This is a genomic window from Paenibacillus maysiensis (assembly GCF_000520815.1).
Classification (GTDB): domain Bacteria; phylum Bacillota; class Bacilli; order Paenibacillales; family Paenibacillaceae; genus Paenibacillus; species Paenibacillus maysiensis.
In genome coordinates this window covers 1-57,671 of sequence record NZ_ASRY01000272.1, presented here as the reverse complement: position 1 = coordinate 57,671, position 57,671 = coordinate 1, and the positions used below count along the sequence as shown (strand labels likewise).

Below are 57,671 nucleotides of genomic sequence, written 5' to 3'. Positions count from 1 at the left end.
GGCGAACGCCCTGATTGCCGGACTGCACCGGGAACCGGTGACAGGCGAAGGCGAGGACACGTCGGCTTTTACCGCGCACTATTTGGGCGTGCGGGATGCGGAAAAGCTGGATACCGTTACGGGCAAGGCCTACAGAACGCTACGTTTTGGCGTGTATGTGCCTGAAACGGAGGGTAGTCCGGCGGCCGCTCCGGCAAACGGTGTTGCACAGCCGGATGAATGGCTGACGGCGCTGACCCGCTGGACGCAGAAGCAGTTGGGCGAGACGTGGTCGGTGTACGCCGATGCATGGCCCGCACAGCCGGGACGGCATGCGGTCTTATGGCGGCTGAGCGGCTGCGAGACCAGGATGGCGGGAGCCTCGATGTATGAACTTCGCAAACGGTTCATCGGGCACGTTATTGCCCCGGACACTGCTGAAGAGAACCGCGCGGCTTCCGCGCTGGTCGAGGGCTTTGCCGCCCAAATTCAGCTTCCTCTGGATCAGGAGAAGGGCCGTTACATGTCTACGTCAGAAGCTTCCGCAGATTTGCAGGCGGATGCGATTTTGGACGGTCAGCTCCGGCTGACGCTGGTACAGCGACGTATGCGTCCGGCTGAGGAAGCGGCGTTAATCCGCAGAGTGGAAATTCATCCTATTTTGAAATGAGGTGGTCCGAGTGACCTTGGAAAACAACGAGCAGGCCCCGGTCAATGCCGGGCAGGAAGCAAGCGGCCCCCGCTATACGCTGAAGGAGCTTAAGGAGCACGCGGAACAATTGTTTTCCGTGAAGGAAGAAGTGCTGGCAGGCGCCTTTTTTGGCACACAGGACAAGCTGTTCACGGTAGCAGAAGCACACACTAAAATCGAACAATTTATGAAAGCGAAGGTGGATTAATTATGGCAGGCGGAACATGGGAAAACACGAATAAACCAGTATTGCCGGGTTTGTATATGAATTTTCAGGCAGCGGCGGCTTCAGCAATTCAAGGTGGCTCGCGCGGTACGGTCGTTGTACCGGTTAAAGCCAACTGGGGTCCTGTACGTGAGTTTGTAGAGATTGGTAGCGAAACGGCGATCAGCCAAATCTTTTCGAATGACAGTCTGGATGGAGCAACAGCGTATTCTACGCTGTATCTGGCTCTGCTGGGTGGACCGAAAAAGCTGTTGGCCTACCGTTTGGCAGATGACACGGCTGCACCAGCAACTGTGACGCTGAAAAGCGGCGGTGAGGCACCAACCGATGTGCTGCGCTTGCAGGCTTTGTACACAGGTAGTCGCGGTAATGGCTTTGCCGTAACGGTACAGCCAACCTTGGGTGACGAGCAAGCCCGTGAGGTGCGTCTCTATGAGGGCACTAAGCTGCTGGGTACGTATAAAGGCAGCGACGGTACGGCTGCTTCGATTGCCGAAGCGATGAACAAGAACAGCGAAAATGTATGGGTGAAGGCCGAGGTTGTCGGTAATGGCGGCATTCCGGCGGATGTCAGCGGCGTACATCTCACTGGCGGCAACAGCGGTAATAGCACGCTGGTTAACGCCGATTATATCGCGATGCAGGAAGCGCTGGAAGGACAGGAATTTAACGTCCTCGCGCTCGATTATGCAGCCGATCTGGCCTTGCTGCAAAGCTTTGCCGCGTGGATCAAGCGTGTCCGGGGCGAAGGCAAGGGCGTTATCGCCGTGTTCGGTGGTTCTGCGGCAGATGATGTATCCAAAACCGCTGTCAGCTTGGCCTCTGCCCGTTCTCTGGCGCTCAACCATGAAGGTATCGTAAACGTGGGTACTGGCGTGCGTCTGGCAGGTACGGACTACAGCTCCGCTCAAACGGCTGCTTATGTAGCCGGACTGATCGCAGGTCAACGTCTGAATCAATCCGCCACATATGCGGTGACGCCTTTTGAGGACGTGACCCGCCGCTGGACACGCTCCGAGCAGGAGCAGGCTGTCCGTAATGGTGTCTTCCTGCTGTTCTTCGACGGCCGTCAGGTCAAAGCGTTGCGTGGGATCAACAGCTTGGTGAACCCGGCTGCTGGACAAAACAACGCATGGAAGAAAATCCGTTCTATTCGTGTCATGGATGCTATTAACGCTGACTTGCAGCGTGCAGCCGAAGAGACTTACATTGGCAAAATCAACAACACGGTGGAAGGCCGTCTGGCTCTCATCGGTGCGATCAAAGAATACCTGGCACAGCTGTCGCTAAGCAACGTGATCGAAGCCGATGGCTACGATGTCATTCTCGATCCGGCTTACTATGGTGATGCGCCAGTTATCAAACCGGAGCCGGATCAAGTGTTCCTGCAATGGAACGTGAAGCTGACCGACGTGATGGAGCAACTGTTCGGCACATTTTACGTGCAATAAGAAGGTCGTGGAAAATTAGAAATCCAAAACTATATTATGGATCATTTTGAGGAGGAAAAATAAATGTTGGATGCTTCAAGAGTCATTTTAGGTACGTATGGTCAGGCATATATTGACGGGGTTTGGCAGACACATGTCAACAAGCTAGAAGCCAGTGTGGAAATTGATAAAAGAGAACTGAATTTGGTAGGTAATACCTGGAAAGTGCATAAAAATGGAGCCAAAAAAGGGACTGGGACAATGAGTGGTTACAAAGTAACTTCTGATATGATTCGTCGTGGCTTTGCAAAATTCGATATCATTTCCAAGCTGGACGACCCCGAATCTTTTGGACATGAGCGTGTTCGCTTGATTCGCTGCATGCCAGATAAAATTCAGTTGGCTAACTGGACCGCTGGAGAAGAAGTACCGGAGGAAACGACATTTACCTTTGAAGGCTACGAGCTTCTCGATCCTATCGTAGCTGAGTAATTTATTGCTTAATAGTGGGCCTGGAGTAATCCAGGCCTAATTAAAAAATATTAGGGGGATATAAAATGAGCTTGCCAGAAAACATGTCAGAAGAACAAATTTTAGATAGTCTTTTTGAAGCCGCAGACAAATTACCAGAGGAAACTGTTCGTATTCAACGCTTGGATATGCTTCTCACACTTCGTGGCTTAACATCCAACAAAGTCGATAGCATCCGTGAGCGTTGCACAATTCGTAAAACAATTAAAGGCCGTGTGGATGAAAAAGTAGATACTGAAACATTTAATGCGCTGCTTATCTCTGAAGCTACGGCTGGACTGGAAGTCAAAGGCCTCCAAATTAATGGATGGGGTGATCCACGAATCACTAGCCGTCTCAAATTGTCCGGTGGTGAACAGGCAGTACGTCGTATGCTTTTGGCTGGTGAGTTGGATGCGGTGGGTGACAAAGTTCTGGAACTATCCGGCTTCGGTGTGGAGATTGATGATCTAAAAAACTGATTCGCTCCGGCGGGATGACGACGCTGCTGTATCATTTGTGGATACGGCATCATCTCCGTCCCGGAGAGTTTTGGGCCTTAAACAGAGGAGAAAAATCCATGCTAATCGCATTTGCGCAAGAGGAACTGGATGCATTATCCAAACAAATACAGCAATGATACGTTAGGAGGTGAATAGATGGCAGGATCAAGTAGCTACAGAGTTAATATTGTTACAGATGTAGAGGATTTGATCATTACAAACCGGGAACTTAAAGCCACAAGTCGTTATATTGAGCAGATACAGCGACTTTCTGATCGGCTAGGGCGCGCTCGTTATCAGAGCTTGATTAAGCTTAATACTGAACTCAAGTATATGCATAGGCATCTAGGTAACATTTACAGTCTGGCTATTCGTCTTAGTCGCCTGCGTATTATGCCAAAAGTCTTTCTAATTGACAAGGCCACTCCAGTGCTTGAAGCGCTCATCAGAAAGCTAAAAAGTCTTAAGGATGTCTACATTGTTGCGCGTGCTAAAACGGGCATTGATCAAGAGGGTACAAATAAGAAGAAGGCTAGGGGGGGCGGCTCTGAGGGGAACAATTTAAATATCTCTAATATTGTAGAGAAGACTGTTAGCGTTACTGCAAACATAGAGATAAAGGATCCTAAATTTGACTTTAACTTTAATTATGATATCAAGGTTAAACCGCCGAGATTGAATATTAGAGTGGCGGCTCCAAAGTATGCGCCTAAGATCAATGTGAAAACAGGCCCCATTCGAGTTTCTCCCAGAATAAAGGTGATTTGTGATTGTTGTTGTGGAAAAAAAGGCGGCCGCAAAAGAGACGCTCCTGAACAAGACGGACCTGATCGTAAATACAAAAAGAAAGACAATAAGAAGAACAAAAAAAATCCTGGAAAAAAACCAGGGTTTTCTGATTTGTGGGAAAAGGTAAAGAGTCTTTTAAACCCAAAACCAGGCTCTAAGCCTACCAATAAGCCGGGAATTCCAGGGGGACGGCCGACTCCAAATGGAAATAAGGGAATGTTTGGAAAAATCTTTGATTTCGGAAAAAAAATACTTGGCGAGAATCCGGGCAATACGCTTAAGAAGCTAGGCAAGGGGGCTATGAAGGGGGGCAAGAAGTTACTTGGGCCATTTAGCTGGCTTTTAGATGCTGCAGACATTGCTGCAGCGTCGCCAGAAGAACGACCGGCTGCTATTACATCAGCGGTTATAGGAAATGGTTTTACCGAAGCTGGTTTAGCTATTGGTACAATGATTGCTCCAGGTATAGGTTCTGCAATAGGTGCTCTTATTGGTGCAATTGTAGGCGTTATAGTAGATAGTTTAGCAGGTGAATGGTTAGCTCAAAAGTTCTCTGAAATGAGTAATTGGGTCGGGGAAAAAACTACTTCTGCAATGGACTGGGTTGGCGAAAAAGCCATTGGTGCAAAGGACTGGATTGGCGAAAAAGCTACTGTTGCAAAGGATTGGGTTGGCGAAAAAGCTTCCCAAGCAACGGATTGGATGAGTGATAAAGCATCTGATGTAAGTAATTGGTTTTCCAGTCAAACAGATAGTTTGAAAAATGACTTATCCAATATATTTGGTTATTCAAAAGAACCAGAAAAATCACAACCTGCTGTATCTGTAAATGAGATCTCACAAGCTTATAATCCCGCTTCCACCACACCTGGGATGTCGTTAGCTCTGTCAAGATTTCCTTCGGTAGATCCGGGACTGCCGTTACCATCTTTTATCCAGGATATCCAAAACCGTTCCAAGGTAACTCAAGGCATGGGGCCAGGTGGTTCACAGGCTCCTACAGCGAATGGAGGAAAACCTGCTCCGCAGCTCGTGCAAATAACGGATGAGCAAATGAGCAGCTTTTCAGGTTTTCTCAAGGATTTCAAGACAGAAACGAACAATCAAATCAGTGTAACGTTGCCTCCAGGGGCAGTACAGGTAACAGTCAAGGAAGATTCTATTGATTTTGACGCGATGGCGCTTCAAGTAGGACACCGGATCGTAAATGAGGTGCGACAGGCAATTATTAATAGAGGTGGAGGGGACAATAGCTCCCTTAAAAAGGGTAAAGCTGTACTAACCTAACGTAAATCTATCATAGTAGAAAGGAGGGGGGCCATGAGTATAGACTTTTTTTTGATTAATGGTAGAAGTGTATTTCAATTTCCAGTTAATCCTGAAGAGGTTAACATTTCACGACAAAAGGGATATGAGACAGTTACGATGCTTACACACGGAGAATTTGATTTCCCACAAGGAGAAAAGGTGAAAGAAATCACCTTTTCTTCATTTTTTCCCAAGGTGTATGATGCATCTTATTGCCGTTATAAAAATATTCCTGATCCTAATGAAGCGATGAACAGGTTAAATGCAATGTTAAAGGCAGAGAATCCGTATCAATTTATTATTACGAATACACTCATTAATGTTCCTGTTTTTATCATTGCCCATAATACGACCTTTCGTGGAGGAGAGTCAGGGGATATCTATTTTGAAATTACTTTGCGTACATGGCGTGAACCCAAAATAGCATTACGAACTGGAAGCTCTCCCCAAAAAGTGAACTCAAAAACCCTTCCACGTACGGATCTTAAAGTCAAATCTAAAACGTATACTGTCAAGACAGGGGATTCGCTTTCCAAAATTGCAAAGCTGGAGTTGGGAGACAGTTCCAAATGGAAAAGCATATATCAAATGAATACAAAGGTCATAGGCAAGAATCCGAATATGATTAAAGTGGGTCAAAAGCTGGTGATGCCATGAGCTATCAGGTGATACTTCAAGATAGATATGATCTTACCCCCTTGGTCGAGAAAATAACTTTAAAAGATGCTCTTAATCAAATTGCATATCAGGCCAGCATCCGAGTAGCTGCTTCAAATGATATGCCCACGATTACTCCGGGAATGCCTATTCGTGTCAGTGGAATTCCATTTGGGAAAAATGTGAAGGTACCGCTACTCCACCCGGCTGTTGTGTGGGAAGTAGAGAGCTCTAACAGCGGTACAAAACGTTTCTCTCTGGTGGTATATGATCGGACGATCTATTTGGATAAATCCGAGGACGAATATTTATTTACCAAAGGACAGACAGCCACACAACGGTTGCGCAAATACGCGAAGGATTGGAAGTTTCAGGTCGCCTCAATACCTGATACGAAAGTACAGTTAGGCAAAGGTATTTATCGTGCCCAGACCCTATATTCCATGATGCTTGCTGATTTGAAAGAGACAGCAAAATTGGGTGGAGATTTGTACCAGTTGCGCATGACAAGTGCTGGATTAGAGCTATTTAAAATCGGTAGCAATCCTTCCCCCTACGTTTTAGACCGATTTATTGATCTTACTCAGTTGCGGACACTTGAGGGAGCTGTAACTAAAGTCAAAGTGATGACAGCCAATGAGAATGTAGGAAGCGGACAAGAGGTGCCATCTAAGGTGCTGGCTGTAGCAGAAGGGGATACTAAAGCGCTAGGTACTTTGCAAAAACTGGTAGAGGATGATCAAGTGAAAGCAGCTGGTGGAGCCAGTAAGCTTGCAAAAAGTCATCTGACTGGAATTCAGGAAACTTTTACGGTTAATTTACCAGATATTAATACCCTACGTGCTGGTGAAGCTGTAATGTTACAAGGGTTGAAGCTGATCGTTACATCAGTCAGTCGGGATTTGGGGAATCCTGGGAATATGACTTTAGAGCTCGCTTCCTTCGATATGGTTAAAAGGAGGTATTTTCTTGAGTAAAGACCCCTATGGTGCATTTGTAAGTGTAATGCAGTCGTCTATGGCGGGACACACCCGGCAAGCGCTGAGTGGAGTGGGCGCGGTACTAGGCACGATTACCTCCACGGGAATCAAGCTGGACGATTTTAAACATGAGCTTCAGGATTATCTGGTCGCCGAGCTGCCGGGATTGCTGTCTGTACCGCGTCATATGTACAAAGGAACCTCAACCGCAGTAGAGTCGGAGAATTGGGAGGGCAAGGAGCTGAAAACTTCCTTTTATATCGGGGAGGACGAGCTGGAGGATGTGAATCTGAGCCTGAACAAAGGACTTAAACCCGGAGATCGCGTACTTGCGGTTCGGGTGAATAGCGGCAACGATGTGGTTGTGGTGTGCAAGGTGGTGAGTGGACGTGGCTAATTTATTTCCCGAAACGGATGATATGATTTGGACAGATATTACGGACCCGGCTGTGCTGGAGGATAACCGGGCGGTATTTGGACGAAGCTGGCGGTTTGATTTTGAAGCCGGAGAATTTGTTATGAGCCCTAGTCGTAAAATCGTGACTATAGGTGAAAAAGAAGCCTGGGTGCAGTGGTGTGAAAAAGCAATTCGTACCCCCCGCTACCGTCATGTGATCTATTCTCCCGACTATGGTAGCGAGCTAGAGGAACTGATCGGCAGCAGCTATGGGCACGGTGTGCAGGAAAGTGAAATCAAGCGAATGGTCACCGAAGCGCTGCTGGCAGATGCTCGCACGGCTAGTGTGGATCAGTTTACGTTTAGCTGGGAAGGCGAGGCGTGCCATTTTAGCTGCCAGATTACGAATGTGCGAGATGAAACGGAAATTGTGGAAAGTGTGGTGATCTAATGGCAGACTTACCGGAATATTTGGTAGACCAGACGGAAGAGGAAATTTTAAGTCGTATGCTGGAAAAAGTGCCTTCGGACATTGATAAGTCCGAGGGTTCTTTTATTTGGGATGCGCAGGCACCGGTGGCATTTATGCTCTCCGAAGCGGCAATCTGGGCACAGGAGCTGCTGCGCCGGGGCTTTGCCAGTACGGCGGCCAGCGATAACCCGGATTTTCGCTCGCCTGAGCTGGATCTGCGAACAGCAGAGCATGGAGTGACACGGCGGGAAGCGGTTGCTGCCTCAGGTATGGTCACGTTCACGGGCACAGCGGGAACGACCGTCCCGGCGGGAACCTTGGTGGCGACCCCGGCAGATGATGTATCGGGGGAAGCTTCCATTGAGTATGCGACCACGGCATCAGTCACGCTGGATGAGCAGGGTAAAGGAGAAGCGGCGATTCGGGCAGTCAATCCCGGTCGCAGCGGTAACGTACCCGCGGGTGTCATTCAGGTGATGGCGAGCCCAGTCAGTGGTGTTTCCTCTGTTATGAATGCGGAGGAGACTAAAAGTGGCACGGACATTGAGAGCGACCAGCTGTTGCTGGAGCGTTTTTATGCCAAGGTGCGGAACCAGGGCACGAGCGGCAACAAGGCGCAGTACACGCAGTGGGCGAATGAAATCGCCGGAGTAGGCGGCGTGGAGGTTGTTCCGCTGTGGAAAGGGCCGGGTACGGTGGCTTTATATGTGCTGGACACGGATAAACGTGCTGCCAGTCCGGATATCGTCGCTGCTGTTCAGAAGTATATTGATCCGACTCAGGATGGGCAAGGCGAAGGGCTGGCACCAGCGGGGCCTGTGGTGACGATCATGCCAGCGACAGAGGTGGAAATTAACATCTCGGTCAAGGTACAGCGCACCAAAGAGAAGCCGTCCACACTGGATGAAATCAAAAAGCTGATCGAAAGCGGTGTCCGGACTTATTTGAAGCAGCTTGCTTTTTACAAGGAAGACCCGTTGGTACGATATACCCGGATTTCTGCTGTTTTGCTGGACATTCCGATTATTATTGATTTCTCTGAGCTAAAAATCAACGGACAGAGCAATCAAAATATTGAAATTGGATCAGGTCAGGTGGCGGTGCTGGGGACGGTGAGCGTCAGTGAGTAATGATAAAGCGAACAGTTTTGAAGATGTTTTCAATAACCCAATCCAGGGAAACGATGCCAACTATAGTGACTCTTTTGCTAATCGGGTAACTATAGCGGGAGATACAGAGGGCCAAATGAGCAGCTTGCGGGGACGCGAGCTGCTTTCCTATTTGCCCGCCTACTATGAAACCTCACGTGTGATGCGTTCAGATATGGATGCTAAAGGAAGCGAACTGGACTCCTTGTATCTCGCAATGGATGCAACGGTGGGACAGTTTTTCGTACGTACCGCCACGTGGGGATTGGAACGCTGGGAAATGGAGCTGGGTATCGAAACCGACCTGTCAAAGCCATTGGATCAGCGGCGTGCAGTGGTGGAATCGAAGCTACGAGGGGCAGGAACTTTTTCCGGCCGGCTTGTAAAAAATGTAGCCGAGGCGTATGACGGAGGCACGGTAGATGTTACTTTTCGACCTGCCGAATGGGGGTTCACCGTCAAATTTATAGATACGATCGGAATCCCGCCCAACGTGGAGGATCTGAAGGCAGCCATTGAGGAGATCAAGCCCGCCCACATGGAGGTGGAGTACAAGTTACGCTACCTGACCATTGCCGAAGTCGAGTCTATGACCATCTATGAAAATGAACATACAACACAGGATAGATATTTAGGAGGTGGCGCGTAATATGGCAAGCGAAAAAACACCAAATCTGGGCTTAAATCAAATTGACCGCACGTCGCCCAAAACAACGTATTTTGATCTGGAGAAGTATTTGGATCAAAACTGGCGCGCTGTTGATGATTTTGCAGGTGACGTGAATGATGGTGTGGATGCGATTAAGAAGCGGTTGGATACGACGGAGCGTAAGGAGGTTACGCTGGAACCCGGGGTGCAGATACTTAACGCTGTTAAGGCGGCTCCATTTTCTTTGTCCGGAATAACCGGACGAATGCTGGTTAACCTGCTTGGGCGCGCAGGTTCTGGTGACCAAATCGGTAGCCTTTTAGGTTGGGAAGCTGATCTTGCAGTTGATACATCTAATAAGGTGCAGGGTACGGGATCTATCAAGGTCACTGCAATGAACGCTTCCGGCGTGTATAACGTGTACAGTACCGGATTGAAGCTTACTGGTGGAAGGTACTATATCGCCTTGGCTGACGTTAAAAACATCAATGCTTCAAACAATATCTATGTAAACTTTTCTACAGGTGGTAATAAGGCACTCAAGCAGTCCGTAGATAAGAGTCAATTTGTAACGATCTATACAAAATGTGCACCGGCAAACGATACTACGACAAACCTGGAAGTTTCATCGATTTCAACAGCAACTGGTCAAGCTTTTTATGCAGACGCTATTCGTGTCTATGAGGTTAGCGCTTCAGAATATGCTGCGCTGGATAGCATGACCGCCGAACAGGTAGCTGTCAAATATCCATACGTGGACAGTGTAATGCCTGTGCGTAATCCGTATGCGATTCGATATGGGGAGAATTTATTGCCTCCATTTTATGAATGGATAACAACAGGTCATAAAATATCAATTGATTCGCCATATTCTATTGAGGGAGAGCTTTTGAGCGGAGCAATTGGAACGGATGCATACGCAGTTATTTATCTTGATGTAATTCCGAACAAAGAGTACACGATTACCAATCCGACTGAAAGCACAGGTAAAGTACGGATATCCGTATTTAACACCGCAGGAACACGTATTCAAGGTATATTTATTAATCCTGGTGAATCACGAGTTATAAAGATGGATGCATCTGCTGTTCGAATTGGTGTGAATGTTAGCGGAGTTACACAATACACGAATGAATTTGACGTTGATGCCTGGAGTTGGCCTGTAGGTACGAAACGTAAATTTTACAATCCAATTCTCAACACCGGCAGTACAGCAAAGCCATTCAAGTCACGTGAAGATTCCATGATTGCGTTGCAAGCAAACCTGTACGCTGATCCGGTTACTGGCGCAAATGCTGATACTGTATTCGAGCGTGAGGGGCAGTATTTCAAAAATAAAAAGTGGCAAGGGATGACACTGGATGGCTCATTGCCGTGGGTTTACTTCGCGTCAGCGGCAGGGTATAAGGTTGTTCGAATACCTGTCTCTAATGGAGTAGTTGACAGTGAGAGGATAACAAAGTTCGACGGTAAGCTGGTTCAGCATGTTTTCCCACTGAGTGGGCCGGATCAATCCCATCTTAGTCCTGAATCCGGTGTTGTGGGTCTGTCCATCTCTAGTGCAGACAGTGGATGGGGAGACAGCTACACACCTACAGTGGACGAGATTAAGGCGTATTTTATGGGCTGGAACATGTATTATTGGAACGGTACGTCTGCTGAGATTTTTAATAACCAAGGACCAAAGAGCTGGAGGAAGATCAACGATCATGGATCAACAACTTCGGTTTTGCCAACAACTCAAATAGACCCAGGGTTGAGTAAAGACGGTAGGGCTGTATATTGGGAACCATATCGACTCGTATATCAACTCGCAACACCTACAGTAGAGCCTATTGTTAGCGAAGGGCAGCTAACGCTTACTGATGGAGACAATCTGATAGAAATCGGTTCGGGGATTGTATTGCGGGAACGAGCGTCAGTCTTTGAATATAATAATACGGCCTTTATTGGGGCTAAAGCGCATGTTACCAGTTATTTGAGCACCCCATCAAGAAAAATACTAGGCGTCTATGCTAATGGCCGAAAAGATTCGAAATGGAGACTTACTACTGCCTATGATTGGGCTTACGCTGAGACTCCATCCACCAATTACGATAAAACAGTAACCTATACGGTTTCATTTTTAACTCTAGCTCAGTCACCTGTAGTTTCAATCAAAGGCTCATACGCAATCAACGAAAAGACCTTGCTGCTTGATTTGGTAGACAGCGTGCAGCAAGCTAATTCGAGGGTGTCTGTGCTGGAGAATAAGAAGGCGGAAAAGGACAATCCTTCGTGGATCGTACCGACTTTGCTCAATGGCTGGTCGAACTATTCGTCAATACTATCTCAGATTGGGTACTATAAAGACTCTGAGGGGCTTATACACATGAAAGGGGTTTTAAAACTCGGTACGCTTAACACCGCTATGTTTATTTTGCCGCCCGGATGTAGACCTAAATTGAGTCGTGTTTTAGTAACTGCTGCTAACACGGACACGCAAACTGATGTGTTAGGCCGTGTGAATATTAACAGCAACGGTTCCGTTACCCCGTTACCTATAAACGGGATAAGTATGATGCAAAACGGATGGATTAGCTTAGATTCTATACCGCCATTCCTAGCCGAACAATAAGGAGGAAAGCGCATGAAAGCAGTACCTAAAGTAAATACAGATGGCCTCTATCTGGAGGACGAGTTGGTGGACGATGCCTTTTCAGGCGTCGTCCCTTTTTATACTTCATCTTCGCTCACACTATCTGATACAGACGAGCAGCTAGACACTTATCAGCTTACTATCGATAGTTCGAGTGCTATAGATGAAGCAAATTCAGAAAACATCCCTGCTGGCTATACCGTCGGTATTATAGTGCCACGGGGCTTATACCATCCTCGTTTTGATATCCAAGGCTGGCTGGCTTATGAAGCAGAATACGGTGAAAAGCTGTTAGAAGCACAAAATGCATACGAGCAGATCAACAAAGAATCACAAGCTTCATTTCAGAAGCTTCATGATGAATGGCAAAGCAAACCGGAAAACGAACGTGGGGACGAGCCTGTCTATCTTGCCCAGGCCTTTACGTCTCCAGAGAGAAGAGACCCCACGACATTTTGGAGTGAAGGCTTAAGCGAGGAAGCAATTAAGGAACTGATACAAAAAGCGGAGCAACAGCCAAGTGAGACAGATCAATTGAAGCAGCGTATTGCAGATCTGGAAGTAACGCTGACTCAGCTTATGCTGGGCACTACAGGGAAATAAACGGAGGTGAAATCATAACCATGGCAGCTTTAACAGAGGCTCAATTGCGTATTTGTGCTCATGCCTGCATCACCCGCTGTGATCGGGGAGAGGGCGACGTAGCTACGATCATTGGAAGCTATGTTTTGGATGAACAACAGCGTGGGAAGGTAATGGAGATTATTTTATCCAAACGTTCTGATCTGGTACCGGGTAACGTAGAAGATTCGTCATCTGTGGATGTTTCGAATAAGCAGGGAGAAACGGTTAAATGGTATAGCTCTATTTTCCGCAAGAAAACAGTATAGCGAACAGAACAAAAAAACAGTCTGAACCCAAAGGGGGGACGAGCATGTGTAAAAGAATGAATCCGACCATGACTGATCGTTCCGAGCCGAAAATGAATAAATGGAGTAATCAGCATAAAAGGATTCAATTTGGTCAGGCGACGGAGCAAGGGATGGTGATCGTCGGTGTATAGTGATGGATTGAACAATAATCAACACAATATACAGAGTGTAATGAAGGATATCAAAAGTCAAATGCGCAGTGTGCGAGGACGGGAGCTATTCTCCTATTTGCCTGCTTATTACGAAATCTCTCGTGTTATGCAAGCTGATATGGACGCAAAGGGTAGTGAATTGGATGCTCTATATTTTGCATTGGATGAGACATTGGCCCAGTTTTTTGTTCGCACTTCTACATGGGCGCTGGATCGCTGGGAGAATGAACTTGGTATTCCTGCTGATTTGAAAAAGCCGCTGGAGCAGAGACGTTCGGTCGTAGAATCGAAGCTCCGTGGGAGCGGCAAATTTTCGGGCCGACTTGTTAAAAATGTAGCTGAGGCGTATGACGGTGGCGCCCTGAATGTTACCTTTCAACACACTGAATGGGGATTCACGGTCAAATTTATAGATACTATTGGTATTCCTCCAAACCTAGAGGATCTTAAAGCAGCAATTGAAGAGATTAAGCCGGCTCATTTGTCTGTAGAATATGAGTTTAGATATTTGTTAATTCGAGATATTCATGAGAAGAAGATTTTGAGGGAAATGGAACAGACCATATTGTCTAAATTTGCAGGAGGTGTTCAATAAGTGGCTAGTAATACAGACTATTTGAAACTACTCAAAAAGGACCCTATTATTGATGGTAATGAGACTTTTAATATTCAAACTATGTTGAACGATAACTGGGATAAAATCGATGGGGCAGTTGGGGCATTGAAGGAGGAAGTTGCACATCTGGACCCGGAAATTCCAGATGCGACCACTACTAATAAAGGTGTAGTGCAGTTGAGCAATGCTACGGATAGTTCGTCAGAGCAATTAGCTGCTACGTCGAAGGCGATAAAATCTGTTATGGATGCTGTGAATGGTAGTCTAAAGAAGGCTACGCAGATTCCGCCAAATGTGGATTTAAACAATTACAAGTCGGAGGGAGAATATTATTGCCCGATCAGTGCCGATGCGTCCACAATGGGCAATATCCCGGTAAAAGAAGCTTTTTATTTAAAGGTTAGTCCTGCCGCGGGAGCTATTCAATTTTTCTCCACGTTTCCTCCCAACAATCAAAGACTTTTCACGCGTAGTTTCTACTCCTACGATAATAGATGGGGTCCATGGAATGAAATAATGTACAATAATACCTCCTATTTGGAGATGCGTAAGGGTGCAACTACAGCAGGTCCTGCTTATATTGACTTTCACACTAGCGGTAATGATGTGGATTTTGACTCACGTATTATCGCATCTAATGGGACGAAGCAAGTAGGGGAAGGAGAGTTAACTTTACAAGCAGGACGTGTGGTTACGACAGGACAAGTTTGGATTGCTCAAAATACGAATTTTGGCGCTACATCTAACTTGAAAGTTCCTATTGGAGATAACGATACAGGCTTTGATTGGGTTGCTGATGGGCAGATTGACTTATACTCAAATTCACAAGTACCAGCCCGACTGGTAGGTGGCGACTTTCAATTTAAAAACACAGACGGTAATTTCGAAAGTTTAAAACAAGCGATACAAACGGTAAAGCAATCTGGCGCTAATGCGAAACAGTCCGTGGTGGATAGCATTAACGCCAAAAGAGGAAGTGCATCCACCGCAATGGACTGGGGGCAAATTGTAGATGCAGTAAAAAATATATCCCCAGTCAAATCCAGTATAAACCAGTCGTATGAAATAGCGAATAGAAAGCAAGAAGCAGGTAGTGTGTATTACGGTCCGAGATGGTTTACCTTCCCGGCAAACACAACTATGATTTCATTTACAGCTACGGATACGACAGGCTCATATGAATTTATACGAAGAAATTCGGGAACTTTTGATGGGGGAACCCCATTAATAAGAATGATGGATTCTAACGGAATTACATTCGATATCTTAACAATTGCTAAAGGAGGTGCTGGAAATGAACTTAGAACAGCAATAAGATCATGGACATTTGATGCAAGGGCAAGGGAAATTACTATAGTTTGGTATGAGCCTAGAGTGTCGGTTTTCGGAGTACCTGGAAACTTTAATATTAATAAAGAATTTTATTTGTTACCAGGCGCTATTATGGGATCAGTTGATAATAGTAATCCAGATACTCCAACGGTTTATGGCTCAGCATTAAAAGGTAATCTACTGTATATGTAGGTTTAAAGGATTACCAACTATCCTAAAATTGGATTTTTTATTCTAAAATGTATATTTAAATATCCCATCAATGAAGTGGCCAGCTAGTGGCATCCATAGTAATGATTAAGCTTTCAATATGTTGGGCATACATTTCATCATCCATAAATTTGAAAAATTAGCAACCAAACAAAAATATAATTATAACAGATACGCCTCACAACGGAGTGTGTCTTTTGTGCCCTTGATTACCTCAAGGGGACATTCATTTTACACCTTGGTTCAAAAGGGGGAACAAGCATGCATGAAAAGGTCGATCAGATTTGGCTGGGGTTTTCCACGGGGACCCTGATCGGTTATTTTTTCGGGGGGTGGACGACGATGTTGACGTTGTTGTTATGGATGGTCATTATCGACTTTTTTACCGGCTGGGCGGCGGCCTGGATTAATGGAGCATTGAAAAGCCGAGAGGGCTATTACGGTATTTTCCGTAAGGTTACGGTGTTTTTGATGATTACGGTAGCTCATCTGATCGACGGTATTCTCGGGGATGCACATTATTTCCGGGATGCCGTCGTTTTCTTTTATTTGGCGAATGAACTATTGTCGATTATTGAAAATGTGGGTCGAATGGGAGTGCCGATGCCGGATATTTTGCGAAATGCGGTAGCCATTTTTGAATCCAAGTCGATCGGGGAAAAGAAAAAGCCAACAGACCCCTCCGACAAAGGAAATAAAGCTTCATAAGGTGAGCAGAATACACTCTTGCCCCATTTTCAGCATCAAGATGGAAGGGCCCGGACCGCTTCAATGGTCCAAGCATAGTTATAACAGTAACATCAACGGCTACAACATTATGGATGACAAGGAGGGATCGCCTTATGCAAAATCGCAGTCCTAACGCTGCCGAAGGCATTGACGTGTCCCGGTACCAGGGAAATATTGATTGGAAACGTGTACGAGCCAATGGCAAATCGTTTGCCTTTATTAAAGCGAGTCAGGGGCAGCGTTACGTAGATCCGACATTTATCACCAATGCAAAAGGGGCCAAGGCAGCAGGGGTATTGCTGGGGGCTTACCATTTTGTAGATGCAACCAGCGTTGACATGGCCAAAGCGGAGGCCAGACATTTTGCCGAGGTGCTGGATCAGGTTGGAGGCGCGAAAGCGCTGGACTTTCCTGCGGTCATGGATTATGAGAACAATCCGGGGGGACTTAGCTCTGCCGCAATCCATGAAGTAGCTATGGCGTTTTTGACAGAATTTGAAAGGGTAAGCGGTCGCAAGCCGATGGTATATACGGGGAACGCATTTGCGGCACATTTCAAGGCGCCGCTGGGAGCCTATAAGCTGTGGATTGCGCGCTATAGCACACGAGTGCCCAGCGATACCACAGCATGGAAGCAGTGGGACTTCTGGCAATACAGCGACAGCGGACGGGTTGATGGGATTCAAGGACCTGTTGACCTGAATGTATATACGGGAACAGAGGCCGAGTTGCGCCAAGCTTTTGCAGGAGAAGAGGGGGATGAGCCGATGACAGCAGAGGAAAAAGCGGCATTTAAAGCCTTGCAGCAGCAGGTTGCCGCACTTGAAAACAGCAAGGATGTGCTCAAACAGACATTGAACGAACAGAGCGCTTATATTAAAAAAGTGGATCAGCGAGTAGCTGACCTGGAAACGCGTCAGGCGATACCAGTGCCAGCTTGGGCAAAGGAAGCTGTAGCCGCAGCCGTTGCCTTTAATCCGGCAAGTCCGATTGTGGATGCGAAGCTGCCGAGCAGTTATGATTTTTATCGCCTGCTTGTAGTCTTGAACCGTCTGGGTGTGTTTAAGAAATCGTCGTAAACTACTGAACAAACAGGAACCAAGTGGGGAAATTGGATCTTGCAAAGAGGACGCGAGCAGATGGTAGAGCCGCGTTCTTTTTCATATATTTGTAGTTACTTTCCTGTGATATTAACTAACATCGCTCTCCGAAAACATGCGGGAATTTTAAAAAAATCTATGAAAACGCTCTTGTCTACCACCTCATTTTATAGTAAAGTATCCAGTAATCACTCTCCATTCATGTAATCGCTTGTATATGCTGTGAGTATATATGACATTTCTCACTATGATTCGACAAAAGCTGAATGCTTGGAGACAGCAATCTTCCTCATAACCTCACAGACCATCGCATCAGGTACGAGACTTTAGGCATACATCACGGAGGCCGATTGAATTGAACCACAGGGTGTTGATATCTACTTCTACATATAAAATTACCTTACACACCTCCTACCTATGAAATAACTTCCATCAGAGAAAATGATATCACTCGGTAATAGGATGAAAATGAACTTGATTCCGTTAGACTTACTCGAAATAATGCACATGCGACCCGGAAGCAGTTTTTTCTGCTGAATATAAAGGGGTTATTCGTTTTAGCCATTCAGCGCAATTACTCGCTTATACCTTACGATATGTGAAAGCTATTTGCTGTATAAGCTTACGTATCTGTGTGTCATGAGATTTAATTTGGACGCTGTGTCCATTAGATCATAGAGGTTATCTGGACATTCATCCGGTATCAACGAACTAACAATATACGAGGTGTGAAAGGGGTTTGCTGCATGAGCAAAAAGTACGCAAAAAACAAAGCTTGGACCATTCTGCTGGTACTTGCGTTAGGTGCTGTTCTGGCACTTTCCGGCTGTGGAGGTTCCAATGAAGGCGCAAAACCAGAGGCGGGAAAAACGCCGGGCGGAGCGGGCGAGGGCGTGCAGGATACGCTGATTTATGGACGCGGCGGAGATTCCGTGGCGCTGGACCCTGCGATTGTGACCGAAAGTGAATCGCTAAAAATCGGGATGCAAGTGTTCGACACCCTGCTGGAATACAAGGAGAGCACCACGGAGATTCAGCCAGGGCTTGCAGAGAGCTGGGAAGTATCACCGGACGGACTGATTTATACGTTCAAGCTGCGCCAAGGTGTAAAATTCCATGATGGAAGCGACTTTAATGCAGAAGCCGTTGTATTTAACTTTAACCGCTGGTCTGATCCGAAAAGTCCATACAAATTTGAAGGGGACTCGTATGATTATTATGATTCCATGTTCGGGCCTGAAGGAAGCAGGGTGATTAAGGAGGTCAAAGCGGTAGATGCGAACACTGTTCAGTTTACACTGACCAAGCCGCAGGCGCCTTTTTTACAAAATATCGCTATGCCATCCTTTAGTATCGCCAGCCCAAAGGCTATTCAGGAGAAAAAGGCTGACTTCAAGAGCAATCCGGTCGGTACGGGACCCTTTGTATTTAAGGAATGGAAACGGAATGATACCATCACGCTGGAGAAAAATCCAAACTATTGGAAAGAGGGACAGCCGAAGCTGTCCAAGGTCATTGTTCGTTCTATTCCCGACAATACCGCGCGATTTAATGCTCTGCAAAACGGGGAGATTGACCTGATGGAGGACCTCAACCCGGACGATGCGAAGCAGCTGGAAGGCAACAATGAGCTGCAAAAAATTGAACGCCCATCCTTTAATGTGGCATACATCGGATTTAATTTGAAGAAAAAGATATTCAATAACCCCAAGGTGCGTCAGGCGCTTAACCATGCGGTGAATAAGCAGGCTATTATTGATGCGCTATTTGCGGGGCAGGCGAAGCCTGCGGTCAATCCGATGCCGCCTACATTATGGGGGTATAACGATAGCATTCAGGATTATACCTACGATCTGGATAAGGCTAAAGCCTTGCTGGCGGAAGCGGGCTATCCTAATGGGCTTACCGAGCCGTTAACCTTTTACGCGATGCCTGTATCTCGTCCGTATATGCCGGACGGCAAAAAGGTAGCGGAAGCCATTCAAGCTGATTTTGAAAAAATAGGTGTGAAAGTGAACATCCAATCGCCGGAATGGGCCACTTATCTGGATGATGTCAAGGCGGGGCAGAAAGATGATCTGTATATGCTGGGATGGAACGGGGATAATGGCGATCCGGACAACTTCCTGTACACATTGCTGGACAAGGATACGATTCCAGGCAATAACCGCAGCTTTTATGTGAATGAGGAGCTGCATAAAATATTGGTGAAAGCTCAGGTTGAGGTCGATCAGGATAAGCGTGCTGAGCTGTACAAACAAGCGCAAGTCATTATTAAACAGGATGCGCCATGGATTCCACTGGTTCACAGCACACCGCTGATGGCGGGCAAAGTGAACCTCAAGGGTTTCGTGCCTGCTCCTGGAGGTATGGAATCGTATAGCAGCGTTTATTTTGAATAGTCCAAATAGCTCAAGCGCAAGCAGGCGGTGATTCTGGTATGAACTCATACATTGTAAAAAGACTGGCCGTATTGATTCCGGTATTGCTGGGCATGACGCTCATCGTTTTTTCGATTATTCATGCCATTCCGGGTGATCCGGCGGAAACGATACTGGGAGACAAGGCCACAGAACAGTCCAAACAAGCATTACGTGAGCAGTTGGGGCTGGACAAGCCGTGGTTGCAGCAATATGGAACCTACCTGAGCGAGCTGGCACATGGCGATTTGGGTGATTCGATCCGCACCAGACAGCCGATTGCCCGGGAAATGCTGCCTTACTTGGCGGCTACGCTGGAGTTGACGGTGGCGAGTATGTTTTTTGCCGTTGTTGTTGGAATGAATGCGGGTATTGTGAGTGCCTGGAAGAGGAATTCCTGGTTTGACTATGTCAGCATGGTCATTGCCCTTGTCGGGGTGTCGATGCCCATTTTCTGGCTGGGCTTGATGGAGCAGTGGATTTTTGCCAATAAGCTACATTGGCTTCCTTCCATCGGACGTATGAATTCCCGTGATCCGGTGGAGGCGGTAACGCATTTGGCGGTTATTGATGCGATGATTGGTGGACGTATGGAGCAGGTATGGACGGTCATCAAGCATCTGATTTTGCCCAGCATCGCACTGGGAACCATCCCGATGGCGGTCATTGCCCGTATTACCCGTTCCAGCATGCTGGAGGTTATGGATTCGGATTATATCCGTACGGCGCGGGCGAAGGGGCTGGCATCTTTTCAAGTCGTGTACAAGCATGCACTTAAAAATGCCGCCATCCCCGTGCTTACCGTCATCGGTCTTCAGACGGGCTCGCTACTGGGCGGCGCGGTGTTGACGGAGACCATTTTTGCATGGCCCGGCATCGGACGGTACATTTTTGAAGCGATCAGCTCGCGTGACTATCCTGTCATTCAAAGCGGGATTCTGATCATTGCGTTCCTGTTCGTTATCATTAATCTGATTGTCGATTTGCTGTACGCGGTTCTGGACCGGCGTATCCGTTATCAGTAATCAAGTCGTCAATGGGTCAAGGGGGAGCTTGTCCGATGTCACAATTTTCGATGGAACCCAATAATATACCGACGACACGCCATACGCTGGCGCATGTGCCTGTCGTGTCCGGCCCTTGGAGAGACGCGTGGAGGGCTTTTCAGCACAATAAAATGGCGCTTGTCGGCCTCAGCATTATTATATTCTTTGTCATTATTGCTTTGATCGCGCCGTGGATTGCTCCTTTTGACTATAAAGCGCAGAATTTGGTGGGGCGCTTGCAGCCCCCTTCTGCAGAGCATTGGTTCGGTACGGACGATCTCGGTCGGGATCTGCTGACTCGTACGCTGTATGGGGCCAGAATCTCGTTGTGGGTCGGTTTTCTGTCCGTCATTGGTTCAATGATTGTAGGAACAGCCTTAGGTTTAATCGCTGGATTTTATGGAAAATGGGCAGATATGGTCATCTCGCGGCTATTCGACATTTTACTGGCATTTCCGGGGATTTTGTTGGCAATTGCCATTGTTGCAATTCTAGGGCCTTCCCTGGAAAATGCGTTGTACGCCATTGCCATTGTCAATGTGCCAACGTACGGACGGTTGGTGCGCTCCAAGGTGCTCAGTGTCAAAACCGAGGAATACATCACTTCTGCCAGAGCGCTTGGGGCGAATAATGTTCGAATCATACTCCGATATATTTTGCCGAACAGCCTGACACCGATCATCGTACAGGGCACGCTGGGGATTGGAACGGCGATCATTGAAGCGGCAGCGCTTGGATTTCTCGGCTTGGGCGCACAGCCTCCTCAGCCGGAGTGGGGGAAAATGCTGTCGGATTCACGCCAATACATCCAGAACGCACCATGGACTGTTATTTTTCCGGGTATATCCATTATGCTGACTGTATTGGGCTTTAACCTGATGGGTGACGGCTTGCGGGATGTGCTGGACCCGAGAGCAAAGCGCTAGAACAAAAGCAGTGAGGTATATTTTTCAAGTTTAGCTTATATACTTCTAATATTAATAAAAAAGGTGTTCCCCGACCTGAATCCTAAGGGCTGGAGCAACACCTTTTTCATATGATATTTTTCGTGTAACGAACTTCGATTCATTCAACCGTACATACAATCTTCTCGATGCAAGTCGTGTGAGCTTTCCTGAGACGTAAAAAAAATGTATAATCACTCCAATTGAGTACGTTGGGAGTGGGCTTTATGACATGGCAAAACAAGAGAGAGCATCGGCAGTTTCCGGAACAGACACGAAGCGACGCTTCACGGGCCGCATATGAACGGGATTATTCCCGGTTGATTCATTCACCGACCTTTCGTCGGCTGCAAGGCAAATCCCAGGTTTTTGGCGCAGGCACGGGAGATTATTACCGTACACGGTTGACACATTCGCTGGAGGTAGCGCAGATTGCACGTGAAGCGGCACGCAGCTTGCTGCGGCGGCATCCCGAGGTGGAGCTGGGGCAGGCGGATAACGCCGGGCTGATTATTGACCCCGAGGTGGTGGAGTGTGCGTCCATTGCGCATGATTTTGGTCATCCGCCGTTCGGACACAAGGGCGAAGAGGTACTGGACGGCATTTTGGATCAGTTGATCGAGACGAAGGTGGAAAAGATAGCGGCCGCCGGAGGCTTCACGCCTGAGTCCAAGCAGGGGCTGGAGGCATATGCACGTGAGCGACGGATCTATGAGCATTTTGAGGGGAACGCACACAATTTCCGTCTGATTATGTTTTTGGAGAAGCGTGAGAACGTGGATGGTCTGAATTTGTCGGATGCTGTGTTACTGGGGATCAACAAGTACCCGTATCCGGGGATTTTGAACAAAAAAGGGATGTACCTGCATGAGTGGGAATACATTCGTTCCATCCGTGAGGATTGGGGAATTCCCGATGGTCAAAAGACGCTGGAGGCCCAGCTTATGGACCTGTGCGACGATATTGCGTATTCCGCTCATGATCTGGAGGACGGAATTAAGGCAGGGAAAATTGAGGTGCACGAGCATTTTTTATATGATCCGTATTTGATCCGTCTGATTACAGAAAAAATCACCACGTTGGAGGATAGCTTCTGGCAAGGCTGGCAGCTGGCTCAGATCGAACAGAAGGTGGCGGCTGTGCTCAGTGAATTTTTGAAGGTATGGAATGGAAAGATGCCGATGTGTGAACACGATTATTCCCGCACCCGGCGTGAGGTGAAAGCGTACTGGGTCAGTCTGTTCGTCAGCAGCTTGGGTGTAATTGATGCGGGTGATTGGAAAAAGGTTACTTTTGTGCGGGATGGAAGCGAGGATCTCGATATGCTTCGTACCGTGAGTGTGCTGAAAAGCTTTGCTTGGGTCACGATGATCCGTGATCTGCGCGTACAGCGGCTGCAAAAACGGAGTGAATGGATGCTCAGACGGCTGTGGCTGGCTTTTCTCGATCCAGAGACATCCAAGTCCATTATTCCGAGTGATTGGCTCCAACGCTTTGAACGTGATCAGGCTAAGGCAAAACCGATCTGGACATGGGAGCATATGGTCATTGATTATATTGCAGGAATGACCGATGCGTTTGCCGAGAAAATCTATAATGAGCTGTATGGTTTGAAGGTGGGTTCCATTTACGATCTGGACTAACGTTTCATTTAACCCTATATAGTAGAAGAAACTGGTTTTTAAGTATGTAAAAAAAGGGAGAGATATTTATGGGTTCTCAGTCTATACCTGCCAAATCATTGAAGCTGGGGGTACTTGATATGGTGCCGTTGCTGCCCGGAAACCGACCGGAGCAGGCCGTTCAATGGGCAGGAGAGCTGGCGAGACGTGCGGAAGCGTGGGGCTATACGCGCTACTGGACTTCGGAGCATCATGATATAGAGGGGATGGCTTCCTCCAGTCCGGAAGTGTTGCTGGCTCACATCGGGGCGGTGACCCGGAAAATCAAGCTGGGGGCAGGCGCTATTTTGCTTCCGCATTATAGTCCGGTCAAGGTCGTAGAATGGTTTCATCTGCTGGCGGCTCTATATCCGGGCAGAGTCGAGCTGGGTCTCGGGAGAGCACCCGGTGGAGGACCGCATGCTTCGATGGCGCTGAGCGGCAACTTTCTCCAGCATGTGGCTGAACTGCCACAGACGACGGAAGCGCTGCTGGCTTTGCTGGAAGGCACATACGAGTATGAGCAGGTGCCCGTGTTTGCCCGCCCGATGCCTGAACAGCCACCTGCGCTGTGGATGCTGGGTACAAACCGTAAAAGCGCTGAATACGCCGCCCGGTATTCAACTGGCTATGTGTTCGGTCAATTTATGAGTGAGCAGGATACGAGAGAAATGCTGAGCATTTACCGTTCCGCCTTTCAGCCGTCCAAACGAATGGACAAGCCCCGTACGATGGTTGCTGTAGGGGCCATATGTGCCTTAACGGATGAACAGGCGCAGCAGTGGGCAGCACAGGTTACAATGAGTGACCCGGCCATACGGGCTAATTGGTTGGTGGGGACACCATCGGATGTTGCGGAACGGTTGCGCAGCTTGCAGGTTGAGTACGATAATGATGAATTTCTGCTGGTTACCCCCATTCCCGATTATGAGCAGCGACTTCAATCCTACCGTCTTATAGCGGAGGCCGTAAATTCTAGCTGTGATTCCAAATGAAAAGAGATCTGACATGAACCGACATGAAATCAATAGTACTGCTATGAATATGCAAAGATGCATATATACCTACGCGTGTCATGAAACCGAGCGAGAGCTGTGTCTGTTGGAGTTGAAAAGCTTGTTCGGCCAGCCGCCTGCGCATGATTCCATGCTGCTGTCCTATCGGCAGTTGGAGCCGGGCACCAGCCCGTTCATCCATCTTCGACTGGATGTGACCGCAGATGCGGGTAGTTTGGATGAGCTATGCGAAGCAGCTTCCGCAATTCACCTTGAAGAAGGGAAGACCTTCAAGGTCCTGTGCCTCAAGGAAGGCGACAACGTGGCCGACTATGACGAGCGACGCGGTATAGAAAGACGCATTGGCGCACGTATTCGGGGGCAGGCGAAAATGAAGGAACCGGATGTCACCTTGGGTGTCGTACAGGTAGGAGAGCGGTGGCTGCTCGGCAAGTGCATGTACAGCGACAGATCATGGCTGGAGCGCCGTCATAAGCCGCAAAACTACTCCACCGGACTACCAGTGCTGGTAGCCAAAGCGCTTGTGAATTTAGCAGTGCATGATATAGCAGCACAGGATATAGATGTGGGCCGATTGAAGCTGCTGGACCCGTGCTGTGGCATGGGTAATGTAATGATTGAAGCACTGAGCATGGGAAAGGATATTCGCGGTTGTGATATCAATCCGCTGGCGGTACGCGGGGCACGCGTGAATTTGCGTCATTTTGGATATGAAGAGGATCGGGTGAAGCTGGGAGATATGAATCTGCTGGAGGGAACCTATGATGCAGCTATATTGGATATGCCCTATAACCTGTGCTCCGTGCTCCCTGCCGATGAACAAAAGCAGATGCTGCGCAGCCTGAGACGCTTGGCCGCACGAGCGGTAGTCGTAAGCACGGAGCCGATGGCAGCATTGCTGTCTGAGTCAGGCTGGACCCTCACGGAGCAATGCCGCATACACAAGACAGGTATGAGCCGGGAAATATGGATTTGTGAATAGTTTGTTAATACTGAGTTTTGTAGTTAACCAAGTTCAGCGGCAGCTTCTGATCGGCAGCATAGGCTTTCAAATTGGTGAGGAATATATCTACCGCCCGTTCAGCGTAACGGTCCGTGTCGCCTGCAATATGAGGCGTAATCAGGACATTCTCCAGACTCCACAGCGGATGTGACGCGGGTAGCGGTTCCTCCTCGAATACATCCAGTCCGGCAAAGGCAATATGCTTTTGCTCCAGAGAGCGCACAAGTGCATCCGTATGGACAGTGCTGCCACGACCTACATTTATGAAGAAAGCTCCCTTACGCATGGCTGCAAATGCCTTTTCGTCAAAGAAGTGACGGGTTTCCTTGGTGAATGGCAGAATATTTACCACGATATCCGCCTCTCCTAACGCTTCATGTAACTGCTCATTTGTGTACATGCGCTTCACATGAGGGGCATCCTTACCGGAACGACGAACTCCGATCACTCGCATGCCGAAGGCTTCTGCGATCCGGGCCGTTTCACGCCCGATTTCGCCCACGCCCGTAATCAGCAGTGTTTTACCACGTAATTCTGTCAGATCGCCTTCCGGTGGCTGCCATGTTTTCTGACGTTGTAAGAGAACCGCTTGCTGTAAATACCGTGTATGCGACAGCAGCATCCCGAAGATTTGCTCCGTAATCGGAACGGCATGAACGCCGCTTGTATTGGTGAGTAAAATATGACGCTTTTCCAGCTCTGCAAGTGGCAGCTTATCAATGCCCGCCGACCAGGTCTGTATCCATTTCAGCTTGCTGTCGGGATGCAAAGCCACTTCGACAATATGCTTGGACCAGCCTAAAATGACCTCGGCCTGTCGGATTTGTTCAGGATTCAGCTCTTGGGCTTTGCCGATGACCAGCTCATAGCCCGGGGCTGCTGCACGAACCTGCTTTTCTTGCTCTGCGGTAAGCTGGTGTAAACTGACGATGTTTCCCATGATTCATTACCTCCTCGGCTTTTAATTCTTTGGAGCTTCCAATATATTCTGATGAATCATCCTTTCAAGGATAACAGATTGGTGAAAAGATTGCATAAATAGGGGTAAAAACGAGCTTGCTGTGTCACTATAGATAACAACGAATGACTGTAGCTCCGATTAGGGATGAAAGGAAGACGATGACGATGAACGGATCAAAGCCGATAGTTTCGCATACAGCACAGACACAAAGACTTTTTACCGCGGTTGCTCTCCCGAGCGAGCATAAGGAGGAGTTATGGCGCTGGGTGGAGCAGGATGTTAACGAGCTGTCTTTTCGAAAATGGACCGATTTCAGGGATTATCACGTAACACTTCAGTTTATGGGTGATGTGGCGAACAAGGATATACCGGAACTGGAGCAGGCTTTATTTCAAGCGGCCGCTGCACATCCCCCGTTCACTCTCGGCATTGGCGAACCGGGGACTTTTGGGCGAGATGGATTTCCGCGTGTGCTATGGAGGGGAGTGACCGGGCAAAAGGATTGTTTGAACCAGCTCCAGCAATCCATAGTTCAGGCTACCGAACCGCTTGGTTTTAAGCCGGAGGGACGGCCTTACCGACCCCATATCACAGTAGCACGTTCATATACAGGGCAGGAGCCTGTTCCGGCGTCTATGTTTCAGTCCAATGACCGGATAGGCGAGTCGTGGGAAGTGGGAGAATTTGTTTTGTATGCGACCCGAATGGGCCAAAAACCGATGTACCAAATAATTCAAACAATCCCATTATTGAGGTGAAACCCTTGATCTATCAGCGATTTTAGTGATATAGTGTTTCAGCGTTATTCAAAAGGCGCATTTTGGGTTACATATCTGAGGAATGTGCCTAGAGTTCACGGGAGGAACATTATGGAAATCGTTAAAGAACATCGTTGGTTTGCACCTCTTTTGAGTGTGCTGCTTGTTTGTATATTGGGGGTAGGCCTCTACGCTGAGGTTCAACAAACACAGAAAAAAAATGCACCTATGCAATCTCTGAGCTGGTCAGGGAACTCTTTGGCTCCTTCACACGGGGACAGGATGGGGACCCGTAACGGGTCAAACAGGACAAGTCCCATCTTTGCCGAGGCTTACCAACAGCCGAGCTGGAGACAAATCATGCCGACTCCGTTACCCGCTTCCCAGATGAAGCAGGCGGGACAAGCCCGGAGCAATGTTGCAACCGGCGTGAAAAAGCCTGAAGTCCAGCATAGCAAGTCCGCAATTCTTACCCCTCCTACAACCATCTACTTTACGAAGACACAAATGCTCTCTCAGGATGACAAGGCGTTGTCTACCTGGAGCTATCATGTCTCCGCTAAAGAACTGCTCCTGCTACAAAAAATAGTCATGGCAGAAGCAGAAGGCGAACCGTACGAAGGCAAAGTGGCAGTTGCCAACGTTGTCTTAAACCGGCTGCGGTCAGCCTCATTTCCCGATACGATTCAGGCAGTCATTTATCAAAAAGCGCAATTTAGTCCGGTCGCGAACGGGCGTCTTCGTCGTGTTCAGCCCAACCAGGACAGCATTCGTGCGGTTACGGCTGCTTTGAACGGCCATAAAGCCGTGCCTGATAATACCTGTTTTTTCCTGTCGCTGACGTTGGCTGAGGATCTTACGGTTCATCATTCGCGTACCAAGGTGAAAACAATCGGCCATCATACCTTTTATAAATAAAGGCAGCCTTCTACAAATAACAGCCCTTTCTAAACAACAGGGTTCAGCTTTGTGAACATATTTTTTCGTGTACAGGTGAAGCTTGTATGCAAAAAGAGGTATAATGGGTAAAGGAAAGGTATCTAGTTTTGAAAGTGACAATGGAGGTGGCAAATGATATGAAAATCACATATTACGGACATTCAGTGGTGCTGGTGGAGGAAGAGGGCAAACGGATTATCATTGATCCTTTTTTGACTGGAAATCCTAAAGCAGCAGTGAAAGCTGAGGACATTCAGGTGGATGCAGTGCTGTTGACGCATGGTCATGCCGATCATTTTGGAGATGCTGTTGAAATTGCCAAGCGCAACGATTGCCCGGTGATTGCGGTGGCGGAATTGGCTGACTATTGTTCATCTCAGGGAGCCAAGGCTCACGGTATGAATCTTGGCGGTGGTCACCAATTTGACGGCTTCCATGTAAAATTCACGCTTGCGTTCCACAGTTCCTCTTTAATGGTGGAGGGACAAACGATATATATGGGTGAGCCTGCGGGCATTTTATTGACCATAGGCGGCAAAACATTTTTCCATGCTGGCGATACCGCCCTGTTTGGCGATATGCGTCTCATTGGGGAAACTAACTCGATAGATGCTGCGGTATTACCGATAGGTGACGGTTATACCATGGGACCGGAGGATGCGCTGCTGGCAGCTAAATGGCTGCGGGCAAGCCGCGTGATACCCGTGCATTACAATACCTTCCCGGGCATTGAGCAGGACGGGAAAGCCTTCTGTGACCGTCTGCACAAGGAAGGGATTGAGGGTAAAGCCCTGAATCCCGGCGAAAGCCTCGAATTTTAACCCGTATTGCCGAATAGCAGTTATGCGTCCAAGTACGAGAATATTCAACAGATATCCTTTATCAGCCTTTCTGTTCCTTAGGGAATGGGAAAGGCTGGTTTTTTAAAATGAATATTTATACATAAAAATGGTATGTTTTTGCATTGCCACGTTGAAGCTGTAATGTAAAAGATTTATTATCACAATCATAAAAACTTTGAATTGCTAACATGGTAGGTCAATGATAAAATGATAGAACTAATTAGATTCATCAGTAAATCCGACGTGTTTTTCAAGTCAAGCTATTGCATAATTATTGAAAAACATTCGCATTCGGCGGACCGTACCGCCTTGAATACGTCACATGTTTTGTCCCCCAATCCTCGTACTCGTAGTTGTTCTTTGAGTTACCTCTTGTTGCCACTGTCTTCTATTCGGCCGCCTGTATTTCAGGCCAGCATGACTTTATAACAGAAAGGTTGCGTTCCATGAGACAGACAGGTTTACCACCCAAACAGGGATTATATGATCCCCAATTCGAAAAAGACGCCTGCGGCATGGGCTTTGTTGCCCACATTAAGGGAAAACCATCACACGATATCGTAAGTCAGGCTTTGACCATGCTCGTAAATATGGAGCATCGGGGCGGTCAGGGAAGTGAACCGAACTCCGGTGATGGAGCGGGGATTATGATTCAGGTGCCGCATCTGTTTTTCCAAGAGGAAGCGGAGCAACTGGGCTTCAAGCTGCCAAAGGCCGGACATTACGGCGTGGGTATGCTTTTTGTATCCAATGATCCGAAGGTTCGTGAAGTTCATGAGCAGAAGCTGAGAGATATTATCGTAGATGAGGGCCAGAACTGTCTGGGCTTCCGTGATGTTCCGACTTATGACGAAATGCTGGGCAAATCGGCGAAAGCGGCCAAACCGGGCGTACGTCAGGTGTTCATCGGTCGCAGCAGCGATTTGAAGGAAGAACTGGACTTTGAACGAAAACTGTATGTTATTCGCAAACGGGCGGAGCTTGCCATTCGCTATAACGAAGAAGACCAGAACCGTGAGTCGTTTTATATCCCGAGTTTGTCATGCCGTAAGGTTGTATACAAAGGAATGCTTACAACCGAGCAGGTAGGACAATTTTATCTGGATTTACAGGATGAGCGGGTGACATCGGCGATCGCGCTGATCCATTCCCGCTTCAGTACGAATACGTTCCCGAGCTGGGATCGTGCGCATCCTTATCGTTTTATGATTCACAACGGTGAAATTAACACAATGCGTGGTAACGTGAACTGGATGCATGCACGTCAGGCCCAGTTTGAAAGTGAAGCGTTTGGCGGAGATATCAAGAAGGTAAAACCAGTCATTAACCCAGATGGCTCAGATACAGCTATGTTTGATAATACGCTGGAGTTTCTGTATCTGAGCGGCCGTTCCCTTCCTCATGTAGCCATGATGATGGTACCGGAGCCTTGGAACAACCATGAAACCATGGACCCGAAGAAACGGGCATTTTATGAATATCACAGCACCATGATGGAACCGTGGGACGGACCTGCTGCAATGGCGTTTACAGACGGTATCCAAATTGGGGCGATTCTCGACCGCAACGGCCTGCGTCCTGCGCGTTACTATGTGACCAAGGACGATCTGATCGCACTGTCCTCAGAGGCGGGCGTATTGGATATTCCTCCTGAAAATGTACTCTACAAGGATCGTCTTCGTCCGGGTCGTATGCTTTTGGTTGATACCCAAGAAGGCCGTATCGTTTCTGACGAAGAGTTAAAGGAACGTATCGCTTCCGAGGAACCTTATCAGCAATGGCTGGATGAGCATCTGGTCAATCTGGATGAATTGCCGGAAGCATTGGAGCAGCCGGAGCCGAAGCATGAGAATGTGAACCAGCTTCAGCTGGCTTTTGGCTATACGTTTGAAGAACTGCGCAAGATTTTGGAGCCGATGGCGCTCACAGGTGCGGAACCGATTGGCTCGATGGGATATGATGCTCCATTGGCGGTGCTGTCTGACCGTCCACAACGATTGTACAACTATTTTAAACAGATGTTCGCACAAGTCACGAATCCGCCGATTGATGCCATTCGGGAAGAGATCGTAACGTCCACGGCAACTACGATTGGACCTGAGCGCAATTTGCTACATCCAGAACCCGAAAGCTGTCGTCAGATTCGTCTGGATTCACCGGTGTTGTCGAATGAGGAATTTGCTAAAATTCGTCACGTCCACCGTCCAGGCTTCAAGTCGATGACGATTCCGATCTTCTTTGAAGCGAAGGAAGGCGCAGAAGGACTGCGTAAAGCACTCGAAGGACTGTTTGAGGCTGCTGACCGTGTCATTGACAAGGGTCATAACATCCTGATTCTGTCCGACCGTGGCGTGGATGCTGAGAATGCGGCCATTCCGGCGTTGCTGGCTGTTTCGAGCCTGCATCATCACTTGATCAAGCAGGGTACACGTACACGTGTAAGTATTTTGCTGGAGTCCGGAGAGCCGAGAGATATTCATCATTATGCGGTGCTGCTTGGATACGGCGTGAGTGCGGTTAATCCGTATCTGGCTTTCGAAACGCTGGATGTCATGATTCAAGAGGGCTTGCTGCGCGGCATTTCGCACGAAAAAGCAATTAAAAATTATATTAAAGCTGCTACCAAGGGTGTAGTTAAAATATTGTCCAAAATGGGTATTTCCACGATTCAGTCGTACCGTGGAGCACAGATTTTTGAGGCCGTAGGTCTCAAACAGGATTTTGTTGATCGCTACTTTACCTGGACACCTTCCCGCATTGGCGGTATCGGTCTGGAGGAAGTCACGGTGGAAGCGCTGGCTCACCACAACCGGGCTTTTACCGACAAGGACGGCAACGACAAAGTGTTGGATTCAGGCGGCGAATATCAATGGCGTAACGATGGGGAAGAGCATTTGTTTAATCCGCAAACGGTACATTTGCTCCAGCAGTCGGTTCGCTCGGGAGACTACAAGCTGTACAAGAAATACGCCAAGCTGGTGCAGGGCGAAAGTGAACAGTATTTGACGATCCGCTCCATGCTTCAGTTGAAGTCCGTGGGTGAACCTGTGCCACTGGATGAAGTGGAATCTGCTGCATCGATTATGCGTCGTTTTAAGACGGGAGCTATGTCCTTTGGCTCGATCAGTCAGGAAGCGCATGAAGATATGGCGATTGCGATGAACCGTATCGGCGGCAAGAGCAATACGGGTGAAGGTGGGGAAAACCCTGCACGTTTCATACCGGATGCCAATGGCGATTCCCGTCGCAGCTCGATCAAGCAGGTGGCATCAGGCCGATTCGGTGTAACGTCGAATTATTTGGTGAACGCCGATGAAATTCAGATTAAAATGGCGCAAGGCGCGAAGCCGGGCGAAGGCGGACAACTGCCAGGACGCAAGGTGTATCCTTGGGTGGCAGAGGTGCGTGGTTCTACGCCGGGCGTGGGACTGATTTCGCCGCCGCCGCACCACGATATTTATTCTATCGAGGATTTGGCAGAGCTGATCTATGATCTCAAAAATGCCAATCCACGTGCTGACATTAACGTGAAGCTGGTATCGGAGGTAGGCGTGGGCACGATTGCTACAGGAGTGGCTAAAGGCCGTGCTGACATTATTCTGGTCAGCGGCTATGACGGCGGTACAGGTGCTTCTCCGCAAGGCTCCATCCGCCATGCGGGTATGCCTTGGGAGCTGGGTCTGGCCGAGACGCATCAGACGCTGATGCTGAACAACCTGCGCGACCGTGTAGTGCTGGAGACAGACGGCAAGATGCTGTCCGGCCGCGATCTGGTGGTAGCTGCCCTGCTGGGAGCAGAAGAATATGGCTTCTCTACAGCGCCGCTTGTGGCGTTGGGCTGTATTATGATGCGGGTATGCCAAATGGACACCTGTCCGGTTGGTGTAGCTACGCAGAATCCGGAGCTGCGCAAAAATTATATGGGTGATCCTGCCCATGTGGTGAATTTTATGCGTTTCATCGCAGAAGATGTCCGCGAAATTATGGCCGAGCTGGGCTTCCGCACGATTCAGGAAATGATCGGACGCACGGATTGTCTGGATACCGTGAACGCCGACTCGCACTGGAAGAAGAAAGGCGTCGATCTGAGCTTGCTGCTGCATGTTCCTGAGCTGGAAGACGGCAGTGTACGTTACCGCGTACAACGCCAAAACCACGGTCTGGAAGAAACGCTTGATATGCAGAAGCTCGTACCGATGGCTGCCGGGGCGCTGGAGAACGGAACAGCTGTAGAGGCTACCTTGCCTATAACGAACGTGAATCGGGCCGTAGGTACGATTCTGGGCAGCGAGGTTACCCGTAAGTACGGAGCGGCGGGGCTGCCTGAGGATACGATTCGCTTTAACTTCATCGGATCAGCAGGTCAGAGCTTCGGGGCGTTTATTCCGAAAGGTATCACGCTGAGCGTTGAAGGCGATAGCAATGACTATGTAGGTAAAGGGCTATCCGGTGGTAAGGTTATTGTGAAGAAATCCCACAAAGCGACCTTTAAGGCGGAAGAGAACATTATTATCGGAAATACGGCTTTGTATGGAGCGACCAGCGGGGAAGCTTATATTAGCGGAATTGCAGGGGAACGCTTTGCCGTCCGGAACTCTGGCGCACGTATCGTTGTCGAGGGTGTCGGCGATCATGGCTGTGAGTATATGACAGGCGGACGTGTAGCTGTACTGGGCGAAACCGGACGGAATTTCGGAGCAGGGATGTCTGGAGGTATTGCATACGTCTATGACCCTCAGGGAACGTTCCTAAGCCGTTGTAACCTGGAGATGGTGTTGCTGGAAGGCGTGGAAGATCCTGCGGAAGCAGCGGATCTGCACGGTTTGATTCAGCGCCATGTCACGTACACAGGCAGTGAAGCGGGACAACGTATTTTGGATGACTGGCAGAATGCGATTCAGCAGTTTGTACGGGTGATTCCGAAGGATTACAAGCGTATGGTTGAACAGATACAAAAAGAAGAGGCAACCGGTTTGAGCGGGGATGAGGCTCTGCTGGCTGCATTTGAAGCCAATATGCGTGAATTGGCGCGTGCCGGGGGCTAATGTAGCCCCGCACCAAATTCACTGAAAAAAGGACAGGCTGAATACCGCTGTTATGATCACGGTGGTACCAGCAAGTCCTTTTTTAGTTCTCTGAAAATATGATTTATGTCCTTGACAAACGTTATAGTTTCTGACATTACCCTCAAAATGTTTTCCTGAAACGGTAAATATGTTATAAAAAGTACCAAAATTTTTAGAATGTAACCGTTTACGTTAGAGTTTATGTCTTGTTATTTATTTTTGGATTGGTTATGATTTTTTAGAGTACACAAACAAATCCCCATCGTCCCTTCAAAACATAGAATAGGGTGACAGGATGAAGTTGAAGAAGTCAGCAGAAGACAAAATGATTTTTTTGTATCGGTATGTATCACTATCTTTAACGTCGCTTGTTTTTTTGTTCGAATCATCCAGATTAAATGTGTGGCAGAAGTTATTACTCATTGTGTTTCTATTTTTATCTGTTACATTATTTACGTGGATCTACCGCAAGTACAGACTGCATGATATGGTTTTGAAATGCAGCATTGCTTTGGAAACCGCAGGGATCATTTTGTTGCTGCTCCCGACGGGAGGGATGGATAGTCCGTTCAAATGGTATGTGATTACCCCTATGTTGGTGGCTTGTGCTCACCTTTCTATGAGGTACAGTTGGACGCTCCTTCTTTCTTATATCGGCTTGGTACTCACATTTTGTTATATCTTTTTTACACCAGGTCAATATTTTTTGTGGGATATGGTGTTGCAAAATGCGAATTTATTCCTGGTGCTGATTGTGACCACGATGGCCATGCAGGTGATCGGTGTCATGAAGAATGAGTTGAAGATGGCGAAGGAGCAAGCTAATGAGACGATGGAACATATTAAGTCGATTTACCACATCATGGAGACAACTAGCCACAACGAGGCGTTGAATCTGGGGCAGGTCATCTCGGACTACACGGTTAAGCTGACGAAGCAGAGCCGCGCATTTTTCTGGTTGGACAGTCAGGAGGAGGATGCGCCGGAGAGCAGTCAGACAGGTTGGACGGTGGAGGAAGAGGAGCAGCTATTCGAGGAGCTCGGGAATTATCGCGAGGAATTCAGGGAAGAGCGGGAGCCGTTTTTCAGGCATCTGCCGGAATGGGGCGATTTTCTCATGATTACGGTACCGATGACGACTCGTTTTGTAGCAACCATCGGACTCAAACTGGGCCCAGATCAAAGTTTGACGGGAAGACGCTGGCTCGTGCAGCAACTGATATTCCTGGCTGAGCTGAGCGCCGTGTTTTTGGAGCGCTATGAGCTGGAGCGTATCGAAAATCAGTTGATTGTAACGAACGAGCAGAACCGGATTGCGAATGAAATGCATGATAATGTATCACAAAGTCTTTTTGGTATTGTATACGCGACGCATTCACTTCGGCAGACATGGCATGATCAGCCCAAGGAGCAGGTGGAGGAACAAATTGAGCTGATTCAGCAATCCGCCAACCAGGCAGTCAGGGAGCTGAAAGGGGCCATTCATAGCCTAAGCTCGAAAAAGAGCGGGGGGCCAACTTGGTTAGGAACGGTGAAAAGCCATCTGCATACGCTGTCCAAGCTGAATCATGTACAGATTGACTTTGATATTCATGGGGATCATTTTTCACTGCCGTACTTGTATCAAAAGGCTTTATTTCGCATCATATCCGAAGCCGCAGGTAACGCAATCCGGCATGGGTTGGCCAAGCGGGTTGATGTGAAGTTAAAATTGACGCCCCAGGTGATTAGACTGTCTATTCATGACGACGGAGTAGGGTTCGAGACGGGGAGAATGGTAGCAGGAGGTGAGACGGTCAGTGCAGGCAGTGGCCTGGGCATGATGAATATGGAATATTTAGCTCAATCAATGGGAGGTGAATTTGATATTTCAAGTCGAATCGGAGAGGGAACGCAGATCCGATTATCCATTCCAGTAAATGCTTATGAATAAAGATGTGTGAACATCCTGCAATACAAAATCTACGGTAACAATCGGATACATAGGGATTATGCAAATCCTGAACTGTAGACAGGAGGCCGAATCATGAAAATTGTCATTGTCGATGATCATCCTTTAGTACGGAAAGGACTCGCTGCGGTTATATCCATGCAGCCCAATGTTCAGTTTGCGGGAGAGGCCCAGAATCAACAGGAAGCACTTGTGGTTATCGAGGAAACCGACCCGGATCTGGTGCTGCTGGACTTGAAGCTTGCCGACGAATCAGGTCTGGATATTATCAAAATAGCACGCGGACGCGGGTTCAGAAGCAAATTTATTTTGCTGACATCCTCGGCCACACGAGAAGACTTCCTGAAAGCAGAGGAAGCTTCTGTGGACGGCTACGTACTCAAGGAGGCTTTGCCTGAGGAACTAATTTACGCGATTCATCTTGTCAACAAAGGACGCAAATATTATGATCCTGCTATTCTGGAGAACAAGCTGCGGGAGGATGCGGGCAATCTGACAGACGATCTGACACCGAAGGAAAAGGAAGTATTGGTCGAGCTGGGGCAGGGAGCCTGCAACCGCGAGATTGCATCCCGGTTATTCATCAGCGAATTTACAGTCAAAAAGCATGTCAGTCAGATTTTGGCTAAGCTTCGGCTGGCGGATCGGACGCAGGCAGCGTTGTATGCCAATGCGATTGGTCTGGCGAAGTACGAGCCAACGAACATCTAGCGTGTGATACGCTGAAGGCGGTGGCGATGGAAAGCATGTCCGACTGGGCAGTGCGCCCATGTAGCTTTCTAGTTCAGTTTATATAGCGATTAACAGAAGAAGCCTCAAAATCACCAGCTTCGGTGGTTTTGGGGCTTTTTTTCGATTTATTTTTCCATAATCAACAAAGACTGGTACAAAAGTATACCATGCTGTAGCCAAAAGTATACAATCTCCTCCCCCTGTAGTGATGGAGAAAGTGCCGTCCGGTTCCATGTCGTTCCCACAGCAGCTTGTTACAATTAGATCATACTTAAAATAAGAAGAGAAATTGTATGGGAGGGAGGATTTTTGTGGAGAAAACCATTTTGGATTATCTGGTACTAATCAAAAAAAGATTGTGGCTGATTGCGATTTTTGTCATTCTCTCATGCGTAACGACTTACTTTGTGAGCGACAATGTCGTGAAGCCGGTCTATTCCGCCTCAAGTCAGCTGCTGGTTAATCATATTTCCGGTAAGCAGGGGAGCAACAATCTGAACGACGTCAACACAAGTCTTAATTTGGTGGAAAGCTACAAGCAAATTCTCACTTCACCCAAAATTATGGAGGCTGTCGTAACGGCTCATCCTGAATTCGGCTTGACGCAGCAAAAGCTGGCAGAAAAGCTACAGGTCAAAACCTCGGATAAAAGTCAGGTCATCGGCTTGACGTTTGAGGCAGGGAGTTATTCACAGGCCGCCGCTGTTGTCAACGCGGTAACCCAGAAATTCGTGCAGGCGGTTCCGGGGCTGATGGAATTGAATAATGTGAAAATTTTGAATGAGGCGGACCCGCGGGCCAATCCTGACCCCACCAATGGGAATCCGCTCATGAATATTGCGATTAGCTTTCTCGTATCGCTGATGATTGCGCTGGGCACGATTGTGTTCCTGGAAAGCATCAACGGTACGCTGCGCACGGAAAAAGAGGCAGATGCGGACATCGGTATTCCGGTGATTGCATCGATCCCTGTCATTCGCAAGAAGGACATCAGCGGTGCAGCCGGAAATTCCAAAGAACGAGTAGGGGAGCGTAAATATGCTGCGATTGAATGACATGTTGATTACAGAAAGCAATCCTTCATCGTATGTCTCGGAATCATTCCGTTCCCTCCGTACATACATCCGGCAGCAGGTCATCGGGCAGACGGACCGCGGGACGGTGCTTCTGCTGACCTCGCCAGAAAGCGGAGCGGGCAAAACAACGCTGCTCGCCAACATCGGCGTTTCCTTTGCACAAGAAGGCAGGAAGGTGGCTCTGGTGGATTGCAATCTCCATACACCAGCGTTGCACGAGATATTCGGATTGGAAAATACCGGAGGTTTATCGGCTTATTTGCGCGGTGGAGCCTCTTCCAAGTCCATCGTCAGGCATGGCGTGCCGGAGCTGTCTGTTATTCCCGGCGGCGACACCTTATACAACGCGGCTGATCTGCTCGGCAGTGAACGCATGGTGGAGCTGCTGGAAGAGCTAAAACGCGAATATGACATCATACTGCTCGACTCGGCTCCGGCGCTGAATTATACGGATGCCCGCCTGGTCGCAAGCTTGACGGATGGTGTGATTCTCGTCGCCAGACATGCCCGGACCAAACGGGAAGATTTACGTAAAACAAAGCAGCTCATGGATCAGGCCGGTGCGACACTGGTTGGAATTGTGATGAATCAGGTGAAGTAAGCAACACCAAAATTCGATGAAGCAAGGAGAATGAGTGCGATGACGAAAAGAGTGAAGAAGGCCATTATTCCAGCAGCAGGGTTGGGTACGCGCTTCCTTCCTGCAACCAAAGCAATGCCTAAGGAAATGCTTCCGATTATCAATAAGCCCACAATTCAATATATCGTGGAAGAAGCAATTGCTTCTGGTATTGAGGACATTATTATCGTAACGGGCAAAGGCAAGCGTGCGATTGAGGATCACTTTGACAACGCATTTGAGCTGGAATCGAAGCTGCTGGAGGACGGCAAGCTGAAGCTTCTGGAAGAGGTACAGCGTTCTTCGGGAGTAGAAATTCACTACATTCGCCAGAAAGAACCTAAAGGCTTGGGACATGCCGTATGGTGCGCAAGACGCTTTATCGGGGACGAGCCGTTCGGCGTACTGCTGGGCGATGATATCGTAACAGGTCAGAAGCCTTGCCTGCGTCAGCTGATGGATCAATATGAGGAAACTCAAAATTCCGTCATCGGTGTGCAGCGGGTACCGCAGGAGTTCACGAACCGCTACGGCATCATTGAACCGGATCAACAGGACGGACGCCTGTACCGGGTAAACAATTTTATAGAAAAACCGGCTCCGGGCACAGCGCCTTCCGATCTGGCTATTATGGGCCGTTATGTATTCTCACCGAAAATTTTCAAATATCTCGATCTTCAGGAAAAAGGAGCAGGCGGCGAAATTCAGTTGACCGATGCCATCCAAAAGCTGAATCAAAGCGAGCGCGTGTACGCCTATGACTTTGAAGGAACACGTTATGACGTGGGCGAGCGTCTTGGTTATATTTTGACCACACTTGAATTTGCACTCGCTAGCGATGATTTGAAGTATCCGGTTATAGAGGCCATGCACGAGTGGCTGAAAAAGACCGAGAAAGCAACCACAGCAGGTTGAGAGGGGGTACGTCAGCATGAGCATGGAAAATTTACCGGAGGACGGCGAGGCTGTCATGTCAGGTAAAGCGTTTTACATGCCATACGGAAATACACAAATTCAGGATAAAACGTCTTACCTGGTAACCAAGCGATTGCTCGATATGTTGCTGTCTTTCGTGGGTTTGATCGTATTACTGCCGCTTTTTATCGTGGTGGGTGTTTTGATCAAGCTCGAAGATCCGAAGGGAAGCGTGTTTTTCAAGCAAATTCGGGTGGGCAAGAATGAGAAGCTATTCAACATGTATAAATTCCGTTCAATGGTGTCCAACGCCGAGGAGCTGAAAAAGGACTTAATGGAGCTGAATGAAGTGAGCGGCGCCATGTTCAAAATTAAAAACGATCCGCGGATTACGAAGATTGGCAGTTTTTTGCGCAAGACGAGTATTGATGAGATTCCGCAGCTGTGGAATGTGCTGGTCGGGGACATGACGTTAGTGGGTCCGCGTCCGCCATTGCCGAGCGAGGTAGAACAATACTCTGATTATGACAAGCAACGCCTGATTGTAACACCGGGATGTACCGGCTACTGGCAGGTGAGCGCACGTAACAGCGTAGGCTTCGAAGAAATGGTGCAAATGGATTTGAAGTATATTCATGTTCGCAATACGTGGCTCGATCTGAAAATTATCATGAAAACAGGCATTAAAATGCTGTTCTCCAAGGATGCTTACTGATGGATGCATTCAAGCGATGTCCCGCAGTGTCCGTCGTTATTTGCACCTATAACCGGGCGGACCTGCTGGAAAAAACGCTAATGTCCCTGCTGGAGCTAAATGACCTTGCACTGGCTGAGATCATTGTGGTCGATAACCGGTCCACCGATCATACAGCAGCGACGATCAAAAGGTTCACTGTCGCACATGGTCAGGATATTCATCTCCGGTATCATTATGAGCGCGAGCAAGGATTATCAGCCGCTCGTAATGCGGGCATTACGTTATCAAGGGCAGAAGTCATTGCTTTTCTGGATGATGATGCGATCCCGTGTGTTACATGGCTGCAAACGATTATGTCAACCTTTGGGAACAATCCAGAGCTGACGGCCATGGGCGGAAAGATAGATCCTTTGTTTGAAACGGAACGACCGGGCTGGCTGACAGGACCGCTTGAGCTGCCCTACACAATTATTGACTTGGGAAAAGCCATCCGTGAATATCCGCCGGGACTGAATCCGTTCGGAGCAAATATGGCCATGCGCAAAACGGCTTTTGCTGCCGTGATGTTCCCGCTTCATTTGGGAAGAAAGGGAGACCTCCTCTTATCCGGTGAAGAATCGTGGGTGTTCGAGCAGATTCGTAAAAATGGTGGAACGATCATGTACCATCCTCACATGGCAGTGAAGCATTTTGTTCCGGCTGCACGGTTAACAAAGGAATGGATCATGAACCGTTACTACTGTCAGGGCATGTCTCACGCTGTTCAGGCCGTAGGTCTGCGCGGAAACGTGATGCTGATGGCGAAGACAGCAGCCAAATGGCTATACAACACGATGGACTCCCTGCTGGCACGTACTGAGGGCAGGAAGCTGTTGAACCGGTGCAGATTTGAAAGTATACGGGGAACCCTGGATACGCTGCGCAACCGGAAAAGCGAGTCAGCTGCGGGGTGAAAGATTGAACATGAGCAACTATCCTTGGACTTCGAGAATAAACACAATACAGCATGTTTTCATTTTTCTTCTGGGCGCTCTTGCTGTAGGAATTGCGGCTACTTATCAGCCCGTGGCCAGCATTGCGGCGGTATGCTTACTGCTTCTGCTGGCCGTTTCTATCCATCATCCGGAGCGCATCAGCTATGCAGTTCTGCTGAGCACGGCGGTATCGGTGGATTCCCTGTATCAGGGTGGCGTATTCGGCATCGAGATTTTGTCATTGTACAAATTGGGCATTTTGGCCCTGCTGGTACCGTGCATGCTCGTTTACGGCATACGCCTCAAGTTTAGCTATCCGATCTGGGCTTTGGTGATCATGCTGGGAATTACATTTGGATTTTCAGCATGGCTGCCTACGCTGACGACCTCGATTGCAGTAAAAGCTTTCGTCGGACTATCGTTGCCCTTCTTTTTTCTACTGATCCAGTGGAAGAAGGATGTGGCCGAAAAGCATATCCGGCTGATCAGCCTGCTGCCGATCATTAGTGTGGTTGTCGGACTCGGTTTACAGGTCGTAGGGCTGCATTCGTTTACCGATGTGGAATTTACGGGGGCGGTGAGAGTACAGGGAGCGAACATTCCGCCGCATCTGGCGATGCTCTCCTTTCTGGGGATTGCCGTCTCGCTGATTGAGGTCAAACGCAAGCCGCAGCAAGCTGCTTTTTATTATACGGTGCTGGCACTGAACTTCTTGATTCTGATTGCTACCGGCACACGCGGGCCAATTCTGGCACTGTTGCTAATGTTTGCTGTGTATCTGTTCGATATCGCCCGGCAGTATCTCAAGGGAAAAGTCAATTATTTGCTACCGCTGGCCGGATCGTTTTTGATTGCTCTGGGGGCGGTGGCCCTGCAATGGAACAATTTAAAAAAACGCTCCTTCGAGCGGGAGACCGATACGGGAATTGACCTGTCGGGACGCTCGGAGGCATGGGAATATTTCTTGAACAGAGTACAGGATTATCCGTGGTCAGGCAGGGGTCTTGGCGCGGTGACGGTTGCGAACGACGGGACGTTATTCAAAGGCTTTGTCGTACCGCATAACGAGTATATACGCTTTTATTTTGACACGGGATATGTCGGCTGCGGGCTATTAATGCTTTCATTGCTGGTCGTGTTCGTTCTCATTTACCGGTCGCTTGCCAGATCGATCAAACCTTATTTTGCAAGCTTGATTGCGGGCTTTCTGATCTATTCGTTTTCAGATAACACGTTGTCGACGGTTCAGATGATTATTCCGTTTTGCTGGTATTTGAACGCGTTATACCAGACATCTACGCAAACCGATTTTCGCAAAGAGAAGTGATACGATGAGCAGAGTGAACATGTTCGATGTCAACTTTGATAATTATGATTTTAACGATCTACTCGAATTTATAGATACTTCTATTGTGCATCAGCGTCATTCCTACATTTTGACCTGTAATGTCGATCATGTGATCAAGCTTCGCAAGGATGATGAATTCCGCAAGGTATATTCCGATGCGGGAGCTGTGGTGGCCGATGGAATGCCCATTATTTGGGCGTCCAGGTTGCTGAAAAAGCCCCTCAAGCAAAAGGTGTCAGGCTCCGATCTGTTCACCCGGCTGGGGGAGGCTTTTGAGGATCGAGGCTATCGGTTGTTTTTTCTGGGTGCGGCGGACGGTATTCCCGAGAAGGCCATGCTCAATCTTCAGGAATCGTACCCGAACATGAATGTGGTGGGCTGCTACTCTCCCTCCTATGGCTTTGAGAAAAATGAGGAAGAGAACAGACACATTGTCCAATTGCTGCAAGAGGCTCGCCCGGACATCGTTTTTGTCGGTGTAGGCGCACCTAAACAGGAAAAATGGATTTACAGATATTACGAGACATATCGCGCTCCGATTTCGATAGGGGTGGGAGCTACGTTTGATTTTCTGTCGGGAAATGTGAAACGTGCACCGGAGCTGATGCAGAAGACAGGATTTGAATGGTTTTGGCGGTTGTCTCAGGAGCCTAAGCGTTTGTGGAAAAGATACTTGATTGAGGATTCCCAGTTTCTCGTTCTGTTGTTTAAGGAAATGTTCAAGCGGAACCGGATGAAGGGAGGTCAGGGGTGAGAAACATGAGTCGATTGGCAGATCAGCAGGTTTCCGTTTGGTTAGGAAATCGGCGTGGAATCAGCATGATCGGCATGGGAGTGTTGGCTTGTATGCTGCCGCTCGCCATCGGATTTGTCAGCGCCAAGATGAATCCGACCATGAGCCAGCAGGGGGCCATATTGCTGGCGCTCGTTTTTCCGGCCTTTTTGCTGGCGATCATTCAATCGCGGATGCTGATTCCGTACACCCTGGTGGTGTGGGCAGTAGGACCGGAAATTCGGCGCATTGCGGACTGGATGGAGGGAACGTATCACTCGGTGTCCCTGTTGAGCTTGGCACCCTTGCTGGTAAGCAGCATGTTGATTATTCCCGTGCTGCGTGGCATTCATCAGGCGGAAAAGCCATTGACCCGGATTGCTGTGTTTTTTGGGATTGAACTGGCCTACGGAAGTGTGGTCGGGTTGTTCAAAAATGGAATTGTTTTTGCCTATGATTTAGCCAACTATGTGATTCCTTTGCTACTGCTGCCTTATCTTGCGATTAAGCCCATGAAAGCTAAGGAACTGGATCGTCTGTTGTATTCCTATGCTAACATTGCCGTTCTCGTGGCGATTTACGGCATTATTCAGTATTTGACAGTCCCTCCTTGGGATGCGTTTTGGATGAATAACGTAGAGATGAATTCTATCGGTATACCAGAGCCGCTCCAAATCAGAGTTTTCTCTTCTATGAACTCGCCTGGTCCCTGCGCTATTTTCCTGGCAATGGCGCTCGTACCCATGCTGATGGAGAAACGGTGGCGCGGCACATTGGGATGGATCGGAGTCCTGCTGACGGTCGTTTGTCTTTTGATCACGCTGGTACGTTCAGCCTGGCTGATTGCATTCGTTATGCTGCTGGCTTATATTCTCACTTCATCCTCCAAGGGCAAGTGGAAAACCTTGTTTCAACTTGCTGTCGTTGGCCTCCTTCTCTACATCCTTGTTCCGAAGCTGCCGGGAGCAGAAGGTCTGGTGGCCCGCATGCAAACGTTGACGGATATTCAACAGGATCATTCGTACAATGAACGCCTGGATCTATTGAATACGATGCTTCCGGCCATTGTCGGTAACCCGGTGGGGCAGGGGATCGGGAGCGTAGGAATCGGAACCAAGCTTGATAATGGCGGCGATCTCGGTGAACTTGGGATTATGGATAATGGCTACATTGCCATTTTCCTCACCTTCGGTATTTGCGGAGCATTCTTTTTCTTCGGTGGTCTGATCGTTATCATCAAGCGCCTTCTCGTCCGCATTGCCGAGCGAGACGCCAGTCAGCCTTATATCAGACTGGCATTGGCTACGTGGGCCGGAGCTGTAGCCAGTCTCATATCGGATAACGGTTTTCCCGGTATGCGCGGCTATCTGATTTGGATGATGATCGGAATAGGACTGTGGGCAAAAGATGTCATCGCGGAAAGAAGGTAAAGGCTGTGCAAAACTTACAAACATTATCCGCACCTGTTCGGACACTGTGGTCCACAGTGGTTCGCTTTGCCAAAAGCAAGGATAGCAGCTCGGCAGCAGTCAAAACGATGATATTCAGCATGCTGATTCTCGTCGTGAACATGCTGACTGGCGTGTTGACGGCCCGATTCCTGGGTCCTACCGGACGCGGGGAACAGACAGCGATGGTGAACTGGTCCCAATTTCTCGCCTTCTGCATGAGCTTCGGTGTCCCGTCCGCTTTGATTTACAATGCGAAAAGGAACCCGGAGGAAACAGGCAAGCTGTACGGCCTCGCCTTGCTACTGGCGGCGATGTTCGGGGGCTTGGCGACACTCATCGGCGTGTTCCTGATTCCTTATTGGCTGCGCTCCTTTTCATCATCGGTCATCCTGTTCGCGCAATGCTCCATGATGATGTGTCCGCTTATCGCGATCTCGCAGATCAATAATGCATTGCTTCAGGTCCGGTCGGAATACAAGCAGTACAATTTGTTCCGGTATCTGGTACCGCTGAGTACGCTGCTGGGTCTGGCGATCCTGATCCTGACGGGTCATATGAATCCGTACACCTCAGCCCTGGCCTATTTGCTTCCAGGCTTGCCGATTTATATCGGTGTCACGATTCGAATGGTTCGGCTGTACAAACCGAAGGTGAAGAACAGCTGGACGCAATTCAAAAATCTCTTTACCTACGGCATGGGTTCATACGGGAACGATCTCATGGGGCAGGTTTCTACTTACATTGATCAGATCCTGATTGCGGGTCTGCTCAGACCGGCTGATCTCGGCTTATATGCGGTAGCGGTCAGCTTGGCCCGGATGGTGAATGTATTTTCAACCTCGATTATCGTCGTGCTCTTTCCCAAAGCCTCTGGGTTAAACAAAGAGGACGCGGTTGCAATAACATTTCGGGCGTTTCGAGTGACTTCAACAGCAACGATTCTGGCTGCCATGATGCTGATGCTGATTGCTCCGTTCGTATTTACCTTGCTATATGGTCAGGAGTTTAAACAAGCGCTTACGGTGTTCCGGTTACTGGTGCTTGAGGTTGCTATCAGCGGAGGAACCATGGTACTGGCACAGCAATTCATGGCGCTGGGTAAGCCAAAGCTGGTTACCATCCTACAGGGTGTCGGATTGGCACTCGTCATTCCATTGCTGTCTATACTCGTTCCGAGATACGGCTTGACGGGTGCAGGGATAGCGATGCTGTCTTCGGGGATTCTACGATTCGTTTTCATTTTATGTAATGTTAAATTCGTTCTGAAAATGAAAATTCCGAGACTGCTTATTTCCAAACAAGATATTCAATGGCTCCGATCAACGATGTCACACTACGTCCGGAAAAAGCCAGTTAACGGTTAGATAAAGAAGGAGGCACCCCCTAATGAACCACATGTCTAGCGTTCCCGCGGACAACCGGATATCCGTAGTTATTATCGCTCAGGATGATGGCACTCGAATCACAGCCGCCATCAAATCCTGCAAGCCCTTTGCGGACGATATCGTCGTCATTGACGGAGGGAGCAAGGACAATACGATTCAGGTAGCTGAATCATTGGGCTGTCGGGTGTTTTCCAACCCGTGGCCCGGTTATGCGAAGCAGCGCATGTTTGGTGTTGAAAAAGCCGAATTTGATTGGATTTTCCTGATTGATACGGACGAGGTGGTAGATGCGGAGCTTCTTGGAGATTTGTTGAAGATCAAGGAAACGCTCCATGATCCGGCCAAAGCATACTCTGTGTTTCGAATTGGTGATTTTCTGGGCAAATGGATGAACAAAGGCGAGTATTTGGTTCGTCTGTACAATCGGCGTATTTACGGCATTACAAATAGTCTTGTTCATGAAATGCCGGATGTAGCCTCTTCCCAGATTATCAATCTGGAGGGCGTGTTATGGCACTATGGCTTCCGCAGCATCAGTGATCATATGACCCGTTTTAACAAGTACACAGACCTCGAAGCGGAGACGGCATTTAACAAAGGCAGATCCTTTCGGATTACCAGATTGTTGTTGCGGCCTCCAGCCCGCTTTGTGCAGAAGTATTTTGTCCAAGGCTTATACCGCAAGGGATTGGCAGGTTTTGCAGTGGCGGTCTTCTGGGTGATGTATGAGTTTCTAGTCTGCTTCAAGCATTATGAGCTGACGAAGCGGCGGAAAAAAATAGAGATTGTAGAAGACGAACAGACCGAGCAGAAAGGAGAAACCAGCTATGTTGTACAATAACGGATTTCGCATTGCAGCAACAGGGCTTAGCTGGCCGTCCTTGCAGCCCGGCGGTTTAAACACCTACTTCAAATCCATCTGTGAGCAACTGGCGGAACAAAATACGCTGGATGCTTTAATCTGTAGCGATGAGAAGCCGCAAGTGCCTGACAGTATCCGAATTCATTCGATTGGCAGCAAGCAGCAATCCATCTGGAAGCGTCGAGAGCTGATGCAAAAATATGCAGCAACGCTGTTCGACAAGCAGCCGATAGATGTGCTGTACTCCCATTTTGCCCCCTATGGTGTCGGACCGGCGCTGGAGGCGAAAAAACGGGGAATTCCGGTAGTCACCACCTTCCACGGCCCATGGACAGAGGAAATGAAGATTGAAGGGCAAGGCTTCAAGCATCTGCTGAAAACGACGTTGGCCAAATCCATTGAAATGAAGGCTTATGGTCTGGCGGACAAATTTGTAGTGCTGAGCGAAACCTTTCGGGATATTTTGCATGAGCACTATAAGGTTCCACTCAGCAAAATTCATATTATTCCAGGTGCGGCGAATGTAGAAAGGTTCCATCCGGCAGAGGATCGGGGTACGGTGCGGGAACGGCTGAATTTGCCACAGAATGCGACAATTGTGCTGACCGTCCGTCGTCTTGTTAACCGAATGGGACTGCTACAGCTGCTGGAAGCATGGCGGCGGGTCACCGAGCGTCATCCTGATCATCTGCTGTTGATTGGCGGGAAGGGACCTCTGATGGAGGAACTGGCCTCCAAGGTGGCAGAATACAATCTTCATAATCATGTAAGATTGCTTGGATATGTATCGGATGAGGAGCTTCCCCTGTATCATCAGGCATCGAATATGTTCGTTGTGCCAACACAGGCGCTGGAGGGTTTCGGTCTGATCACGGTGGAGGCGATGGCCTCGGGGCTGCCGGTGATGGCGACTCCTGTAGGCGGCAACAAGGAAATTTTAAGTGGATTCCGTCCGGAGCTGTTGTTCCGGGGAACAGACAGCGAAGCCATTGCGGAAGGACTGCTGCGTGTGCTGGATAACCGCGAAGCCCTTCCTGACGCACGGGAATGCAGGGACCATGTCCTGAGCAAATATACGTGGGGGCATGTGGCGGAGCAGGTGGAGGATGTGTTCCGGCAGGCCCTTGACAGAAAGGCGGCGGCAAAATGCTGAGAATAGCTTATATTGACCACACGGCAAGATGGAGCGGCGGCGAAGTCGCTTTGTATAACATACTGACGAACATCGGGGAACATATCGACCCGCTCGTCATTTTGGCGGAGGAAGGTGATTTGGCAGATCGCCTCCGGCAACGTGACATTGATGTACGTATCGTTCCGCTGGATGATTCTATCCGCAATCGGGGGCGAAATGCCGTCAATCTGGGTGCGCCTGCGGCAGCCTACCGGCTGTTGGCTTATGGGAAAAAGCTTGCACCTTTGCTGCGCGAGGAAAAGGTCGTGTGTGTTCACACGAACTCGCTCAAGTCGGCGTTCTACGGCGCAGTAGCCGCGAAGTCAGCGAAGGTGCCGTTGATCTGGCATATTCGTGACCATATCGGCCCGCCGTACCTGAAGCCGATTGTCGCCAAAGGCATTCGCCTGATGTCCCGCTTTTTGCCTAACGGCGTCATTGCCAACTCCAAGTCCACGCTAAGTGCGCTGGAGCTGCCCCCGGACAAAAAGACACTCGTCGTCTACTCGGCATTTGCCAAAGCGATTACGGCTCGTGATGTGACCGCAAATTCACGTGACGATGACTCGTTTAACGTCGTATTGGTCGGCAGACTGGCAGAGTGGAAGGGACAGCACATTTTACTGGAAGCGGCGCGCTCTTTTTTACCGGATAAGCGTGTGAAATTTTGGCTGGCTGGAGATGCGCTGTTCGGCGAAGAGGAATACAAACGCCGTCTGGAATCCACAATGCGCGAATACGGATTAGACAACGTCAATTTACTTGGACACGTCGATGACATTCAGGGCCTGATGCAGCGCTGTGATCTGCTGATTCACACCTCCATCACACCGGAGCCGTTTGGGCAGGTCATTATTGAAGGCATGGCCGCAGGTCTGCCGGTGATTGCTTCGAATGAGGGCGGACCCAAGGAAACCGTCGTACCGAACGAAACCGGGCTGCTTATTGAACCGGGTGATCCAGCCAAGCTGGAAGAAGCCATCCGCTGGATGCTGGAGCATCCACAGGAACGTCAGCAAATGGGCGATAAGGGGATGGAACGGGTCAAGAAGCATTTTGTTATCGAGAACACGGTTAAGGATATAGTTCATTACTATAAGGGTTTGTTGGCAGGAGTCTGACCGACATTCGCGTTAAAGGATGATTCAGATGAAAATAGCGATAGCACACGATTACTTAATCCAAATGGGCGGAGCGGAAAGGGTGGTAGAGGTATTCCACGATATGTATCCGGAGGCTCCAATCTTCACAACGGTGTTCAGCGACGACCGCCTGTCGAACAACTTGAAGGATGCAGACATAAGAGCCACCTGGCTACAAAACATCCCTGGAGTGAAGGCCAATTTCAAAGGAGTGCTGCCGCTGTACCCCATCGCTATCCGTGATTTCGACTTTAGGGATTTCGACATTGTTTTAAGCTCCAGCAGCGCGTTTATGAAAAGCATCCAGGTACCTAAACATACGTTTCACATTTGTTATTGTCACACACCGATGCGGTTTGCCTGGGATTACGATACATATATGGCCCGGCAGTCCAAATCCAACCTGCTCAAAAGCATGCTAAAGCTTTACATGAATCGGTTGAAAACATGGGATGCCAAAACTTCTCGCAACGTAAACCAGTTTGTCGCCAATTCTTCCGTCGTCCAACGGAGAATTCTGCACTATTACCAACGGGAGTCGGATGTCATTTTCCCTCCTGTTAATACATCCCGTTTCCAACGTGCTACAAGCATTGGTGACTATTACCTAATCGTATCCCGGTTAGTGTCCTACAAGCGCGTTGACCTGGCGATTGAGGCATTCAAGCGCAATGGTCTCAAGCTGCGCATTGTCGGTGAAGGACCGGATCGTAAAAGACTGGAAGGCATGGCCTCTCCGAACATTGAGTTTCTTGGCAGACTTGAAGACGAAGAGGTCAACAAGCTGATGGCAGAATGCCGGGCGCTCGTTTTTCCGGGGGAAGAGGACTTCGGTATCACGCCTCTGGAGGCGAACGCAGCCGGACGGCCTGTTATCGCTTATCAGGGCGGGGGAGCGCTGGATACCATCGTTCCTCATGTGAATGGTGTATTTTTCCGCAAACATCAGGTAGAGGATGTGCTGGAGGCGGTCGCCAAGGTCGAGCAGCATGCATGGGATGTGGACGGAATCATTAGCCATGCACGCAAATTTGATGAAGATACGTTCAAGGATCATTTCAAAAAGTATGTAGAGCAAGCCTATGTGAACTTTCTAAAAGGAGGATGAACGGTATGAAGCTGGCTGTAATCGGTACTGGATACGTTGGGCTCGTTTCGGGCGTGTGTTTTGCACATAAAGGTAATGAGGTGATTTGTGTCGATCTGGAGCAGCACAAAATCGACATGCTGAACCGGGCGGAATCTCCTATTTATGAACCTGGCATTGAGGAATTGATCGCGTTAAATCTGGAAGCGGGTCGTTTGGAGTTTACTTCGGATTTGGCTGACGCGGTTCGACGCTCGGATATCGTTATTTTGGCGGTAGGTACGCCTTCTCTGGCTAACGGTGAAGCGAATCTGTCCTATATTGAGCAGGCGACTGCTGATGTCGGGAAGGCCATGAACGGGTATAAAATTATTATGACCAAGAGCACGGTCCCTGTCGGAACGAACGAAAAGATCAAGGAAGTGCTGGCTCGTCATACGAGTTTGTCCTTCGATATCGTATCCGCTCCGGAATTTTTGAGAGAAGGCTCTGCCATCAATGATACACTCTATCCGGATCGCATCATTATCGGTTTGGACAACACGGGGTTGCGTGAAACGATGGTTACGTTGCATCAGGTGTTCACGGATAACATTTATGTGACGGATATCCGCAGTGCCGAGATGATCAAATACGCATCCAATGCATTTCTGGCGACCAAAATTTCGTTTATCAACGAAATCGCCAATATTTGCGAAAAGGTGGGCGCGGATGTCACTTGTGTGGCTGACGGTATGGGGATGGACAAACGAATCGGGTCCTCTTTCCTGCAAGCAGGGATCGGGTACGGGGGCTCTTGCTTCCCGAAGGACACGAATGCGCTCATCCAAATTGCGGGCAATGTAGACTATGAATTTAAGCTGTTAAAATCGGTGGTCGAGGTGAACACCGACCAGCGTTTCATGATCGTATCCAAGCTGCGCGAATCGCTGGGTCAACTGCATGGCGTGCCGATTGGCATTTGGGGCTTGGCCTTCAAGCCGAATACAGACGATATCCGCGAGGCTCCGGCACTGGAAATCATCGAAACGCTGATCCAGGCAGGCGCTATTGTGAAGCTGTATGATCCGATTGCGATGGAAAAATTCAAGGAGCGCGTGGATCACCCGAATATTGTATGGTGCTCCTCCCCGCAGCAAGCCGCCGAAGGAAGCGACGCGGTCTGCCTGCTGACCGATTGGGAAGAGTTCAAAAACGTCAATCTCGTACAATTGGCTTCCATTCTGCACAAGCCAGTCCTGATTGACGGTCGTAACGTATTTACGGAGGAGCAGATTCAAGGCTCCGGGCTGGAATACTACTCTGTAGGTCGTCCGCGGATGAGTGGGTGGAACAGAGATAAGGTTGAAGCTTAAAAAGTGACTGTGGTGGTGTTGGAGGCGCTGCGCGTGCAGATTGTTCTTCCGATTGCTGTTACCCCCGGATTTTTGGATTGGGTAAAACATTCAAAGGTTAAAATCCGGGGGTAAAGGCAAACGCTCCGCTTCTTCAGAACAATTCTGCCCGCTCCGCTAACTTTTACCGCATGGAGTCACAATTTTTAACCCCCACCTTATAGGGGGGGAGGTAGGAAGGGCGTATCCGAAGGAGCAGCTCAGTGAAGCCGCTCCTTCGGATTAAGGCGCCATGCGGCTGCGCCGCACCGCTCCTGCGGAGCAAGGCTGCCATGTGATTGCGCTATGCTGCTCCTTCTGAGCAAGGACGCCATTGCGGTTGCCGAAGGCAATTTCTGAGTGGTGTTCTGATTACTTGAAGCCTGCAAGCACGGCAGGCAAGCGCGAGTGCACGCGCGTCTTTACAGGCTGACCGGACTAATCATGTCCGGTCGTGCCTTTTGCAATACACGGTATGATCGGCATGATGCATATTTGAGTAGCGCAGGGATGGATTTGAATCTGTAGAAGCGGAGCGTTCGCCTTTGGACCGGGATTCAAACCTTTATACGATTTTATATAATCGAGTGAATCCCGGTCCAACAGCGATCGTAAGATCAAATCCATCCCGTAGCGGGCTACTCAACCGTGCATCATCCGATCACCTACCCAAATTAGAGAGGAAGTGGAGAGTTATGAAGCTCGTACTTTTGTCTGGTGGTTCCGGTAAAAGATTATGGCCTTTGTCCAACGATTCCCGTTCCAAACAATTTTTGAAGGTACTGGAGAGTCCGGAGGGGAATTCGGAATCCATGGTGCAACGGGTGTGGAGACAACTGGGGGATAACGGCTTGTCTGAATCCTCGTTCATTGCAACAGGGAGAGCTCAGGTCGAAATGATTCAGAGTCAGGTTGGGCAGGATACGCGCATCATTGTTGAGCCGGAACGAAGAGATACCTTTCCCGCCATTGCGTTGACAGCGACCTATCTATATTCCATCGTTGGTGTTTCGCCGGATGAAATTGTTGCTATATTGCCGGTAGACCCCTATGTAGAGGATGCTTTCTTTGCTACCGTCGCCCAGTTGGAGCATACTCTCCAGGAGAGTGAAGGAAAGCTTGCGTTAATCGGGGTTGTCCCTTCTTATCCTTCTGAGAAATACGGTTACATTATACCGAAAAACGATGCCACACAAGGTAGCACAGGCTACCGTGAAGTGAGCCATTTTCAAGAGAAACCCGACCGGGAGCAGGCGGAGCGTCTGATTGAACGCAATGCTCTATGGAACTGCGGGGTTTTTGCATTCAAATTAGGTTATTTGCTTGATATTTTGACATCTAAAGGATTGCCGCTGAACTATGAAGAAATGCAAAAGCAATATTCTTCTCTGGAAAAAATCAGCTTTGACTACGCGGTAGTCGAGAAGGAGAAGGATATCGTTGTTCTTCCGTATGATGGCTTCTGGAAGGACCTGGGTACCTGGAACACCTTGACAGAAGAAATGTCCCATCAGCAAGTGGGCAGAGGTGTAGTAACAGAGGATTGTGTCAATACGAGCCTCATCAATGAACTGGACATTCCCGTGGCGATTATTGGAACGAATGATCTGATCGTAGCTGCCAGCCCGGATGGCATCCTTGTGACTAATAAGGCAGAAAGTCCGCGCATCAAGGAAGTGCTCAAAGCACACAATCAGCGTCCAATGTACGAAGAGCGCCGTTGGGGACATTATCGGGTAGTGGATTATGTGAAGTATGACGAGGGCAACGAGGTATTGACCAAGCGAATCCGTGTGCTGCAAGGGAAAAATATCAGCTACCAACTTCATTTCAAACGGAGTGAAATTTGGACCATTATTAGCGGTGAAGCGGAAATTATTTTGAATGAAAAGCTGCACAAGGTGAAGGCTGGTGATGTGGTTCGCATTCCAGAAGGGACGAAGCATAGCATTTTGGCCGTGACCGATGTGGAATTGATCGAGGTACAGACAGGTTCTGAGCTGGTCGAAGAGGATATTGTCCGCTTTTGCATGGATTGGGATGAAATTTCCCGTCACCAGTTTATTTCATAAATATTTCGTAAAGATGAAAAAGACTCATTTATGAAGTTTTTTAGCCCGAACTGTCGAAAATACGCAAAAATCTGTAAATTCATGAACATGACCTATTAAATTTTGGTAAAAAAAAGTCGATACTTAGGGTAAGAAGGAATCCAAACTCCTTCCACGATAAACGCAGCCCTGTTGAAAGGCAGGTACGCAAAGCTAAAGGGCCTTCCGTGAGGATGGCAGCCTGGCTACCGAAAGGAAGAGCGAGAGTGAGCCCCTATTTTACTCCTGTGAATCGATGGATACGCAGTGTACTCCCCGTTGTTATGCTTTTTTCTTTGTTGCCCGTCGGTTTTGGTGAATCTCTGTCCGTGGCGAATGCTGCCACATTACAGCCTGTTAATTCGGACGCTTCTGCTGAGACCCGTGAACTATACAGCTATTTGATCAGCATCTCGGGGAAAAAAATGGTCACGGGTCAACATGATTATTTGGAAAGTCCGGATGAATTAAGCAACAAGGTCCAAAAAATCAGTCAGGCGTATGCTGGTGTACATGGCTACGAGATGGGAGCCATCTCCGGCCAGTCCGCCGCTACGGAGGCAGCACAACGTAAAAATGTCGTCGATAGCGCCATACGTTGGAGTAGAGCTGGCGGCATGGTTACGATGACTTATCATGAACCGTTGCCGGGTAAGCCACTGACTTGGGCCAATGTGCAGGCGAAAGTAAGCCAGGCGGAGTTCAATAAATACGTGACGCCGGGTACTACGCAGTATAATCTTCTCATTGCCGATCTGGATAAGGTCGCTGTATCGTTAAAGCAGCTTCGTGATGCGGGCGTTCCGGTATTATGGAGACCTTACCACGAGATGAACGGCGACTGGTTCTGGTGGGGAAACAAAAACAATTTCAATCAGCTATGGAATATCATGTATGACCGTTTTGTAAACACGCATCAACTGAACAATCTGCTGTGGGTATGGAGTCCGAATGCGCCTAATTCGTACACCTTCCCATATACCCCGAAATATCCGGGGGATGACAAAGTGGATATTTTGGCTGTAGACATCTACAACAATGATTTTAAGCAAAGCCATTACGAAGGACTGCTCGGATTGGCACGGAATAAGCCGATTGCCATTGGGGAACACGGTGAGGTGCCCAGTCCCGAGGTGATGCAGGCTCAGCCTAAATGGGTGTATTCCATGACCTGGGGCAAGATGCTGACCGAAAATAACACGACGGATCAGATTCAGAATTATATGAATGATTCGACAAGCTTGACGCGGGATGATGTGAAAGAAGGGTTAGCTGCGATGAAACAACCTGACACGGAGCTACCGACCGTACCGGACACGGGGCCAAACGATCCAACTCCGGCTCCGCCAGTGGTAAGTAAACCAGCCCCGCCTTCCGTTCCGGATATGGTCTACGCGAACGGGGTGCGGGGTGAATATTTTAACAGCATGGATCTGGACGGCAGCGCTGTTTTGGTTCGCACAGACAGTAAGCTGGATTATAACTGGCGTGCCACCTCGCCTGATCCCAAGGTGAAGGCTAATCAGTTCTCGGTCCGCTGGACGGGCAAAATCAAGCCGCAATACAGTGAGACCTATACGTTTACCACGATATCCGATGATGGTATTCGTGTATGGGTAGACGGCAAGCTGATTATTGACAGTTGGTTCAAACAAAGCTGGACTGAACGCAAGGGCAGCATTACCTTGCAAGCAGGCAAAATAGCAGATCTGAAAGTTGAATATTATGATGAAACAGGCGATGCAATGGCACGTCTGATGTGGGAAAGTCAGCATGAAGCGAAAGCGGTGATTCCCGGCAACGCTTTGTTTCTTCCTTGATATATACTCTTTCCCCGCCAAAAAATTTGAGGAGAGAGGGTGGAACACAATGATGAAAAAATGGTTGACCCAAAGGTATATAGTAGTATTGGCCGGGCTACTGGGGGTCGCAGCTATAGCGATGATCGCCTGGTTTATTCATACGCCTCCCAAGAGTGAAGAACTTAGGACGGATAAAGTAGCGGCGGCCAGTCCGGTATGGAAGCTCGGTCAGCGGGATGACTCTTCAGCAGAATTTAAGGGTGTAGTCGGTAAGGACAATGTCAATATTTCTGCGGCCTCTACCGAGTCGTCTGCTAAAGGAACATCGTCAGCGATGTCCGTAGCAGGAAGTACAGCGGCTCCGGTATTGCTCAGCAGTGGAGATATTCCTCCCGGTCTAAATGCGTCCATGAATCCTGAGCTGTCACTTCAGTACAAGCTCGATCAGGTTCCTCCGAACGGGATGATATTCCGTGTACGGATTTTGGATGCGGGCAAAGCCGTTCCTCAAATGGCTGTATTTTCAAATCATCAGTTGTCCGGCATCATTCAGATTGCCGGGGTTGCCGGCACAGGCAGTGCATATAATTTCAAAAGCAATTACGAGCTATATATACCTAAAGAGCAATTGCAAAGCGGTGTTAACGTACTCAAGCTAAAGACAGCGCGCTGCCTATACTGCTCCTCTACTGAAGATAAAAATGTGTGGTGGACTTGGGATGACTTGAGCTTGGAGACGTTAACTTCACCTGCGACCGAGCCGATGCACGGTAAATATATACTGACCGGAACGAATGTCAATAATAAAGAATTTTATTATGATGAGGGTGCAGTTAAACATTTACCATATGTTCTCAAATGGCTGGGAATTGCGTATAGCGGCAATGTCATGAGAGTCACTTGTGCCAGTAATGTAAACAAGGCCTGCACAGACGTGGGAGATTACTACCAAACGTTGAAGCAGTATAATATGCAATCGTCAGCTTTGTATTTGTATACAGGCGATATCAAGCTGCAAAAAGACGGCTCCCTGCCGGAGACGGCCAAGCAGAAATTGCGCGATTATGTAAAAAAATATGGTTCATACCTGCAATATTACGAAGTAGATAATGAACCTGGATTGTTTAACCGCTCGAAAGCGGTCAATTTGGCTGTGGCCAAATGGCTGAATACGGAAGGTAAGCAATTGGCGCCGCATCTCAAAACGGTTGCGCCGGGCTGGGCCTACTGGCCGACCTATTCAACCAAGGCATGCAAAAACCAAACCGGAGGTACGCTCAAATGCGGCGATCCGGATGGATGGGAGCGGGACCCGGCACAACGTAAGCAACTGGAGGATGTCACTGACCTGACCAATGGACATGCCTATGGCGAATCGTATAACGAAGAGGGCGGAGGCAGCTTTGTTCAAAATCTGAAAACGTTCGGCGGTTCAAGTAACGGGCTGGAGAAGAAGATGCTGAATACGGAGTTTGGTACGAACGATACGCATCGAGACAACCCTGAGTACGGGGCCAGTCAGCCACAAGCAGCAGCGTTCGACCGGATTATGCGTTCGCAGATCGGTTTTGCCGATATGTTTATCCAGCATGCTGCTTTCTATAAGGACTACACGCTGTTTAAAACCGGCTTTGACCTGCAAAATCACAATCCGGCGAATACGGAAATTTATCCGTTCGGACAAGGGCAGGACAGCCGTGTAAACATCATGAGACGCTTGAGTCTGGCTTATGCCACACACGGGAAACCTTTGACTTATATGGTACTGAATCCGGAGGAAACAAAGGATAGGATGGTCTATGTCCGTGCAGTGGATACCTCCAAACTGAAACCGCTGGCTGGCAGTGGCGCCACCTCGGACAAATTGCTGGTGAATCTGGTGAATTTCGAATCCACAGCACAGACGATCCGTGTACGGGTGACGATGCCGAAGGCCGGTTTGTACACGGGTGAGCGCTTCGGAGCCGGGTCTACCTACAGCCAGGCACGGCGTTCCCTATCAGGACTTAATGCTTCGCCTAATCTCGATTTTGAAGAAAAATTGGGACCCGGCGAGTCGGTGCAATACATTTTGGAATTGAAAAGTACAGATCAGGCCGCGGCTTCGGCTCCAACAG

50 protein-coding genes and 1 riboswitch (1 of these 51 running past the window's edge) are annotated in these 57,671 nt (G+C 48.6%); of the genes, 49 read left to right on the top strand and 1 reads right to left on the bottom strand.

Annotation, left to right across the window (positions count from 1 at the left end; all coding sequences use genetic code 11):
- From L696_RS0119645 to L696_RS0119515, 26 genes are all read left to right on the top strand, one after another.
- A protein-coding gene (locus tag L696_RS0119645) for a hypothetical protein (RefSeq protein ID WP_049827454.1) crosses the window boundary here: on the top strand, positions 1 to 649 show its 3' portion. Its footprint begins 323 nt before the window's first position; only the last 649 of its 972 coding nucleotides appear in the window; the start codon falls outside the window, past its left edge; the stop codon is at positions 647 to 649.
- Positions 650 to 659: 10 nt separating this feature from the next.
- A complete protein-coding gene (locus L696_RS0119640) occupies positions 660 to 878 on the top strand; it encodes a YqzN/YkzM domain-containing protein (protein ID WP_025685152.1) in 219 nt (72 codons plus the stop codon).
- A gap of 2 nt (positions 879 to 880) precedes the next feature.
- On the top strand, positions 881 to 2,347 hold the full coding sequence (locus L696_RS0119635) for a phage tail sheath family protein (protein ID WP_025685151.1): 1,467 nt from the start codon (positions 881 to 883) through the stop codon (positions 2,345 to 2,347).
- A gap of 63 nt (positions 2,348 to 2,410) precedes the next feature.
- Positions 2,411 to 2,818: a phage tail tube protein gene (locus L696_RS0119630; protein ID WP_025685150.1), complete on the top strand. Its 408-nt coding sequence runs from the start codon at positions 2,411 to 2,413 to the stop codon at positions 2,816 to 2,818.
- 65 nt (positions 2,819 to 2,883) lie between these two features.
- Positions 2,884 to 3,318 (top strand): phage tail assembly chaperone, encoded by a 435-nt coding sequence (locus L696_RS0119625; protein ID WP_025678604.1) that lies wholly within the window; start codon positions 2,884 to 2,886, stop codon positions 3,316 to 3,318.
- Positions 3,319 to 3,495: 177 nt separating this feature from the next.
- Positions 3,496 to 5,415, top strand: coding sequence for a hypothetical protein (locus L696_RS0119615; protein ID WP_025685149.1), 1,920 nt, complete (start codon positions 3,496 to 3,498; stop codon positions 5,413 to 5,415).
- Positions 5,416 to 5,454: 39 nt separating this feature from the next.
- Entirely contained in the window at positions 5,455 to 6,093 is a 639-nt protein-coding gene (locus L696_RS0119610; protein WP_025685148.1) for a LysM peptidoglycan-binding domain-containing protein, read from the top strand.
- Positions 6,090 to 7,070 carry an XkdQ/YqbQ family protein gene (locus L696_RS0119605; RefSeq protein WP_025685147.1) on the top strand — a complete coding sequence of 327 codons (981 nt, stop codon included), beginning with the start codon at positions 6,090 to 6,092 and terminating at the stop codon, positions 7,068 to 7,070. The genes L696_RS0119610 and L696_RS0119605 overlap by 4 nt, the downstream gene beginning before the upstream one ends.
- Positions 7,063 to 7,470, top strand: coding sequence for a hypothetical protein (locus L696_RS0119600; protein WP_025685146.1), 408 nt, complete (start codon positions 7,063 to 7,065; stop codon positions 7,468 to 7,470). The genes L696_RS0119605 and L696_RS0119600 overlap by 8 nt, the downstream gene beginning before the upstream one ends.
- Complete coding sequence (locus L696_RS0119595) at positions 7,463 to 7,921, top strand: DUF2634 domain-containing protein (protein WP_025685145.1); 459 nt, start codon at positions 7,463 to 7,465, stop codon at positions 7,919 to 7,921. The genes L696_RS0119600 and L696_RS0119595 overlap by 8 nt, the downstream gene beginning before the upstream one ends.
- Positions 7,921 to 9,072 carry a baseplate J/gp47 family protein gene (locus tag L696_RS0119590; RefSeq protein WP_025685144.1) on the top strand — a complete coding sequence of 384 codons (1,152 nt, stop codon included), beginning with the start codon at positions 7,921 to 7,923 and terminating at the stop codon, positions 9,070 to 9,072. Before L696_RS0119595 ends, L696_RS0119590 begins: the two co-directional genes overlap by 1 nt.
- Before the next feature lie 115 nt (positions 9,073 to 9,187).
- Positions 9,188 to 9,739 (top strand): YmfQ family protein, encoded by a 552-nt coding sequence (locus L696_RS0119585; protein ID WP_425339336.1) that lies wholly within the window; start codon positions 9,188 to 9,190, stop codon positions 9,737 to 9,739.
- Position 9,740: 1 nt separating this feature from the next.
- On the top strand, positions 9,741 to 12,356 hold the full coding sequence (locus L696_RS0119580) for a hypothetical protein (RefSeq protein WP_025685142.1): 2,616 nt from the start codon (positions 9,741 to 9,743) through the stop codon (positions 12,354 to 12,356).
- A 12-nt stretch (positions 12,357 to 12,368) separates the two neighbouring features.
- Positions 12,369 to 12,980, top strand: a complete 612-nt coding sequence (locus tag L696_RS0119575) for a hypothetical protein (protein WP_025685141.1) — start codon at positions 12,369 to 12,371, stop codon at positions 12,978 to 12,980.
- A gap of 20 nt (positions 12,981 to 13,000) precedes the next feature.
- The gene (locus L696_RS0119570) at positions 13,001 to 13,267 is read left to right on the top strand and encodes a hypothetical protein (RefSeq protein WP_025685140.1); all 267 of its coding nucleotides are present in this window, start codon (positions 13,001 to 13,003) and stop codon (positions 13,265 to 13,267) included.
- A 44-nt stretch (positions 13,268 to 13,311) separates the two neighbouring features.
- Positions 13,312 to 13,440 (top strand): hypothetical protein, encoded by a 129-nt coding sequence (locus L696_RS32380; RefSeq protein WP_280740285.1) that lies wholly within the window; start codon positions 13,312 to 13,314, stop codon positions 13,438 to 13,440.
- Between the two features lie 61 nt (positions 13,441 to 13,501).
- On the top strand, positions 13,502 to 14,056 hold the full coding sequence (locus L696_RS0119560) for a YmfQ family protein (protein WP_081750766.1): 555 nt from the start codon (positions 13,502 to 13,504) through the stop codon (positions 14,054 to 14,056).
- Positions 14,057 to 15,601: a pyocin knob domain-containing protein gene (locus L696_RS0119555; protein WP_025685138.1), complete on the top strand. Its 1,545-nt coding sequence runs from the start codon at positions 14,057 to 14,059 to the stop codon at positions 15,599 to 15,601. It begins immediately after the preceding gene.
- Between the two features lie 279 nt (positions 15,602 to 15,880).
- Entirely contained in the window at positions 15,881 to 16,327 is a 447-nt protein-coding gene (locus L696_RS0119550) for a phage holin family protein (RefSeq protein ID WP_025685137.1), read from the top strand.
- Between the two features lie 134 nt (positions 16,328 to 16,461).
- Positions 16,462 to 17,427 carry a glycoside hydrolase family 25 protein gene (locus L696_RS0119545; protein ID WP_025685136.1) on the top strand — a complete coding sequence of 322 codons (966 nt, stop codon included), beginning with the start codon at positions 16,462 to 16,464 and terminating at the stop codon, positions 17,425 to 17,427.
- Between the two features lie 767 nt (positions 17,428 to 18,194).
- Positions 18,195 to 19,850 (top strand): ABC transporter substrate-binding protein, encoded by a 1,656-nt coding sequence (locus tag L696_RS0119540; RefSeq protein ID WP_025685135.1) that lies wholly within the window; start codon positions 18,195 to 18,197, stop codon positions 19,848 to 19,850.
- Between the two features lie 38 nt (positions 19,851 to 19,888).
- Complete coding sequence (locus tag L696_RS0119535; protein ID WP_025685134.1) at positions 19,889 to 20,893, top strand: ABC transporter permease; 1,005 nt, start codon at positions 19,889 to 19,891, stop codon at positions 20,891 to 20,893.
- 35 nt (positions 20,894 to 20,928) lie between these two features.
- A complete protein-coding gene (gene nikC, locus L696_RS0119530; protein ID WP_025685133.1) occupies positions 20,929 to 21,840 on the top strand; it encodes a nickel transporter permease in 912 nt (303 codons plus the stop codon).
- 245 nt (positions 21,841 to 22,085) lie between these two features.
- Positions 22,086 to 23,501: a deoxyguanosinetriphosphate triphosphohydrolase family protein gene (locus tag L696_RS0119525; RefSeq protein WP_025685132.1), complete on the top strand. Its 1,416-nt coding sequence runs from the start codon at positions 22,086 to 22,088 to the stop codon at positions 23,499 to 23,501.
- A 68-nt stretch (positions 23,502 to 23,569) separates the two neighbouring features.
- The gene (locus L696_RS0119520; RefSeq protein WP_025685131.1) at positions 23,570 to 24,514 is read left to right on the top strand and encodes an MsnO8 family LLM class oxidoreductase; all 945 of its coding nucleotides are present in this window, start codon (positions 23,570 to 23,572) and stop codon (positions 24,512 to 24,514) included.
- 13 nt (positions 24,515 to 24,527) lie between these two features.
- Complete coding sequence (locus tag L696_RS0119515) at positions 24,528 to 25,517, top strand: THUMP domain-containing class I SAM-dependent methyltransferase (protein ID WP_025685130.1); 990 nt, start codon at positions 24,528 to 24,530, stop codon at positions 25,515 to 25,517.
- 4 nt (positions 25,518 to 25,521) lie between these two features.
- Here the strand turns inward: L696_RS0119515 and L696_RS0119510 are convergent, their stop codons facing one another.
- Positions 25,522 to 26,478, bottom strand: a complete 957-nt coding sequence (locus L696_RS0119510; protein WP_025685129.1) for a D-2-hydroxyacid dehydrogenase — start codon at positions 26,476 to 26,478, stop codon at positions 25,522 to 25,524.
- A gap of 185 nt (positions 26,479 to 26,663) precedes the next feature.
- Here L696_RS0119510 and thpR point away from each other — a divergent pair, with 185 nt between their 5' ends.
- From thpR to L696_RS0119390, 23 genes are all read left to right on the top strand, one after another.
- Positions 26,664 to 27,257 (top strand): RNA 2',3'-cyclic phosphodiesterase, encoded by a 594-nt coding sequence (gene thpR / locus L696_RS0119505; RefSeq protein WP_025685128.1) that lies wholly within the window; start codon positions 26,664 to 26,666, stop codon positions 27,255 to 27,257.
- A 111-nt stretch (positions 27,258 to 27,368) separates the two neighbouring features.
- Entirely contained in the window at positions 27,369 to 28,175 is an 807-nt protein-coding gene (locus tag L696_RS0119500; RefSeq protein WP_025685127.1) for a cell wall hydrolase, read from the top strand.
- A 158-nt stretch (positions 28,176 to 28,333) separates the two neighbouring features.
- On the top strand, positions 28,334 to 29,017 hold the full coding sequence (locus L696_RS0119495; protein ID WP_025685126.1) for a metal-dependent hydrolase: 684 nt from the start codon (positions 28,334 to 28,336) through the stop codon (positions 29,015 to 29,017).
- A gap of 467 nt (positions 29,018 to 29,484) precedes the next feature.
- A complete protein-coding gene (gene gltB / locus L696_RS0119490; protein WP_025685125.1) occupies positions 29,485 to 34,083 on the top strand; it encodes a glutamate synthase large subunit in 4,599 nt (1,532 codons plus the stop codon).
- Positions 34,084 to 34,399: 316 nt separating this feature from the next.
- Complete coding sequence (locus L696_RS0119485) at positions 34,400 to 36,037, top strand: sensor histidine kinase (protein ID WP_025685124.1); 1,638 nt, start codon at positions 34,400 to 34,402, stop codon at positions 36,035 to 36,037.
- A 93-nt stretch (positions 36,038 to 36,130) separates the two neighbouring features.
- A complete protein-coding gene (locus L696_RS0119480) occupies positions 36,131 to 36,766 on the top strand; it encodes a response regulator (protein WP_014280249.1) in 636 nt (211 codons plus the stop codon).
- A gap of 332 nt (positions 36,767 to 37,098) precedes the next feature.
- Complete coding sequence (locus tag L696_RS0119470) at positions 37,099 to 37,842, top strand: YveK family protein (RefSeq protein WP_025685123.1); 744 nt, start codon at positions 37,099 to 37,101, stop codon at positions 37,840 to 37,842.
- Positions 37,826 to 38,464, top strand: a complete 639-nt coding sequence (locus L696_RS0119465) for a CpsD/CapB family tyrosine-protein kinase (RefSeq protein ID WP_025685122.1) — start codon at positions 37,826 to 37,828, stop codon at positions 38,462 to 38,464. The genes L696_RS0119470 and L696_RS0119465 overlap by 17 nt, the downstream gene beginning before the upstream one ends.
- Before the next feature lie 39 nt (positions 38,465 to 38,503).
- Complete coding sequence (galU, locus tag L696_RS0119460) at positions 38,504 to 39,397, top strand: UTP--glucose-1-phosphate uridylyltransferase GalU (RefSeq protein WP_014280252.1); 894 nt, start codon at positions 38,504 to 38,506, stop codon at positions 39,395 to 39,397.
- Between the two features lie 16 nt (positions 39,398 to 39,413).
- The gene (locus tag L696_RS0119455; protein WP_025685121.1) at positions 39,414 to 40,112 is read left to right on the top strand and encodes a sugar transferase; all 699 of its coding nucleotides are present in this window, start codon (positions 39,414 to 39,416) and stop codon (positions 40,110 to 40,112) included.
- Positions 40,112 to 41,047, top strand: coding sequence for a glycosyltransferase (locus tag L696_RS0119450; protein ID WP_025685120.1), 936 nt, complete (start codon positions 40,112 to 40,114; stop codon positions 41,045 to 41,047). The genes L696_RS0119455 and L696_RS0119450 overlap by 1 nt, the downstream gene beginning before the upstream one ends.
- A gap of 10 nt (positions 41,048 to 41,057) precedes the next feature.
- Complete coding sequence (locus L696_RS0119445) at positions 41,058 to 42,395, top strand: O-antigen ligase family protein (RefSeq protein ID WP_025685119.1); 1,338 nt, start codon at positions 41,058 to 41,060, stop codon at positions 42,393 to 42,395.
- 4 nt (positions 42,396 to 42,399) lie between these two features.
- Positions 42,400 to 43,170: a WecB/TagA/CpsF family glycosyltransferase gene (locus L696_RS0119440; RefSeq protein WP_025685118.1), complete on the top strand. Its 771-nt coding sequence runs from the start codon at positions 42,400 to 42,402 to the stop codon at positions 43,168 to 43,170.
- Between the two features lie 5 nt (positions 43,171 to 43,175).
- Positions 43,176 to 44,618, top strand: a complete 1,443-nt coding sequence (locus tag L696_RS0119435; protein ID WP_025685117.1) for an O-antigen ligase family protein — start codon at positions 43,176 to 43,178, stop codon at positions 44,616 to 44,618.
- A 5-nt stretch (positions 44,619 to 44,623) separates the two neighbouring features.
- Positions 44,624 to 46,003 (top strand): lipopolysaccharide biosynthesis protein, encoded by a 1,380-nt coding sequence (locus tag L696_RS0119430; RefSeq protein WP_025685116.1) that lies wholly within the window; start codon positions 44,624 to 44,626, stop codon positions 46,001 to 46,003.
- A 22-nt stretch (positions 46,004 to 46,025) separates the two neighbouring features.
- A complete protein-coding gene (locus tag L696_RS0119425) occupies positions 46,026 to 46,865 on the top strand; it encodes a glycosyltransferase family 2 protein (RefSeq protein ID WP_025685115.1) in 840 nt (279 codons plus the stop codon).
- Positions 46,852 to 48,039, top strand: coding sequence for a glycosyltransferase family 4 protein (locus L696_RS0119420; protein WP_025685114.1), 1,188 nt, complete (start codon positions 46,852 to 46,854; stop codon positions 48,037 to 48,039). The genes L696_RS0119425 and L696_RS0119420 overlap by 14 nt, the downstream gene beginning before the upstream one ends.
- Positions 48,033 to 49,181: a glycosyltransferase family 4 protein gene (locus L696_RS0119415; RefSeq protein ID WP_025685113.1), complete on the top strand. Its 1,149-nt coding sequence runs from the start codon at positions 48,033 to 48,035 to the stop codon at positions 49,179 to 49,181. The genes L696_RS0119420 and L696_RS0119415 overlap by 7 nt, the downstream gene beginning before the upstream one ends.
- Positions 49,182 to 49,209: 28 nt before the next feature.
- Positions 49,210 to 50,310 (top strand): glycosyltransferase, encoded by a 1,101-nt coding sequence (locus tag L696_RS0119410; protein ID WP_025685112.1) that lies wholly within the window; start codon positions 49,210 to 49,212, stop codon positions 50,308 to 50,310.
- A 5-nt stretch (positions 50,311 to 50,315) separates the two neighbouring features.
- Entirely contained in the window at positions 50,316 to 51,644 is a 1,329-nt protein-coding gene (locus L696_RS0119405) for a UDP-glucose dehydrogenase family protein (protein WP_025685111.1), read from the top strand.
- Between the two features lie 713 nt (positions 51,645 to 52,357).
- Positions 52,358 to 53,734 carry a sugar phosphate nucleotidyltransferase gene (locus tag L696_RS0119400; RefSeq protein ID WP_025685110.1) on the top strand — a complete coding sequence of 459 codons (1,377 nt, stop codon included), beginning with the start codon at positions 52,358 to 52,360 and terminating at the stop codon, positions 53,732 to 53,734.
- A gap of 151 nt (positions 53,735 to 53,885) precedes the next feature.
- A riboswitch (cyclic di-GMP riboswitch) is annotated at positions 53,886 to 53,966 on the top strand.
- The gene (locus L696_RS0119395) at positions 53,947 to 55,572 is read left to right on the top strand and encodes a glycosyl hydrolase (protein ID WP_425339333.1); all 1,626 of its coding nucleotides are present in this window, start codon (positions 53,947 to 53,949) and stop codon (positions 55,570 to 55,572) included. Its footprint overlaps the riboswitch before it by 20 nt.
- A 49-nt stretch (positions 55,573 to 55,621) precedes the next feature.
- Positions 55,622 to 57,671, top strand: a 2,050-nt coding sequence (locus L696_RS0119390; protein WP_025685108.1) for a PD-(D/E)XK nuclease family protein, incomplete at its 3' end; no start/stop codon positions are given.

Excerpts from the sequence above, each read along its gene's own strand:
- L696_RS0119635 (WP_025685151.1), top strand. The coding sequence starts at position 881 with ATGGCAGGCGGAACATGGGAAAACACGAATAAACCAGTATTGCCGGGT.
- L696_RS0119630 (WP_025685150.1), top strand. The coding sequence starts at position 2,411 with ATGTTGGATGCTTCAAGAGTCATTTTAGGTACGTATGGTCAGGCATAT.
- L696_RS0119625 (WP_025678604.1), top strand. The coding sequence starts at position 2,884 with ATGAGCTTGCCAGAAAACATGTCAGAAGAACAAATTTTAGATAGTCTT.
- L696_RS0119615 (WP_025685149.1), top strand. The coding sequence starts at position 3,496 with ATGGCAGGATCAAGTAGCTACAGAGTTAATATTGTTACAGATGTAGAG.
- L696_RS0119605 (WP_025685147.1), top strand. The coding sequence starts at position 6,090 with ATGAGCTATCAGGTGATACTTCAAGATAGATATGATCTTACCCCCTTG.
- L696_RS0119590 (WP_025685144.1), top strand. The coding sequence starts at position 7,921 with ATGGCAGACTTACCGGAATATTTGGTAGACCAGACGGAAGAGGAAATT.
- L696_RS0119585 (WP_425339336.1), top strand. The coding sequence starts at position 9,188 with ATGAGCAGCTTGCGGGGACGCGAGCTGCTTTCCTATTTGCCCGCCTAC.
- L696_RS0119580 (WP_025685142.1), top strand. The coding sequence starts at position 9,741 with ATGGCAAGCGAAAAAACACCAAATCTGGGCTTAAATCAAATTGACCGC.
- L696_RS0119575 (WP_025685141.1), top strand. The coding sequence starts at position 12,369 with ATGAAAGCAGTACCTAAAGTAAATACAGATGGCCTCTATCTGGAGGAC.
- L696_RS0119570 (WP_025685140.1), top strand. The coding sequence starts at position 13,001 with ATGGCAGCTTTAACAGAGGCTCAATTGCGTATTTGTGCTCATGCCTGC.
- L696_RS32380 (WP_280740285.1), top strand. The coding sequence starts at position 13,312 with ATGTGTAAAAGAATGAATCCGACCATGACTGATCGTTCCGAGCCGAAA.
- L696_RS0119560 (WP_081750766.1), top strand. The coding sequence starts at position 13,502 with ATGCGCAGTGTGCGAGGACGGGAGCTATTCTCCTATTTGCCTGCTTAT.
- L696_RS0119550 (WP_025685137.1), top strand. The coding sequence starts at position 15,881 with ATGCATGAAAAGGTCGATCAGATTTGGCTGGGGTTTTCCACGGGGACC.
- L696_RS0119545 (WP_025685136.1), top strand. The coding sequence starts at position 16,462 with ATGCAAAATCGCAGTCCTAACGCTGCCGAAGGCATTGACGTGTCCCGG.
- L696_RS0119540 (WP_025685135.1), top strand. The coding sequence starts at position 18,195 with ATGAGCAAAAAGTACGCAAAAAACAAAGCTTGGACCATTCTGCTGGTA.
- L696_RS0119535 (WP_025685134.1), top strand. The coding sequence starts at position 19,889 with ATGAACTCATACATTGTAAAAAGACTGGCCGTATTGATTCCGGTATTG.
- nikC (WP_025685133.1), top strand. The coding sequence starts at position 20,929 with ATGTCACAATTTTCGATGGAACCCAATAATATACCGACGACACGCCAT.
- L696_RS0119525 (WP_025685132.1), top strand. The coding sequence starts at position 22,086 with ATGACATGGCAAAACAAGAGAGAGCATCGGCAGTTTCCGGAACAGACA.
- L696_RS0119520 (WP_025685131.1), top strand. The coding sequence starts at position 23,570 with ATGGGTTCTCAGTCTATACCTGCCAAATCATTGAAGCTGGGGGTACTT.
- L696_RS0119515 (WP_025685130.1), top strand. The coding sequence starts at position 24,528 with ATGAACCGACATGAAATCAATAGTACTGCTATGAATATGCAAAGATGC.
- L696_RS0119510 (WP_025685129.1), bottom strand. The coding sequence starts at position 26,478 with ATGGGAAACATCGTCAGTTTACACCAGCTTACCGCAGAGCAAGAAAAG.
- thpR (WP_025685128.1), top strand. The coding sequence starts at position 26,664 with ATGAACGGATCAAAGCCGATAGTTTCGCATACAGCACAGACACAAAGA.
- L696_RS0119500 (WP_025685127.1), top strand. The coding sequence starts at position 27,369 with ATGGAAATCGTTAAAGAACATCGTTGGTTTGCACCTCTTTTGAGTGTG.
- L696_RS0119495 (WP_025685126.1), top strand. The coding sequence starts at position 28,334 with ATGAAAATCACATATTACGGACATTCAGTGGTGCTGGTGGAGGAAGAG.
- gltB (WP_025685125.1), top strand. The coding sequence starts at position 29,485 with ATGAGACAGACAGGTTTACCACCCAAACAGGGATTATATGATCCCCAA.
- L696_RS0119485 (WP_025685124.1), top strand. The coding sequence starts at position 34,400 with ATGAAGTTGAAGAAGTCAGCAGAAGACAAAATGATTTTTTTGTATCGG.
- L696_RS0119480 (WP_014280249.1), top strand. The coding sequence starts at position 36,131 with ATGAAAATTGTCATTGTCGATGATCATCCTTTAGTACGGAAAGGACTC.
- L696_RS0119465 (WP_025685122.1), top strand. The coding sequence starts at position 37,826 with ATGCTGCGATTGAATGACATGTTGATTACAGAAAGCAATCCTTCATCG.
- galU (WP_014280252.1), top strand. The coding sequence starts at position 38,504 with ATGACGAAAAGAGTGAAGAAGGCCATTATTCCAGCAGCAGGGTTGGGT.
- L696_RS0119455 (WP_025685121.1), top strand. The coding sequence starts at position 39,414 with ATGAGCATGGAAAATTTACCGGAGGACGGCGAGGCTGTCATGTCAGGT.
- L696_RS0119450 (WP_025685120.1), top strand. The coding sequence starts at position 40,112 with ATGGATGCATTCAAGCGATGTCCCGCAGTGTCCGTCGTTATTTGCACC.
- L696_RS0119445 (WP_025685119.1), top strand. The coding sequence starts at position 41,058 with ATGAGCAACTATCCTTGGACTTCGAGAATAAACACAATACAGCATGTT.
- L696_RS0119440 (WP_025685118.1), top strand. The coding sequence starts at position 42,400 with ATGAGCAGAGTGAACATGTTCGATGTCAACTTTGATAATTATGATTTT.
- L696_RS0119435 (WP_025685117.1), top strand. The coding sequence starts at position 43,176 with ATGAGTCGATTGGCAGATCAGCAGGTTTCCGTTTGGTTAGGAAATCGG.
- L696_RS0119425 (WP_025685115.1), top strand. The coding sequence starts at position 46,026 with ATGAACCACATGTCTAGCGTTCCCGCGGACAACCGGATATCCGTAGTT.
- L696_RS0119420 (WP_025685114.1), top strand. The coding sequence starts at position 46,852 with ATGTTGTACAATAACGGATTTCGCATTGCAGCAACAGGGCTTAGCTGG.
- L696_RS0119415 (WP_025685113.1), top strand. The coding sequence starts at position 48,033 with ATGCTGAGAATAGCTTATATTGACCACACGGCAAGATGGAGCGGCGGC.
- L696_RS0119410 (WP_025685112.1), top strand. The coding sequence starts at position 49,210 with ATGAAAATAGCGATAGCACACGATTACTTAATCCAAATGGGCGGAGCG.
- L696_RS0119405 (WP_025685111.1), top strand. The coding sequence starts at position 50,316 with ATGAAGCTGGCTGTAATCGGTACTGGATACGTTGGGCTCGTTTCGGGC.
- L696_RS0119400 (WP_025685110.1), top strand. The coding sequence starts at position 52,358 with ATGAAGCTCGTACTTTTGTCTGGTGGTTCCGGTAAAAGATTATGGCCT.
- L696_RS0119395 (WP_425339333.1), top strand. The coding sequence starts at position 53,947 with ATGGCAGCCTGGCTACCGAAAGGAAGAGCGAGAGTGAGCCCCTATTTT.